This window comes from Falsiroseomonas sp. (genome assembly GCF_051860665.1).
Lineage (GTDB): Bacteria > Pseudomonadota > Alphaproteobacteria > Acetobacterales > Acetobacteraceae > Falsiroseomonas.
This window is the reverse complement of the sequence record NZ_JBHYDM010000035.1, coordinates 1-46588: the sequence shown is the minus strand read 5'-3', so window position 1 is coordinate 46588 and position 46588 is coordinate 1. Positions and strand designations below refer to the sequence as shown.

At 70.4% G+C, this 46588-nt stretch carries 48 protein-coding genes and 1 pseudogene; 20 read left to right on the top strand and 29 right to left on the bottom strand.

Annotated features, from left to right (window positions below; translation table 11 throughout):
• Positions 1-172: 172 nt before the first annotated feature.
• The 3 genes from ACTIF1_RS23125 to ACTIF1_RS23115 are packed head-to-tail and all read right to left on the bottom strand — an operon-like array spanning position 173 to position 2384.
• A complete protein-coding gene (locus ACTIF1_RS23125) occupies positions 173-847 on the bottom strand; it encodes an amino acid ABC transporter permease (RefSeq protein WP_439598812.1) in 675 nt (224 codons plus the stop codon).
• On the bottom strand, positions 844-1524 hold the full coding sequence (locus ACTIF1_RS23120; RefSeq protein WP_439598811.1) for an amino acid ABC transporter permease: 681 nt from the start codon (positions 1522-1524) through the stop codon (positions 844-846). The genes ACTIF1_RS23125 and ACTIF1_RS23120 overlap by 4 nt, the downstream gene beginning before the upstream one ends.
• A 23-nt stretch (positions 1525-1547) precedes the next feature.
• The gene (locus ACTIF1_RS23115) at positions 1548-2384 is read right to left on the bottom strand and encodes a transporter substrate-binding domain-containing protein (protein ID WP_439598810.1); all 837 of its coding nucleotides are present in this window, start codon (positions 2382-2384) and stop codon (positions 1548-1550) included.
• A gap of 224 nt (positions 2385-2608) precedes the next feature.
• On the opposite strand from ACTIF1_RS23115, the gene ACTIF1_RS23110 reads away from it, so the two are divergent.
• Entirely contained in the window at positions 2609-2830 is a 222-nt protein-coding gene (locus ACTIF1_RS23110) for a hypothetical protein (protein ID WP_439598809.1), read from the top strand.
• Here the strand turns inward: ACTIF1_RS23110 and mtnA are convergent.
• Genes mtnA through ACTIF1_RS23095 form a run of 3 tightly spaced genes read right to left on the bottom strand, consistent with a single transcriptional unit; the run spans position 2812 to position 4842 of the window.
• Positions 2812-3900 carry an S-methyl-5-thioribose-1-phosphate isomerase gene (gene mtnA, locus ACTIF1_RS23105; RefSeq protein ID WP_439598808.1) on the bottom strand — a complete coding sequence of 363 codons (1089 nt, stop codon included), beginning with the start codon at positions 3898-3900 and terminating at the stop codon, positions 2812-2814. The two genes, ACTIF1_RS23110 and mtnA, sit on opposite strands and share 19 nt — an antisense overlap.
• Before the next feature lie 2 nt (positions 3901-3902).
• Positions 3903-4394 carry a UPF0262 family protein gene (locus ACTIF1_RS23100; RefSeq protein ID WP_439598807.1) on the bottom strand — a complete coding sequence of 164 codons (492 nt, stop codon included), beginning with the start codon at positions 4392-4394 and terminating at the stop codon, positions 3903-3905.
• Complete coding sequence (locus ACTIF1_RS23095; RefSeq protein ID WP_439598806.1) at positions 4387-4842, bottom strand: DUF983 domain-containing protein; 456 nt, start codon at positions 4840-4842, stop codon at positions 4387-4389. Before ACTIF1_RS23095 ends, ACTIF1_RS23100 begins: the two co-directional genes overlap by 8 nt.
• 205 nt (positions 4843-5047) lie before the next feature.
• On the opposite strand from ACTIF1_RS23095, the gene ACTIF1_RS23090 reads away from it, so the two are divergent.
• Complete coding sequence (locus tag ACTIF1_RS23090) at positions 5048-5728, top strand: aspartate/glutamate racemase family protein (RefSeq protein WP_439598805.1); 681 nt, start codon at positions 5048-5050, stop codon at positions 5726-5728.
• Positions 5729-5735: 7 nt separating this feature from the next.
• Here the strand turns inward: ACTIF1_RS23090 and ACTIF1_RS23085 are convergent, their stop codons facing one another.
• Positions 5736-6494 carry a hypothetical protein gene (locus ACTIF1_RS23085; RefSeq protein WP_439598804.1) on the bottom strand — a complete coding sequence of 253 codons (759 nt, stop codon included), beginning with the start codon at positions 6492-6494 and terminating at the stop codon, positions 5736-5738.
• A gap of 68 nt (positions 6495-6562) precedes the next feature.
• The gene (locus ACTIF1_RS23080) at positions 6563-7528 is read right to left on the bottom strand and encodes an N-carbamoyl-D-amino-acid hydrolase (RefSeq protein WP_439598803.1); all 966 of its coding nucleotides are present in this window, start codon (positions 7526-7528) and stop codon (positions 6563-6565) included.
• Between the two features lie 180 nt (positions 7529-7708).
• Here ACTIF1_RS23080 and ACTIF1_RS23075 point away from each other — a divergent pair, with 180 nt between their 5' ends.
• Positions 7709-9178 (top strand): diguanylate cyclase domain-containing protein, encoded by a 1470-nt coding sequence (locus ACTIF1_RS23075; protein WP_439598802.1) that lies wholly within the window; start codon positions 7709-7711, stop codon positions 9176-9178.
• 6 nt (positions 9179-9184) lie between these two features.
• Here ACTIF1_RS23075 and ACTIF1_RS23070 read toward each other — a convergent pair whose 3' ends face one another.
• The 6 genes from ACTIF1_RS23070 to ACTIF1_RS23045 all read right to left on the bottom strand — a co-directional run bounded on the left by ACTIF1_RS23070 (position 9185) and on the right by ACTIF1_RS23045 (position 13698).
• Complete coding sequence (locus ACTIF1_RS23070; protein ID WP_439598801.1) at positions 9185-10132, bottom strand: N-carbamoyl-D-amino-acid hydrolase; 948 nt, start codon at positions 10130-10132, stop codon at positions 9185-9187.
• Positions 10129-10419, bottom strand: a complete 291-nt coding sequence (locus tag ACTIF1_RS23065; RefSeq protein WP_439598800.1) for a hypothetical protein — start codon at positions 10417-10419, stop codon at positions 10129-10131. Before ACTIF1_RS23065 ends, ACTIF1_RS23070 begins: the two co-directional genes overlap by 4 nt.
• A 185-nt stretch (positions 10420-10604) precedes the next feature.
• Positions 10605-10826 (bottom strand): hypothetical protein, encoded by a 222-nt coding sequence (locus ACTIF1_RS23060; RefSeq protein ID WP_439598799.1) that lies wholly within the window; start codon positions 10824-10826, stop codon positions 10605-10607.
• Entirely contained in the window at positions 10823-11809 is a 987-nt protein-coding gene (locus ACTIF1_RS23055) for a Bug family tripartite tricarboxylate transporter substrate binding protein (RefSeq protein ID WP_439598798.1), read from the bottom strand. The genes ACTIF1_RS23060 and ACTIF1_RS23055 overlap by 4 nt, the downstream gene beginning before the upstream one ends.
• Positions 11796-12296 carry a GlcG/HbpS family heme-binding protein gene (locus tag ACTIF1_RS23050; RefSeq protein ID WP_439598797.1) on the bottom strand — a complete coding sequence of 167 codons (501 nt, stop codon included), beginning with the start codon at positions 12294-12296 and terminating at the stop codon, positions 11796-11798. Before ACTIF1_RS23050 ends, ACTIF1_RS23055 begins: the two co-directional genes overlap by 14 nt.
• Before the next feature lie 10 nt (positions 12297-12306).
• On the bottom strand, positions 12307-13698 hold the full coding sequence (locus ACTIF1_RS23045; RefSeq protein ID WP_439598796.1) for a dihydroorotase: 1392 nt from the start codon (positions 13696-13698) through the stop codon (positions 12307-12309).
• A 248-nt stretch (positions 13699-13946) separates the two neighbouring features.
• On the opposite strand from ACTIF1_RS23045, the gene ACTIF1_RS23040 reads away from it, so the two are divergent.
• From ACTIF1_RS23040 to ACTIF1_RS23030, 3 genes are read left to right on the top strand one after another with little or no spacing between them, the layout of a single operon-like run.
• Positions 13947-15032 carry a TRAP transporter substrate-binding protein gene (locus ACTIF1_RS23040; RefSeq protein ID WP_439598795.1) on the top strand — a complete coding sequence of 362 codons (1086 nt, stop codon included), beginning with the start codon at positions 13947-13949 and terminating at the stop codon, positions 15030-15032.
• Entirely contained in the window at positions 15032-15529 is a 498-nt protein-coding gene (locus ACTIF1_RS23035; RefSeq protein ID WP_439598794.1) for a TRAP transporter small permease subunit, read from the top strand. The genes ACTIF1_RS23040 and ACTIF1_RS23035 overlap by 1 nt, the downstream gene beginning before the upstream one ends.
• Before the next feature lie 7 nt (positions 15530-15536).
• Entirely contained in the window at positions 15537-16862 is a 1326-nt protein-coding gene (locus ACTIF1_RS23030; protein ID WP_439598793.1) for a TRAP transporter large permease, read from the top strand.
• Between the two features lie 4 nt (positions 16863-16866).
• On the opposite strand, the gene ACTIF1_RS23025 is transcribed toward ACTIF1_RS23030, so the two are convergent.
• On the bottom strand, positions 16867-17928 hold the full coding sequence (locus ACTIF1_RS23025; RefSeq protein ID WP_439598792.1) for an alkene reductase: 1062 nt from the start codon (positions 17926-17928) through the stop codon (positions 16867-16869).
• Between the two features lie 135 nt (positions 17929-18063).
• Positions 18064-18507, bottom strand: coding sequence for an Lrp/AsnC family transcriptional regulator (locus ACTIF1_RS23020; protein ID WP_439598791.1), 444 nt, complete (start codon positions 18505-18507; stop codon positions 18064-18066).
• Between the two features lie 108 nt (positions 18508-18615).
• On the opposite strand from ACTIF1_RS23020, the gene ACTIF1_RS23015 reads away from it, so the two are divergent.
• Entirely contained in the window at positions 18616-19899 is a 1284-nt protein-coding gene (locus tag ACTIF1_RS23015; protein WP_439598814.1) for a D-amino acid dehydrogenase, read from the top strand.
• Positions 19900-19903: 4 nt separating this feature from the next.
• Here the strand turns inward: ACTIF1_RS23015 and ACTIF1_RS23010 are convergent, their stop codons facing one another.
• Entirely contained in the window at positions 19904-20503 is a 600-nt protein-coding gene (locus tag ACTIF1_RS23010) for a 2-hydroxychromene-2-carboxylate isomerase (RefSeq protein WP_439598790.1), read from the bottom strand.
• A 114-nt stretch (positions 20504-20617) separates the two neighbouring features.
• On the opposite strand from ACTIF1_RS23010, the gene ACTIF1_RS23005 reads away from it, so the two are divergent.
• Positions 20618-22081: an amino acid permease gene (locus tag ACTIF1_RS23005; protein WP_439598789.1), complete on the top strand. Its 1464-nt coding sequence runs from the start codon at positions 20618-20620 to the stop codon at positions 22079-22081.
• On the opposite strand, the gene ACTIF1_RS23000 is transcribed toward ACTIF1_RS23005, so the two are convergent.
• From ACTIF1_RS23000 to iolG, 6 genes are all read right to left on the bottom strand, one after another.
• Positions 22064-23104: an ABC transporter ATP-binding protein gene (locus tag ACTIF1_RS23000; protein WP_439598788.1), complete on the bottom strand. Its 1041-nt coding sequence runs from the start codon at positions 23102-23104 to the stop codon at positions 22064-22066. The two genes, ACTIF1_RS23005 and ACTIF1_RS23000, sit on opposite strands and share 18 nt — an antisense overlap.
• A gap of 5 nt (positions 23105-23109) precedes the next feature.
• Positions 23110-25293, bottom strand: a complete 2184-nt coding sequence (locus ACTIF1_RS22995; RefSeq protein ID WP_439598787.1) for an ABC transporter permease — start codon at positions 25291-25293, stop codon at positions 23110-23112.
• A 30-nt stretch (positions 25294-25323) separates the two neighbouring features.
• A complete protein-coding gene (locus ACTIF1_RS22990; protein WP_439598786.1) occupies positions 25324-26358 on the bottom strand; it encodes an ABC transporter substrate-binding protein in 1035 nt (344 codons plus the stop codon).
• A gap of 93 nt (positions 26359-26451) precedes the next feature.
• Positions 26452-27228, bottom strand: coding sequence for an inositol monophosphatase family protein (locus ACTIF1_RS22985; RefSeq protein WP_439598785.1), 777 nt, complete (start codon positions 27226-27228; stop codon positions 26452-26454).
• Positions 27225-28004, bottom strand: a complete 780-nt coding sequence (locus tag ACTIF1_RS22980; RefSeq protein WP_439598784.1) for an SDR family oxidoreductase — start codon at positions 28002-28004, stop codon at positions 27225-27227. Before ACTIF1_RS22980 ends, ACTIF1_RS22985 begins: the two co-directional genes overlap by 4 nt.
• Positions 28001-28987 (bottom strand): inositol 2-dehydrogenase, encoded by a 987-nt coding sequence (gene iolG, locus ACTIF1_RS22975; protein ID WP_439598783.1) that lies wholly within the window; start codon positions 28985-28987, stop codon positions 28001-28003. Before iolG ends, ACTIF1_RS22980 begins: the two co-directional genes overlap by 4 nt.
• Positions 28988-29076: 89 nt before the next feature.
• Here iolG and iolD point away from each other — a divergent pair, with 89 nt between their 5' ends.
• Together iolD and iolE are read left to right on the top strand one after the other, a co-directional pair.
• Entirely contained in the window at positions 29077-30915 is a 1839-nt protein-coding gene (gene iolD, locus ACTIF1_RS22970) for a 3D-(3,5/4)-trihydroxycyclohexane-1,2-dione acylhydrolase (decyclizing) (protein ID WP_439598782.1), read from the top strand.
• Positions 30916-30920: 5 nt separating this feature from the next.
• Positions 30921-31784: a myo-inosose-2 dehydratase gene (gene iolE / locus ACTIF1_RS22965; RefSeq protein ID WP_439598781.1), complete on the top strand. Its 864-nt coding sequence runs from the start codon at positions 30921-30923 to the stop codon at positions 31782-31784.
• Here iolE and ACTIF1_RS22960 read toward each other — a convergent pair.
• The 6 genes from ACTIF1_RS22960 to ACTIF1_RS22935 form a co-directional block, all read right to left on the bottom strand.
• Complete coding sequence (locus tag ACTIF1_RS22960) at positions 31777-32619, bottom strand: carbohydrate ABC transporter permease (RefSeq protein WP_439598780.1); 843 nt, start codon at positions 32617-32619, stop codon at positions 31777-31779. The genes iolE and ACTIF1_RS22960 overlap by 8 nt on opposite strands.
• Entirely contained in the window at positions 32616-33491 is an 876-nt protein-coding gene (locus ACTIF1_RS22955; protein ID WP_439598779.1) for a carbohydrate ABC transporter permease, read from the bottom strand. Before ACTIF1_RS22955 ends, ACTIF1_RS22960 begins: the two co-directional genes overlap by 4 nt.
• Positions 33492-33566: 75 nt before the next feature.
• Positions 33567-34847 carry an ABC transporter substrate-binding protein gene (locus tag ACTIF1_RS22950; protein WP_439598778.1) on the bottom strand — a complete coding sequence of 427 codons (1281 nt, stop codon included), beginning with the start codon at positions 34845-34847 and terminating at the stop codon, positions 33567-33569.
• A gap of 16 nt (positions 34848-34863) precedes the next feature.
• Complete coding sequence (locus ACTIF1_RS22945) at positions 34864-36147, bottom strand: ABC transporter substrate-binding protein (RefSeq protein WP_439598777.1); 1284 nt, start codon at positions 36145-36147, stop codon at positions 34864-34866.
• A 16-nt stretch (positions 36148-36163) separates the two neighbouring features.
• A complete protein-coding gene (locus ACTIF1_RS22940; protein WP_439598776.1) occupies positions 36164-37216 on the bottom strand; it encodes an ABC transporter ATP-binding protein in 1053 nt (350 codons plus the stop codon).
• A 123-nt stretch (positions 37217-37339) separates the two neighbouring features.
• Positions 37340-38218: a LysR family transcriptional regulator gene (locus ACTIF1_RS22935; protein ID WP_439598775.1), complete on the bottom strand. Its 879-nt coding sequence runs from the start codon at positions 38216-38218 to the stop codon at positions 37340-37342.
• Between the two features lie 123 nt (positions 38219-38341).
• Between ACTIF1_RS22935 and ACTIF1_RS22930 the strand changes: the two genes are divergently transcribed.
• The 10 genes and pseudogenes from ACTIF1_RS22930 to ACTIF1_RS22885 all read left to right on the top strand — a co-directional run.
• On the top strand, positions 38342-39319 hold the full coding sequence (locus tag ACTIF1_RS22930) for a Bug family tripartite tricarboxylate transporter substrate binding protein (RefSeq protein WP_439598774.1): 978 nt from the start codon (positions 38342-38344) through the stop codon (positions 39317-39319).
• Between the two features lie 14 nt (positions 39320-39333).
• Positions 39334-40116 (top strand): enoyl-CoA hydratase/isomerase family protein, encoded by a 783-nt coding sequence (locus ACTIF1_RS22925; RefSeq protein ID WP_439598773.1) that lies wholly within the window; start codon positions 39334-39336, stop codon positions 40114-40116.
• Entirely contained in the window at positions 40113-42149 is a 2037-nt protein-coding gene (locus tag ACTIF1_RS22920; protein WP_439598772.1) for an acetate--CoA ligase family protein, read from the top strand. Before ACTIF1_RS22925 ends, ACTIF1_RS22920 begins: the two co-directional genes overlap by 4 nt.
• Positions 42150-42174: 25 nt before the next feature.
• Positions 42175-42699, top strand: a complete 525-nt coding sequence (gene ruvC, locus ACTIF1_RS22915; RefSeq protein WP_439598771.1) for a crossover junction endodeoxyribonuclease RuvC — start codon at positions 42175-42177, stop codon at positions 42697-42699.
• Between the two features lie 151 nt (positions 42700-42850).
• The gene (ruvA, locus tag ACTIF1_RS22910) at positions 42851-43477 is read left to right on the top strand and encodes a Holliday junction branch migration protein RuvA (RefSeq protein WP_439598770.1); all 627 of its coding nucleotides are present in this window, start codon (positions 42851-42853) and stop codon (positions 43475-43477) included.
• Positions 43474-44523, top strand: coding sequence for a Holliday junction branch migration DNA helicase RuvB (ruvB, locus tag ACTIF1_RS22905; RefSeq protein ID WP_439598769.1), 1050 nt, complete (start codon positions 43474-43476; stop codon positions 44521-44523). The genes ruvA and ruvB overlap by 4 nt, the downstream gene beginning before the upstream one ends.
• Positions 44524-44538: 15 nt before the next feature.
• Entirely contained in the window at positions 44539-44970 is a 432-nt protein-coding gene (locus tag ACTIF1_RS22900) for a YbgC/FadM family acyl-CoA thioesterase (RefSeq protein WP_439598768.1), read from the top strand.
• Positions 44971-45076: 106 nt separating this feature from the next.
• Positions 45077-45805: a protein TolQ gene (tolQ, locus tag ACTIF1_RS22895; RefSeq protein WP_439598813.1), complete on the top strand. Its 729-nt coding sequence runs from the start codon at positions 45077-45079 to the stop codon at positions 45803-45805.
• A gap of 3 nt (positions 45806-45808) precedes the next feature.
• On the top strand, positions 45809-46315 hold the full coding sequence (gene tolR / locus ACTIF1_RS22890; RefSeq protein ID WP_439598767.1) for a protein TolR: 507 nt from the start codon (positions 45809-45811) through the stop codon (positions 46313-46315).
• 9 nt (positions 46316-46324) lie between these two features.
• Positions 46325-46588, top strand: a pseudogene (locus ACTIF1_RS22885) (hypothetical protein); the annotation flags it as partial.

The following is a 46588-nucleotide window of genomic DNA, read 5'->3' as shown; positions in this document are numbered from 1 at the left end:
GCCAACAACTTCGCCTCCGCCGTCGCCATCGCCGCCGTGCTCATCTGCTGGTGCTGAATGAGTCTGGAGCCTAGAGCACGATCCGTCCAGTTGGACGGATCTCGTGCTCTAGAAGTCATTGTTTCTAAAGCACGAAATCCGATACACTGATTCAGTGTTATCGGATAGTGCTTTAGCGCCGCCCGGCGATCTGCCGGTTCTCCAGCCGCGACAGCAGCCGCACGAAGGGCCAGAGCAGCAGGAAGTAGATCACCGCCGCCACCATGATCGGCGTGGCGTTGTAGGTGATGCTCTGCGCCTGGCGCGCCTGGTACAGCAGCTCCGGCACCGCGACCACGCTGGCGATGGAGGTCAGCTTCACCACCTCCAGCGTGTTGCTGATGAGGTCCGGCAGCACGTTGCGCACGGCCTGCGGCAGCACCACGAAGATCCAGACCTGCCAGCGCTTCAGCCCCAGCGCGCGCGCCGCCTCCGCCTGGCCGCGCGGCACGCTCTCGATGCCGGCGCGCAGGATCTCGGCGTAGTAGGCGCCGGTGTTCAGCAGGAAGGCCAGCGCCACGGACCCCCAGGCGCCGAGGTCGAGGCCGCCGAAGGGCAGCGCCGCGTAGAGAAAGATCAGCAGCACCAGCGGCGGGATCGCTCGGAAGAAGTCCGTGAAGGCCATCAGCGGCCAGCGCAGCCAGGGCGTTTTCTGCGTGGACAGCACCGCCAGCAGCACGCCCATGAGCATGCCGAGCGGCACGGTCATCAGCGCCAGCAGCATGGTCTGCAGCAGGCCGATCCACAGCAGGTGGGAGGAGGCGAGGGCGATCTCGGCGTTGAGGAAGGCCTGGACGAAGTCGTTCATCGGCGCCACGCGAAGCGGGTCTCGATCCAGCGCCCGGCGATGACCACAGGGATGAACAGGACGATATAGGCCAGCGCGCCGAGGGTCAGCGGCGTCGGGTTGCCCGAGAAGGCCATGCCCGACTGCGCCGCCCCCAAGATCTCGGAGACGGCGACGACGCTGCCGAGCGCCGTGCCCTTGGTGATGGCGATGGTGCGGTTGACCAGCGGCGGCACCGCGATGCGGATCGCCTGCGGCAGCACGATCTTTGTCAGTGTCGGCAGGAAGTGCAGGCCGAGGGCGCGGCCCGCTTCCCACTGCCCCGGCGGCACGGCGGAGATGCCGGCCCAGAAGATCTCTTCGGAAAAGGCCATCAGGACCAGGGTCAGCGCCAGCCAGGTGGCCCAGAAGCCGGACATGGAAAGCCCGGCGGCGGGCAGGCCGAAATAGATCAGCACGATGATGACCAGCGGCGGCAGCGCGCGGAAGACATCGACGGTGAAGATGATGCCCCAGTTCACCACCCGCAGCCCGAAGGCCCGCAGCACCGCCAGCGCCAGGCCGAGCGCGAGCCCGGCCAGGATCACCAGCACCGCCAGCAGGATGGTCACCCCGAGCCCGGCCAGGATCATCGGCGCGTATTGCGCCGCGACCTCGGGGTTCAGGAAGCTCTGGGCAAAGGCCTGCCAGCCGGTCATCAAGTCAGTCCCGACAGTGGGGCTCAGCAGCGCGGCTCGCGCGGCGTCGGGTCGTAGCCGGCCAGGCCCGGCACGCCGGTGCCCGGGAAGACGGTGTTCTCGGCATCATCCGCCGCCGGCGCCGTGCCGAACCACTGCTGCGACAGGCGCGCGATGGTGCCGTCCCGCTTCATGCATTCCAGCGCATTCTCGAGCTGCACGCGCATCTCGGTGGCGCCCATCGGCAGCGGCGCGGACCAATGCGCGCGGGTGTCCGTCATCACGAAGTCCGCCACGAATTGCGGCGTGCGGGTGGCCGCGTAGCGCACCACGGTATTGCCGCCGAGGTTGGCGTAGGCGCGGCCGGAGATCACCGCCTGCACCGCATCGGTCTGCGTGTCGTAGGTCTGCACGGTGAAGCCGTAGCGCGCGGCATTGGCGGCCGCCCAGGCGTCATAGGCGCTGCCCTTGTTCACGCTGATCGCCTTGCCGCGCAGGTCATCCATGCTGCGGATCGGCGCGCTGCCGCGGCGGATGCCGAACTGGAAGGCGGTGTAGAGATAGCCCTCGGTGAAGAGCATGTTCGCCGCGCGCTCCGCCGTCGCCGTGGTCGGCGCGCAGAGGAAGTCGTAGCGGCCGGCATTCATGGCGGGCACGAGGCCGGAGAAGCTGGCGCTGTCGATGGTCAGCTCGCGGCCCATGCGCTTCGCCGCCTCGCGGAACAGGTCGATGTTGAAGCCCTGCACGCCGCCCTGCAGGGTCGGGAAGGCATGCGGCGCGAAGGTGCCGTCCACCGCGCAGCGCAGCGGCGGCTGGCCCTGGGCGATGGCGGAGGTGGTGAAGGCCATGCCGAAAAGGCATGCGGCGAGCAGGCGGCGCATGGTGAAGCTCCCGATTTGTAAGGTGTCTCCCGGCCGGACGATCCCATCGCGGGGGATTCGGCGCAACCTCCGGGGGGCCTGGGCTGCCGAAATCCGGGGCAATTGTGGAGTGATTTTCACATTGCTCCGGCGATTGCCCCATTCCTGCCGCCTCCGCGTCGCGGCGGGGTCAAGCCCGCCGCGTAGAAGGAAGCATGTCAGCACGGACCTCCTGGAACCCCGCCATGCCCCGTTTCGCGCTTCTGCTGGTCGGTCTCGGCCTGGCCGCCATTCTCGGCACCGTGACGCTGGTGCTGGGCGATGCCACGCTGCCGGGCCGCGTGCCGCTGGTCGCCGCCGCCTGCCTCGCCGGCTTCGGCGGCCTGTCGCTGGTGGTCGGGCTCTGGCTTCTGGAGCCTGCTTCCGAGCGCCAGCGCCTGTCCGGCAATCAGACCTTCTCGGGGTAGAGCGCCCGCAGCCCGGCCTCGGAGGCCGCGCAGCGGCCGCGCTCCGTGATCAGCCCGGTCACCAGCCGGGCCGGGGTGACATCGAAGGCCGGGTTGGCGGCCGCGCTGCCCTCGGCCGCCACGCGAATGGTTTCGATGCGCCCATCGGCGGTGCGGCCGGTGAGGTCGGTGACCTCCGCCCCGCTGCGCTCCTCGATCGGAATTTCGGAAATGCCATCGCCCACGCTCATGTCCAGCGTCGAATGGGGCAGGGCGACCCAGAAGGGCACGCCATTGTCCCGCGCCGCCAACGCCTTGAGATAGGTGCCGATCTTGTTGGCGACATCGCCCTGGCGCGTCACGCGGTCGGTGCCGACGATCACCAGGTCCACCTGGCCATGCTGCATCAGATGGCCGCCGGCATTGTCGGCGACGATGGTATGCGGCACGCCGTGCTTGCCCAATTCCCAGGCCGTCAGCGCCGCGCCCTGGTTGCGCGGCCGCGTCTCATCCACCCAGACATGCACGGGCAGGCCGGCATCATGCGCCATGTAGATGGGCGCGAGCGCGGTGCCCCAATCCACCGTGGCGATCCAGCCGGCATTGCAGTGGGTGAGGATATTCACCCGCTCACGGCCCTGGGCTGCGGCCTCGATCAGCGGCAGGCCGTTCTCGCCGATACGGCGGCAGGTCTCGGCATCGTCGTCGCAGATCGCCGAGGCTTCGGCATAGGCCGCGGCCAGGCGCTCACTGGCCGGCAGGTTGTGCAGCGCCGCCCGCATCCGGGCCAGCGCCCAGCGCAGGTTGATGGCGGTGGGGCGGGTCTCGCCCAGCTCCGCCACCACCCGCTCCAGGTTTTCCGTCGAGGCGTCCTGGCGCAGCGCCAGCGCCACGCCATAGGCGGCGACCGCCCCGATCAGCGGCGCGCCGCGCACCTGCATGCTGCGGATCGCCTGCGCCACCTGGCCCGGCTCCGTCAGCCGCAGCACTTCGAGCGACCAGGGCAGCTTCGTCTGGTCGAAGATGCGCACCGAGAAGCCGTCGGAGGGCTCGACCCAGACGCTGCGATAGGGGATGCCGTCGATCTTCATGCTCAGATCCGCTGGTGCAGCGCGCAGACCAGGGTGAAGAGGCGCCGCGCGGTTTCGAAATCGATCTCGACCTTGCCAGCCAGGCGCTCGGCCAAGAGGGTCGCGCCCTCGTTGTGCAGCCCGCGGCGGCCCATGTCGATCGCCTGGATGCGCGCCTCCGAACCGCCCTCGGTCACCGCCTTCTCATGGCTTTCCACCACCAGGTGGTAGTCCTTGATCAGCCGACGGAAGGGGCCCAGCGCCAGGACCAGCGCATGCAGCGGGGCATCCGCCGCGTCGCGGATCTCCAGCATCAGCCGCCCGTCGCGCACCGCGATCGCCAGGCCGAAGGGCCCGGGGCCGAGCCCCGCCGGCCGGAAGCGGTTCCCGGCCAGCAGATCCTCCACCGCCTGGCGGCGATCGGCCTCGGCATAGGGGCTGGGCAGCAGGGCGTGCCCATCCGGCAGCTCGATGCGGATCAGGTCGCGCAGACCGGCGGGCTGGCTGTCAGGCATGGTCGGAGCGTGGGGGCGGCGGGACCGGCAGGCCCGGCTTCGCCGCCTCCGGCGCCTCGAAGCCCAGCCGCACCATCCAGCCCACCGTCGCGCCCTTGATCGGCCGCAGCAGCAGGGTGCAGGCGATGGCGAAGGCCGGCAGCCAGATCAGCATGTGCAGCCACATCGGCGGCATCCAGGCCTTCTCCACCCAGAGCACGGGGGGAAACAGCACATGCCCGGCGACGAAGATGGTGATGTAGGGCGGCAGGTCATCGGCCCGCAGCGACCCCAGCGGCGCCTGACACACCTCGCAATTGTCGACGACCCGGAGAAAACCCGCAAAGACCTTGCCCTCGCCGCAGACCGGGCAGCGGTTGCACGCGCCGCGGCTGACCGCCGTCCAGAAGGAGGTGGGGGGAGTCTCGGTATAGGCGGGTGCCGGTCGGGTGGGCTCCCAGCGCGTCATGTGGCGTTCCTTTCGGCCTTGTCGCCTGGATGGGCCGGCGCGGCCGTTGTGCGGTGCAATATGTCGTCTCGGATGCGGCCGATCAAGCATCCCGGCCCCGGGGCCTGGCACGAGGCCCGGCTTGCGTCGGATCGCAGGCCCGCCGATCCTGCCTGAACGCGAGGCATGGCGCGAGGGTTCAGCCATGCAGAGGAGGGCTGCGCCCATGTCGAACCGGATCCTGGTCATCAATCCGAACAGCAGCGCCAGCTGCACCCAGGGCATCGATGCCGCCCTGGCCGGCTTCCGCGCCCCCGGCCTGCCGCGCATCGAGGTGGCGCAGCTGGAAGGCGGCCCGCCCGCCGTCGTCACCTGGCGGGACTGGTTCGGCGTGGCGGAGCCGCTCTGCCGCCTCGTGGAGCGGGAGGCGGCTGCCGCCTATGTGATCGCCTGCGTTTCCGACCCAGGTGTGGATGCGGTGCGCACCGTGACCCGCGCGCCGGTCTTCGGCCCGCTGCGCAGCGCGGTCGCCGCGGCGCTGGCGCGGGCCGATCGCTTCGGCATCATCGCCTTCGGCGACCCCTCCCTGCCGCGGCAGCGGCGGTCGCTGCAGGCCATGGGGGTGGAGGGCCGGCTGCTCGGCCATATCCCGCTGAACCTGCCGATGGAGGTGCTGACCGACCCGGCCGCGCCGCGCGCCGCCCTGGTCGCCGCGGCGCGACGCATCGCGGAGCTGGGGGCGGAGGCGGTGATCCTCGGCTGCGCCGGCATGGCCTTCCACCGCGCGGCGGTGGAGCAGGCCTGCGGGCTGCCGGTGATCGAGCCCTGCCAGGCCGCGGTGGCGCTGGCGTTGCAGGCGGTGGTTGCGCCGCAGCCCGCCCAGGCTCTTGCCCAGGCGGCGGAGTAGCGCGGCCCTACTTCAGCTTCGGCCCGGCCGGCTTGCCGTCCCAGCTCTGCACCATCCAGGTGAAGGCGGTGGTCCAGGCCGGATCGGTATTCGGCGGCAGCCGGCCGGCCTTGAGGTCGGCGAGGTCGACATCCGCCAGCTGCAGATGCGGCATCTCACCGGGCTTGGAGACCAGCCCCTCATCGGCGCCCACCGCATGCAGCCGGTCCCACATCCGCGCCTGGCCCTCATCCGCATCCCAGGACCAGCGGCCTTCCAGCGCCAGCACGAAATCCGCCGCCAGCCCGTATTGGTGCAGGCTTTCGAAGGCCTGGACCGGGGTCAGGATGCGGCCGGTGCGGCTGCGGCCGGAGGCATAGAGGTGGTTCTGCCGCCACGGGCCGCGCATGCCTTCATAGATGCCGAAGGGAATCCCCTCCGCGTTCAGCCGCGCCACGGTGCGCAGCGCGCGATTGCGGAAGGCGGGGTGCAGCATCTTCGGCTCGCGGTTCACGCGGTCCACGTTCCGCCAGGGGAAGGTTTCCGTCACATGCTGCGGCGCCTTGGCGCCCGCCACCTGGCGGCGCAGCAGGCCCGCGGGCGCATAGCCCTTCTGGCCCGTCGGCGCCTCCACCGGCAGCCAGCCTTCCGCGACATCCCCCACCAGCACCAGCACCTGGTCGATCGGCAGGGAGCGGATCGCCTTGTGGTCGGGCCCCGGCCCCTCGCGCAGCTCCGTCGCGGCGGTGACACGGTACAGGACAGGGTAGGCGGAAGCTTCACTCATGCGGTGCGACCTTTTGGGAAGGGTCTCTAACGTAACGCGGCGGTCCCGGCTTCACCAGCCAGGGGGCGTCAGGCGCGAGGGGACCATTCGGCCGGCGGCTCGCTGCCGGTCTGGCCGGTGATGCGGCCATAATGCTCCGGCCGGCGATGACGGGCAAAGTTGAAGATGGTGCTGCGGCCGAGCTCGCACATGCCGAGGTCGCAATCGGCGACGATCACCTCATCCCCCCAGCTGGTGGCCTGGGCCATGATCTCGCCCTGCGGGTTCACGATGATGGAATGGCCGAACAGCTCATGCCCATCCTCCGTCCCCGCCTTGGCGACGCCGACGCCGAAGCAGGCGTTCTGGTAGCAGCCGGCCTGGATCGAGAGGTGGCTATGGGCGACGCGCAGGTGATGCGCCTCGAATCCCCGATTCTCCATGTTCAGGCTGGGCGTGTTGTAGCCGAGCATGACCAGCTCCACCTGCTGCAGCCCCAGCACGCGCCAGGCCTCCGGCCAGCGGCGGTCGTTGCAGATCAGCATGCCGACGTTCACCGGCCCGGCGCTGCCGACCGGGGCGCGCACCACGGGGAAGCCGAGGTCGCCCGGCTCGAAATAGCGCTTTTCAAGATGCTGCACCGTCCGGACCGGATCGTATTCCGCGTGGCCCGGCAGGTGCACCTTGCGGTATTTCAGCACGATCTCGCCGCTGGGATGCACGAAGACCGCGGTGTTGTAGCGATGGCCGTCGGCCGTCTTCTCGGCGTAGCCGAGATGAAAAGCCACGCCGAGGCGCCGCGCCGCATCGAACAGCGGCGCCGTCTCGTTCGAGGGCAGGGCGTGTTCGTACCAGTGGTCGGCCTCGGCTAGGTTCTCGTGGTACCAACGCGGGAAGAAGGTGGTCAGCGCCAGTTCGGGATAGACCACCACCTCCGCCCCGCGGCGCGCCGCCGTCTCCATCAGCCCCACCATGCGCGCGACGGCCACGTCACGGCCCTCGGCCTTCTGGATCGGGCCCATCTGGGCGGCGGCGACAACAAGACGGCGGGCCATGGGGGCGGTCTCTCCCGGATGCTGCGCGGCACATGCCAGAGGCGGCGCGGCCTGGCCAGTCCCGGCGCCAGCTGCACGATGCGGTAATCAATTTGCGCTCTGTCTGCACCGCCAACCAGCCGACGGTGCCACGTGCCTTACCGCTCCCTGCTCCGGGTCTCCCGGATGCGGACCACCCTGATGACCGCGCTGACTTGCCTGCTGATCGGTTGGGGCCTGTCCGCGCTGGTGGTGCGGGCGGAACGGGAGCGGGTGCTGGCCGAGCATGGCGCGCGCCTGGATGTCGCCGCCAGCGTCCTGGCGCAGCGCCTGGACGAGCGGCTGGAAGGCTGGGTGCTGGACCTCGCGCGCCTCGGCCGCGCCCTGGCGCTGGCCGAACGGCCACCGACCCCGCAGGAGCTGCGGCGGATGCTGGAGGATCTGCGGCAGCGCGCGCCCGATTATGGCTGGCTTGGCCTCGTGGATGCCGGGGGACGGGTCCTGGTGGCCACCGATGGTGCATCGGAGGGGCAGGACGTTTCCGCCCAGCCCTGGTTCGCCAGCGGCCTGGAGGGGCCCTTCATGAACCGGTCCCATCCGGTGGTGCTGACCGCCACACCGCGGTCGGGATCGCCGGCGGGCGGGGCTGCGCCCCTGCTCCTGGCCGCGACGCCGGTGATCGGCCCCTCCGGCCACCCGCTGGGCGTGGTGGCGGCCGAGCTGAGGCTGAGCTGGGTGGAGGCCGCGCGGCGCGAGGTGCTGCAATTCCTCTCCGAGGCCGCGGCGCCGGACCTGCTGGTGCTGGACCGCGAAGGGCAGGTGCTGCTGGGCGCCGCGGCTGCCCCCGCGATCGGCCAGGTGCCGAGCCTGGCGCATGACTGGATCGTGGATGACGGCCGGATCAGCGTGATCGAGTTCACCCAGGGCAGCGCGGTGCATCCGGGCCTCGGCTGGATGGTGTTGGCGCAGCGCGACACGGCGGCGGCGCTGGCCCCGCTGCGCAAGCTGGCCCTCTGGCTCTTCTTCGGCACGCTCGCCGTGGCCGCCACCTGCGGCCTGCTGGCGGGCGCCGTGGTGGGCCGCTTCCGGCGCGAACTGCGCGCGCTGCATGAGGGCGAATCCGGCCAGGATGCGACGGAGGATCTGGAGCGTGTGGCGGCCCGGCTGCGGCAGCTGCGGGAGACCGCCTATCGCGACCCGCTGACCGGCCTGCTGAACCGGGCCGGCTTCACCGCCTGGCGCGCCGCGCATCCGGAGGCGGAGCGCAATTGCGTTCTGCTCGCGCTCGACCTGGACGGGTTCAAGCCGATCAACGACCGGCTGGGCCATGCCGCCGGCGATGCCATGCTGCAGGCCATCGGACGCTGGCTGGAGGGGCATCTGCGCCAGGGCGATTGCGCCGCGCGCCTCGGCGGCGACGAATTCCTGATCTGCCTGCAGGCCCCGGTGCCGATGATGGAGATCGCGGCAGTGGAAGTTGTCTCCCGCTTCCAGGCGGCGCTCGCCGGGGGGCTGCACACCCCGCATGGCCGCCTGGCGCTGGGCTGCAGTATCGGCATCGCCATCATCCCGCGCGATGCCGAGGACATCGATGCCGGCCTGCTGCACGCCGATGCGGAGCTTTACCGGATCAAGCGCCTGCGCAAGCCGGAGGCATCCGACACCCGCTGAGGGGTGTCAGGCCGGCGGCTCCGCCCCCACCTGCTCGACGATGCGGCCATACCATTGCGGCCGGCGATGCGCCGCGAAATTGAACATCTTCTCCTTGCCCTGGCGGCAGGCGTCGAGGTCGATCTCGGCCAGGATCACCTCATCCGCCGTGGTCCGGGCCTGGGCCACCACCACGCCATTCGGATCGACGATCACGGAGCCGCCGATCAGCCCGGCGCCATCCTCCACCCCGGCCTTGGCCACCGCGATGGCCCAGGTGGCGTTCATATAGGCGTTGGACTGGGCGGCCAGGATGGAGTGGAAGGTGCGCAGCGCCTCGCTCTCGCCCTCGCCACCATTCGGGTCATAGGCGGCGGAATTGTAGCCCACCATCACCAGCTCCACCCCCTGCAGGCCGAGGCAGCGCCAGCCCTCCGGCCAGCGGCGGTCGTTGCAGACCAGCATGCCGAGTACCGGTCGGGACCAGGACTCGGGCCCGCGCGCCACGGGAAAGCCCATGTCGCCATACTCGAAATACATCTTCTCGAGCTGCTGGTACTTCTGCCCGTCCTTCACGTGGTCCGAGCCGGGAAGATGGATCTTGCGGTACTTGAACAGGATCTGCCCGTCCGGGCCGACCGTGATGGCGCTGTTGAAGCGGTGGCCATCCGGCGTCAGCTCGGCATAGCCGATGTAGAAGCCCACCCCCAGCTCCCGCGCGCGGTCGAACAGCGGCTGCACCTGCGGGTTCGGCATGGCGGCCTCGAAGCTGGCCAGCAGCTCCGGCGCGTCCCGGTCCATCGGCCAGCGCGGGAAGAAGGTGGTGAAGGCGAGTTCCGGGAAGACCACCAGCTTCGCACCGCGCGCCGCCGCCTGTTCCAGCAGCGCCACCAGCCGGGCGAGGGTGGCGGCGCGGCTGTCCGCACGCTGGGTCGGGCCCATCTGGGCGCCGGCGATGGTGAGAAGTCGGCTCATTTGAACAGGTTCCTGATGTCTTGCCTTGTGCCGCCGAAACCGCGCCACAGCACGATGAAGCCGAGGATGAAGCCGAGCCCCGCGGCGAAGCCCGGCACCCCGGCGCGCGCGCCTGCCAGCTGCGCCAGCACCACGCCGACGATGCCGGTGGCAACCCCGGTCGCGATCGCCATCAGCAAGTGGCTGACACCCGGCCCCACCCGCGGCGGCGGGCCGGGGAGGGTGGTGCGGGAGGGGCGGGGCGGGCGCTTGATCCAGCGCTGTCCCGGCGGGCGGTTCGCGGTCATGCCTTGCTTCGCTTCCTGGTGCAGGCCCGGCCTCTACAGCACGATGTGCCCGGATGGACAGATCTCGTGCCGCAGAAGCTGTTGTTCCTAAAGCATGAACTGGCTCACCCTGCTTCAGTGTGAACCGGTGGTGCTTTAGCCGGATCCTGCTTCCGGGACCATGGCGGCCAGGCCGCGGGGAGGGGTCAGGGGCGCAGCATCACCCGCACGATGAACAGCAGCCCGACGCCGCCGAAGCCGAGGGCCCAGCCCCCGCCGAGGTCATCGGCCCGCAGGCCCAGCACCTCGAAGGCCGCGACGCCGAGGCCGACCAGCACCAGGACCGCGATGAGAATATGGTGGCCCTGGATTCCGGACTTCGGTGCCTCCTCCTCATCCTCATCGGGCTGCGGCAGGGTGGCGTTCACGCATCGAGCTCCGGGCGGATCGCCTCGACGATCGGCCGATAGCGTTCGGTCTCCGTGGCGATATAGGCGGCGGCCTCCGTCGGCGTGCCGGGGGCGGCGGCCTCGATCCCGGCCGCGGCCAGGCTGGCGCGGAAGGCGGCATCGGCCAGCGCGGCATTGCTGGCCTGGGACAGGCGCGCCAGCACCGGGGCCGGCAGGCCGGGCGGGGCGAAGACGGCGTGCCACAGCACGGCGGTGAAGCCCGGGCGGCCCAGCGCCTCCGCCGCCGTCGGCACATCGGGGGCCTGCGGGGCACGGGCGTTGGAGGCCACGGCCAGCATCCGCGCCCGCCCGCCCTGGTGCAGCGGCAGGCCGGCGCCCAGCGTGTTCACGGCTAGCGCCAGGGTGCCGGCGATCAGGTCGTTCATGGCCGGCGCCGCGCCGCGATAGGGGATGTGGTTCAGCGGCACCTCGCCGCCCTCCCGCTTCACGATCTCGGTGGCCAGGTGCATCAGCGTGCCGGTGCCGGGCGAGCCATAGGCCAGCGGCGGGCTGGCGCGGCGCGCGGCGGCCAGGAATTCGGGCAGGGTGGCGGGCTGGGAGGGATGCGCCAGCCAGCAGAGCGGCCCGCCGCCAAGCTGGGCGACGGCCTGGAAATCCCTGGCCGCATCATATTGCGGCTGCCGCGTCACCAGGTTGTAGAGCGCATGGGTGGAGGCGGTGCCGAAGAGCAGCGTATGCCCATCCGGCCGGGCGCGGGCCACTTCCAGGGAGCCGATGGCGCCCCCGGCGCCGCCGCGGTTCTCCGTCACCACCGGCTGGCCGAGCTCGCGCGACATCCGCTCCGAATAGAAGCGGGCATAGACATCGGTGGGGCCGCCGGCGGGGAAGGGGATCACCAGCCGGATCGGCCGGGCCGGGAAATCCTGCGCCAAGGCGGGTGCTGCGAGCAGGGTGGCGCCGCCGGCGAGCAGGGCGCGGCGGGTGGGGCTAAAGTCCGGCATCGCGCCAATTCTCCACGGGGGTTTCGGGGTGGGGCAGCAGGCCGGCGGCGCGCACGCCCGCGATCGCCGCATATTCGTCCTTGTCCGAGGCATCGCCGGAGACGCCGACGGCGCCGATCACGGCCCCATCCTCCCGGCAGATCAGCACGCCGCCGGGGACGGGAATGAAGCGCCCCTCGCTGGCCGCCGCAATGGCGGATTGGAAGGCCGGGCGGTCCTTCAGCCGGTCGCGGATGACGCGGCTGCCGATGCCCATGCCGAGCGCGCCATGCGCCTTGCCGCGCGCGATCTCGGCGCGGAGGATGCCGGAGCCGTCCTCCCGCTTCTGCACCACCACATGGCCACCCGCATCCAGCACCACCACGGTCAGCGGCAGCAGCGCCGCCTGCCGTCCGGCGGCCAGCGTCGCATCGGCGATATGTTCCGCGACGGCGAGCCGCAGATCCACCGCCAGGTGCTTGATGTAGTAGCCATGCGGGGAGCTCATGCGATCGGGCTCACGCGTCCAGCGCGCTGCGCTTGTGCTGGCGCGGCACGAAGCGGCCGGCGCCGGGCCTGGCCTTCACTTCCGTTCCGTTCCAGATCTCGGCGCCACGCAGGATGGTGGCGGCAACGCGCGCCTTCATCGCGCGGCCGTGATAGGCGGACCAGCGGAATTCTTCGCGGTCCTGGATGATGCGCTCGTCGAAGACGAAGTCGCCCGTCTCCAGCATGCAGAAATCCGCATCGGCACCGATGCGGATGCCGCCCTTCTTGGGATCGAGCCCATGGTAGCGCGCCGGCTCCTCGGAGCACATGCGGGCCATGACGGTGGGCGAAAGGCCGCGCTCCGCCAGCAGCGTATACATCAGCGGCGCGAAGCTCTGCAGGCCGGTCAGGCCGGCGCCGACGGGGAAGATGTCGCCGCTGTATTCCTTCTTGGCGCGCGGCCAGGGGGCGTGGTCGGTCGAGATATAGGCCATGGTGCCGGCGGCGAGGGAGGCCCACATCCGCTCCACCTCGTCGGCCGTGCGGAAGGGAGGGTTGCACTTCCCGTAGCCCTGGAGGCGGACGATGTCCTCCTCCGTCATGCAGAGATACTGGATGCAGGCCTCGCCCGAGGTCTTGGCGCCCATGTCGCGGTAGATCTTCGCGAGATCGAAGCCGCGCGCGATGGAGGAATGCGCGATATGGACATGCGCGCCGGTCTCCAGCGCCATCTCGAAGATCTCGAGATCCGCCATGCTTTCGGCCAGCGGCGGGCGGGTGCGGCAGTGCCAGATGGGGGAGGTATTGCCGGCGGCCTTGGCGGCCTCCGTCAGCTTCACCACCAGCTCCTGGTCCTCGTTGTGCACGGCGACCATCAGGCCCGTCTTGGCCATCTCGGCGAAGCCCGCCAGCATGCTGGGATGGTCCAGGCGCGGGAAGCGGTGCGCGTCGTATTCATAGGTCGAGACCTTGAAGGCCGAGGCGCCGGCCTCCGCCATCGCCGCCACATCCTCCGCGCCGCCCGTCTTCTTGATGGTGGCGTAGAGCGCCATGTCGACATGCGCCAGGCGGTTCACCCATTCCACCTTCTCGGCGAAGATCGCCGCCGACATCACCGGGTTCGGCACGTCATAGGGCATGTCGCAGACCGTGGTCACGCCGCCGGCGGCGGCCGTCAGCGTCGCATTCTCGATCCCTGGCCAACCGGTGGAGGAGGAGGTGTGCATGTGCCCATCGACCAGCCCCGGCAGCACCAGGCGGCCGCGATGATCTGCCACGGCCTTGGCGGGCGGCGGCGCGCCCTCTCCGATCGCGGCGATGGTCTCGCCGCGGATGCCGACATAGCCATCCGCCAGCACACGGTCTGAGAGCACGACGGCCCCGCGCAGGACAAGGTCGAAGGGCTCGGCAGCGTCGGACATGCGGGGTCTCTCTCGAAGGATGCGGGGCGGAGGCTAGTGCGGGTGGGGTGTTCCGCCAATCCTCGGCGCGGCGCAATCCCCGAAGGCGCGGGCTCTGCCGGTTCGCAAGGCAGCGCGGCGCGGGAATGGGCGAAGTGCAGATTGGATGCCGTGCGCAGAGCATGTTCCGGACCTGGCACGAGGATTGCAAACCTTTGCACCGAGCCGCGCGCCGCCCAGGCGCCGCCAAGAAAACCGGGAGACTTCGGATGCAGCGTCGCAACCTCATCGCCTCCGTCGCCGCCGGGGGTGCCGGCGCACTCGCCGCCCCCGCGGTCGCCACCGCGCAGACCACCTTCAACTGGCGCATGACCAGCTTCTACGGCCCGCAGGCGGCCTTCTATTCGACCGGTCCGGGCTCGGCGAAGGACCTGATCGACCGCATCCAGAAGATGTCGAACAACCGCATCCGCATCCAGTTCTTCGGGGCCGGCGAGCTGATTCCCGCCGCCGAGGGTTTCGATGCCGTCTCCTCCGGCATCGTCGAGATGAACTATGCCAACGCCTATTTCTGGACCGGCAAGACCTTCGCCGCGCAGTACTTCACCGCCGTGCCCTTCGGGCTGAACTACCAGGGGCTGAACGGCTGGATGTATGACGGCGGCGGCCTCGACCTGTGGCGGGAGGTCTATGACCGCTTCAACCTGGTGCCCTTCCTCTGCGGCAATACCGGCGTGCAGATGACCGGCTGGTTCCGCCGCCCGATCGAGAAGGTGGAGGATTTTCGCGGGCTGAAGATGCGCATCCCGGGGCTTGCGGGGCGCGTCTATCAGCGGCTCGGCGTCGATGTGCGGCTGCTGCCGGGCGGCGAGATCTTTCCGGCCCTCGAACGCGGCGTGATCGATGCCGCGGAATTCGTCGGGCCCTATCTGGATCGCCAGCTCGGCCTGCAGCGGGTCGCAAAATACTACCACACGACGGGGTGGCATGAGACGGCGACCGCCTCCGAGCTCATCATCAACAAGGCCGCCTGGGCGCGGCTGCCGGCGGACCTCAAGGCCATCGTCGAGAACGCCGTCGCCGCGTGCAACGTGATCTCCGAGGCCTGGTGCCAGAAGAACAATGCCGAGGCGATGGAGGACCTGATCCGCAACCAGGGCGTCAACGCCCTGCCGCTGCCGGATGAGGTGGTGGCGCGGCTGCGCACCGAGACGAATGCCGTGCTGGAGGAAGCGGTCGCACGCGATGCCGTGACCAAGCGCGTGCATGACAGCTACATGGCCTACAAGCAGAAGTTCGAGGCCTGGTCGACCTACAGCGAGGTTCCCTACCACAACAAGATCCGCCAGGGCTGATGGCGCGCCTGGAACGGACGGCCGATGCGATCGATGGTTTCGTCGATCGCATCGGCCAGCTTTCCGCGCTCGCCGTTGCCGCGCTGGTGCTGGTGATGGCGAGCAATGTGCTGCTGCGCTACGGATTCTCGCTCGGCAGCGTCTGGGCGCAGGAGCTCGAGTGGCACCTGATGGCGCCCATCGCGCTGATCGGCGCGGCCTATGCGCTGCGGCATGGCGAGCATGTTCGGGTCGATGTGCTCTATGCGGGCTTCTCGGCGCGCAACAAGGCGCGCGTCGATGTGCTGGCGGGCCTTGCCGGCATCGTGGTCTGCGCACTGGTGATCCAGCTGTCCTGGCGCTACGTGCTGCAGAGCTGGGGGCAGGATGAAGGATCCGCCAATCCCGGGGGCATTCCCGCGCGGTACATTCTGAAAGCCTTCATCCCCGCGGGTTTCGCGCTGCTGCTGCTGCAATTCGTGGCGGAGACGCTGCGCTCCCTCTCGCGCCTTCGCTGAGGCATCCATGCCCCTGACAGAGATCTACGCCATCCTCATGCTGGTGGCCTTCTTCGGCCTGCTGATGCTCGGCATGCCGGTGGCGCTGACGCTGGCCGTCTCCGGCTTCGCCTTCGGCTGGCTCGGCTTCGGGCCGATGCTGTTCAACCTGCTGCCCGCGCGCATCTATGGCGTGGTCACCAGCTATTCGCTGCTGGCGATTCCGCTCTTCGTCTTCATGGGCGTGGCGCTGGAGAAATCACGCCTCGCCGAGGACCTGATGGAGGTGGTGGGGCGGCTGTCCGGCGCGCTGCGCGGCGGCCTCGGCCTCGGCATCGTCTTCGTCGGCGTGCTGATGGGCGCGACCACCGGCATCGTTGGCGCCACCGTCGTCACGCTGGGATTGCTGACGCTGCCCGCGCTGCTGAAACGCGGCTACGATCCGGGGCTCGCCTGCGGCGTCATCTGCGCCTCCGGCACACTGGGCCAAATCATTCCGCCGAGCCTGATCCTGATCCTGCTGGCGGATATCATGAACCTCTCGGTCGGCACGCTGTTCGCCGCCGCGGTGCTGCCCGGTCTGATGCTGTCCGGCATCTACTGCGTCTATATCCTGGCGCTCGGCATCTTCCGGCCCGAGATGGTCCCCGCCGTGCCGGCGGAGGAGCGCGCGCTGATCTCGACGCGGCAGTTGCTGGCGAAACTGGTGCGCGTGATCGCGCCGCCACTCGGCCTCGTGGCCGCCGTGCTGGGCTCCATCATCGCCGGCATCGCGGCACCGACGGAGGCCGCGGCCATGGGGGCGCTGGGTGCGCTGATCGTCTGCGCACTGGGCCGCCGGCTGAGCTGGGGCCTGGTGGTGGAGACGCTGCGCGCCACCGCGCGCATCACCGCGATGATGATGTTCATCCTGATCTGCGCCCAGGTCTTTGCCCTGGCCTTCCGCGGCCTGCGCGGGGAGCAGCTGGTGGAGGACCTCTTCGCCTTCCTGCCCGGCGGCGTCGGCGCAGATATCTGGTTCATGCTGATGCTGGTCTTCGTGCTCGGCTTCTTCCTTGAATGGATCGAGATCAGCTATATCGCCGTGCCGCTCTTCCTGCCGATCTTCGCCCAGGCCGGCGTGGACCCGGTGTGGCTGGCCACGCTGATCTGCGTGATGCTGCAGACCAGCTTCCTCACGCCGCCCTTCGGCTGGGCCCTGTTCTTCCTGCGCAGCGTGGCGCCGCCGGAGATCACCACCGGGCATATCTACCGCGGCGTGGTCCCCTTCGTCGTCATGCAGCTGCTGGCCGTGGCCGTCGTCTATCTCGCCCCCGGCTTGGCCACATGGCTGCCGAGGGCGATCGGGTGGTGAGCCTTCAGGCGGCGAGCGTCGGGTAGTCCGTATAGCCCTTGGCGCCGCCGCCGTAGAAGGTCGCCTGGTCCGGCGCGGCCAGCGGCGCGTCCTGGCGCAGGCGCTCCACCAGGTCCGGGTTGCTGATGTAGCTGGAGCCGAAGGCGATCAGGTCCGCCCGGCCGCTGGCGATATCCGCCTGGGCGCGGGCCTTGTCATAGCCGGCGTTCAGGATGAGCGGGCCGCCGAAATGCTTGCGCGCCAGGCCGATCACGTCGAAGGCCGGCTTCGCGTCCAGGAAATGGACATAGGCAAGCCCCTTGCCCGAAAGGCCCTGGATGACGGGGGTATAGGTGCCCTCGACATCCGGGTCGTCGATGTCGTTGAAGGGATTGCCGGGGCTGAGCCGCACGCCGACGCGCTCCGCGCCGATCGCCTTCGCGGCCGCATCGGTGATGGCCAGCAGGAAGCGGGCGCGGTTCTCGCCCGAGCCGCCCCACTTGTCCGTGCGCCGGTTGGCATTCGGCGCCAGGAACTGGCCCGGCAGATAGCCATTCGCGCCATGGATCTCGACGCCGTCGAGGCCGGCGGCGACCGCATTGCGCGCGGCCTGGGCATAGGATTCGATCATCTGCTCGATCTCGGCCTCGGTCAGGGCGCGCGGCGTCGGCAGGTCCTTCATGCCGGCGGCGATGTACATCTGGCCCTTGGCGGCGATGGCCGAGGGGCCCACCGGCTCCAGCCCATCCTGGTGCTCCGGCACCGCGATGCGGCCGACATGCATGAGCTGGGCGAAGATGTGGCCGCCCTTGGCATGCACCGCCTGCGCGATGGCGCGCCAGCCCTCGACCTGGGCGTCGTTGTAGAGGCCGGGAATGTCGCTGTAGCCGCGGCCATTGGCGGCGGGGGTGGTGCCTTCCGTCACGATCAGGCCGGCGGTGGCGCGCTGCGCGTAGTACTCGGCCATCAGCGCATTCGGCACATTGCCCGGCGCGCGGCTGCGCGTCATGGGCGCCATGACGATGCGGTTGGGCAGGGTCAGCGCGCCCAGCTTCACGGGGCCGAACAGGTCGGGGGTCTCGGTCATTGCAGGTTCCTCGAAGGCCAGGCGGCACGGGTGGCGCCGCGGTTGACCCCGATCTGGGCCCGGTCTGCCGCAACCGCCATCACCCCGCTTCGATGGCCACCATTCACAAGTCTGATGGTGCCGCGATGGAACCCGTCACGCGCCGCCGCGGATCACCGTGCGGATGGCGAAGCTGGACTGGATGCGGGCGACGCCCGGCATGCGGGACAGCGCTTCCTTGTGGATGCGCTCGTAATCCGCCGCATCCCGCGCCTCCACGCGCAAAAGGTAGTCGGCGATGCCGGTCATCAGGTGGCATTCGCGGACCTCCGCGCAGCGCCGCACCGCATCCTCGAAGCGACGCAGATGGTCGTCCGTCTGCCGCTCCAGCGTGATCTGCACGATCACCGTCACCGCCCCGGCGGGGGCGGGTTCGTCCACCAGCACGGTATAGCCGCGGATGATGCCGCGCTGCTCCAGCAGCCGCAGCCGGCGGAGGCAGGCGGAGGCGGAGAGCCCCACCGCGGTGGCCAGCGCGGCATTGGGCATGCGGCCATCGGCGCGCAGCGCGCGTAGGATCGCGCGGTCGATTTCATCCATCTGCAGATCCTACGATTTTATCGCAGAATATTGCGCAGCACGGTGAAGGGCGAAAGATCCAGCGCCGATGTGGCATGAAATTCGTCGGAATCACCGGCTAAGCTCGGCCTGTCGCAAGGGATGACGATGATGCGCGTGGTCGTGCTGGGCAGTGGTGTGGTGGGCGTGGCCAGCGCCTGGTACCTGGCCCAGGCGGGGCATGAGGTGACGGTGCTGGATCGCCAGCCGGCCCCGGGCATGGAGACCAGCTTCGCCAATGCCGGCCAGGTTTCGCCCGGCTATTCGGCCCCCTGGGCCGGCCCGGGCATTCCGGTGAAGGCGCTGAAATGGCTGATGATGCACCACCGCCCCCTGGTGGTCTGGCCGCTGCTGGACACGCGCCTCTATGGCTGGCTGGCGCGCCTGCTCGCGAACTGCACCGAGGAGGCGTACAATCTTAACAAGTCCCGCATGGTGCGCCTGGCGGAGTATTCGCGGGACTGCCTGCGTGACCTGCGCGGCGCCACTGGCATCGAATACGACCAGCGCACCCAGGGCACGCTGCAGCTTTTTCGGACCCAGAAGCAGCTCGATGCCGTGCCGAACGATACGCGCGTGCTGGACCAGTTCCAGGTGCCGTACGAGGTGCTGGACGCGGCGGGCTGTGCGGCCGCCGAGCCGGCCCTGCGCTTCGTGGAAGGCAAGTATGTCGGCGGCCTGCGGCTGCCGGGGGATGAGACGGGGGATGCCTTCCTCTTCACCCAGCGCCTGGCCCTGCTGGCCGAGGTGGCCGGCGTAAAATTCCGCCAGGGTGTCACCATCCAAGCGATCGAGGCCGAGGCCGGCCGCGTTACCGGCATCGCCACCGACCAGGGGCGCGTCACCGCGGATCACTACGTCGTAGCCCTCGGCAGCTTCGCGCCGAAACTGCTGCGGCCGCTTGGCCTGCATGTGCCGGTCTATCCGGTGAAGGGCTATTCGCTGACGCTGCCGGTGAGCGATCCGGAAGGCGCGCCGGTCTCCACCGTGATGGACGAGACCTTCAAGATCGCGGTGACGCGACTCGGCGACCGCATCCGGGTCGGCGGCACGGCGGAGATCGCGGGTTTTTCCGACACGCTGCGCGGGCCGCGCCGGCGCACGCTGGAACATACGGTGACGGACCTCTTCCCGCGCGGCGGCGACGTGGCCAAGGCCAGCTTCTGGACCGGGCTTCGGCCGATGACGCCGGATGGCACGCCGGTGGTGGGCGCCACCCGCTATCCCAATCTGTTCCTCAACACCGGCCATGGCACGCTGGGCTGGACCATGGCCTGCGGATCGGGCCGCGTTCTGGCCGACCTGATGAGCGGCAAGGCGCCGGACATCGATGCCGGCGATCTTTCCCTTGGCCGCTACGCGGCGGGGCGCTGACCGCCTACGCGGCCTGAGCCAGCCGCTTCGCGACGAACTCCAGGCGGTCCTGCCCCCAGAAGATGTCCTCGCCGATCACATAGCTAGGCGCGCCGAAGACGCCGCGCGCCAGTGCTGCCTCGCTATCCGTCTGGCGCATCGCGGCCCAGCGCGGGTCTTCCGCCAAAGCCAGCAGCGCCGGCGCATCCAGCCCGGCGTCAGTGACCAGCGCGGCCAGGGTCTCGCGCTCGCCGGGGTTGCGATCCTCCTCCCACAGCGCCTTCAGCAGGCGGTGGGCGAGGCGCAGCGCGGCGGCATCGCCCTGCGTCTCCCGCGCCGCGATGACGCAGGCGGCGGCAAAGCCTTCGTCATAGCTCTGCGGCGTCAGGTTGATGGGGATGCCGAGATGGTCGCGCCAGCGGCGCAACTCCTGCATCCGATAGGCCTGGCGCTGCGGGCTGCGCTTGGGCAGGGGCAGGCCGCCGGAGGCCGGGAAGATCGTCTCCCGGTAGTCGCAGGGGAAGGGGCGCAGCGTGGCGCCATAGCGCGCGGCCAGCGCCTCGATCCGCGCGGCGCCGAGATGCGCCCAGGGGCTGTTGAGCGACAGGTAGTAGTCGATATGCATGGCGATCTCCGGTGTCGCCGCATCATCGCGGTCTGCGGCCGGCCTCGCAATCTCGGCACTTGCAACCGCGGCGGTGCCGGGTGCCTGATGGGGGCGAAGGGCGGGGCGTGAAGCATGCGCGAGCAGGTCGGGCCGGGTGGTGTCACCTATGCGCCGGTGGCGGCGGGCTATTTTGAAAGCCGCGGGTTGCGGCGCCATGCGGGCGTCGCCTCGCTCTGGGCGCTCGGCGTCGGCGCCGTCATCTCGGGTGATTTCTCGGGCTGGAATTTCGGGCTCGGCGTCGGCGGCTTCGGCGGCATGCTGCTGGCCACGCTGGTCATCATGGTCATGTATCTGGGCCTGACCTTCAGCCTGGCGGAGATGTCCCCGGCGCTGCCGCATACCGGCGGCGCCTATTCCTTCGCCCGTGCCACCATGGGCCCCTGGGGCGGCTTCTTCACCGGCCTGGCGGAGAATGTGGAATTCGTGCTGACGCCGACCGTCGTGGTCTTCTTCATCTCGACCTATATGGGCGCGATCTTCGACACGCCGGGCTGGGCCATGCCGCTGTGGTGGCTGGGCTTCTATGCCGCCTTCCTGGCGCTGAACATCTGGGGGGTGGAGCTGTCCTTCCGCGTCACGCTGGTGGTGACGCTGCTGGCGCTGGCAGTGCTCGCCCTGTTCTGGATCTCGGCGCTGCCGCATTTCCGCTGGGACTTGGCGCTGAACATCCCGCCCGCGCCGGGCCAGACGGCCTTCCTGCCCTTCGGCCTGGGCGGCGTGCTGGCAGCACTTCCCTTCGCCGTCTGGTTCTTCCTGGCGATCGAGCAATTGCCCCTAGCGGCGGAGGAAAGTCATGACCCGCAGCGGGACATGCCGCGCGGCATCCTGGCCGGCATGGCAACCCTGGTGGTCACCGCCTTTCTCACCCTGGTGCTGACCGCCGGCATCGGCGGCGGCGCGGCGGAGATGGGCCAGTCCGCCGAGCCGATCCTGGACGGCTTCCGCGCCATCTACGGCAGCGACTTGGCGCGGCTGCTGGCGCTCGCCGCGGTCATCGGGCTGGTGGCCAGCTTCCACACCATCCTCTTCGCCTTCGGCCGGCAGATCTATTCGCTGTCCCGCGCCGGCTATTTTCCGCGCGCGCTGTCGCTGACGCATCCCACCCGCAAGACGCCGGTGGCGGCGCTGCTGGCAGGCTCGGCGCTTGGGCTGGCGATCATGCTGATGGTCTGGCTTGCGGTGGGGGAGGCGGGGGCCACCACCATCATCGGCACCACCCTGCTGAACATGGCGGTCTTCGGCGCCATGCTGTCCTACCTGATGCAGGCCATCGCCTTCATCCGGCTGCGGCTGAAGCGCCCGGATATCGCGCGGCCCTATCGCAGCCCGCTCGGCATCCCCGGGGCGGTGGCGACGGCGACCATCGCGCTGCTGACGCTGGCCTGGCAGGTGCAGGACCCCGCCTATCGGGCCGCGGTGCTGCCGGTGGCGGGCTGGATCGCGGTGGGCATGGCCTATTTCGCCCTGCGCGGCCGCCACCGCCTGGTGCTCTCGCCCGAGGAAGCCTTCGCGATGCGCTCAGGCGGGGGCGCGTAGCGGGATCACGCGGTCCAGCCGGCAGGAGACGGCCTCGCCCATGGCGAAGGCCGGGCTCGCCGCCGGCGTCACCACGAAGAGCATCCCGGCCGCCGTCTCCACCTCGTATTCCCGGGTCTGGCCGAGGAAGGCGGCGCGCTGGATGCGGCCGGGCAGGCCGGGCGCGCCCTCCGGCTGCGGCAGGATGGATTCGGGGCGCACGGCGATCTGCGCAGGGCCCGCGGGATGCGCCCGCATCGTCACATCGAGAGCCACGCCGCCGAGGGCGATGCGGCCCGGCCCCAGCACCTCACCGGCCAGCACATTCGCCTCGCCCATGAAGTCCGCGATGAAGGCATCCGCCGGGTCGTCGTAGAGTTCCACCGGCGTGCCCATCTGCGCGATGCGCCCGGCGCGCATGACGCAGACCAGGTCGGAGACGGCCAGCGCCTCCTGCTGGTCATGCGTCACATAGACGACGGACAGGCCGAGCTTGCGCTGCAGGTCGCGGATATCCTCCCGCACCCGGCGCCGCAGCCGCGCGTCGAGATTCGACAGCGGCTCATCGAAGAGCAGCACCTTGGGCCGCAGCACCAGCGCGCGCGCCACGGCCACGCGCTGCTGCTGGCCGCCCGAGAGTTCGGAGGGCAGGCGCTGGCCCAGCCCCTCAAGCCCCAGCGTCTTCAGCATGGCCGTGGCCTCGGCCTCCGCGGAGGCCTTGCGGGCACCGTTGACGACGAGGCCGTAGGAGACGTTCTCCAGCACGTTCATATGCGGGAACAGCGCATAGGACTGGAAGACCATGGCGATGCGGCGTTCGGCGGCGGAAAGCCCCGTCACGTCGCGGCCCTCGATCTCGATGCGCCCGCCCGTGGGCAGTTCCAGCCCCGCCACCAGCCGCAGCGTGGTGGTCTTGCCGCAGCCGGAAGGGCCGAGCAGCGTCACCAGCGCACCGCGCGGCAGGTCGAAGGAGACCTCGTCCACGGCGCGCACATTGCCAAAGGCCTTGGTCACGCGGTTGAAGTGGATGGCGACGTCGGACATTTGGGTCAGGCTCCGGCGTGCAGGACGGTGGGGGCGGTGGCGCGGCGGCCGAGCTGGGCGCGGCCGACCAGGCGCTCGATGATCAGCACCGTCGCCAGCATGATGACGATCAGCACGGTGGAATAGGCGATGGCCAGCGCCATCTCGCCGGCCTCGACGCGGCCGACGATATAGACGGTGGCGAGGTTGTGCCGCGCCGAGACCAGGAAGATGACGGCCGAGACCGCCGTCATCGCATGCACGAAGCTGAAGGCGAGCGAGGTGACGATCGCCGGCCGCAGCAGTGGCAGCACCACGCGGCGCAGCGTGGCGAAGGCGCCGCCGCCCATGGTGGCGGATGCCTCGTCCAGCGACTTGTCGATCTGGGCCAGGGCCGCGATGCCGCCGCGCACGCCGACCGGCAGGTTGCGGAAGACGAAGCAGATGACGAGGATCAGCGCCGTGCCGGTGAGTTCCACCGGCGGCACGTTGAAGGCCATGATGTAGGAGACGCCGACCACGGTGCCGGGGATGGCGAAGGACAGCATGGTCATGAATTCCAGCCCGCGCCGGCCGGGAAAACTTTGGCGCGCGATCAGCCAGGCCAGCAGGATGCCGAGGCCCGCCGTCAGCGGCGCGGAGATGGCGGCCACCTGGATGGTGGTGAAGAGGCTGTTCCAGGCGCTGCCGATGAAAGCCGGTCCGTCAAACCACCCGATCTCGAATCCGGTGCCGAGATGGCGCCAAGTAAACGACAAATCGCCGCGGCCGATGTCATGCACGAAGCCGCCGACCAGGATGATGCCATAGACGGCGGCGGTGAAGATCATCCAGGGCCAGGCGACCGCGGCGCAGGTGAATTTCAGCCCCTTGGGCAGCGGCGCGGGAATGCCGCTGTCGCCCTTGCCGGTGACGGTGGTGTAGCGCCGCTTGCCGAGCCACAGCGCCTGCAGCGCGAAGGCGCCGAAGGTGATGGCCAGCAGCAGCAAGGCGAGCGCCGCGGCGCGGCCGGGATCATGCCGCGCGCCGGCGATGGCGAAGAAGATGCGCGTGGACAGCACGTCGAAATCGCCGCCCAGCACCAGCGGATTGCCGAAATCCGCGAGACTCTCGACGAAGCCCAGCAGGAAGGCGGCGGCGAGTGCCGGCTTCAGCAGCGGCCAGGTGACGGTCCGGAAGACGCGCATGCGCCGCGCGCCCATGGTGCTGGCGGCTTCCTCCAGGCTCGGCGAGATCGCGCGCAGCGCGCCGTCCAGCAGCAGGAAGGCGATCGGCGCCTGGGCCAGCACCTGCGCCAGCAGCACGCCCGGCAGGCCGTAGATCCAGCGGCTGCGCGGAATGTCGAACCAGTCCCACATCCAGCCGGTGACGATGCCGGTGCGGCCAAACAGCAAGATCAGCGCCAGCGAGACGACGAAGGGGGGCGTGATCAGCGGCAGGATGGTCATGGCGCGGAAGGCGCCGCCGCTGAGTTTGCCGCGTGCCCCGCCCCGCACCGCGAGCAGCGCGAAGGCGAGGCCGAGCAGGGTGGAGATCACCGCCGTCAGGCTCGCCAGCAGCAGCGTGTTCCAGACCACGCCGCAGCCGGCATGGGTGGACAGACAGGCGAGGCTCCAGGCCTCCGGCGCCACCAGCCTTGCGCCGAAGGCGGCCGGCGCCAGCCGGCCATCCTCGTACAAGGCGGCGGAGAGCATGTTCACCAGCGGCAGGAAGACGAAGAGCAGCAGCAGAAACCCGCAACCGCTGACCAGGAAGGCCACGAAGGCATCGGCGCCGAAGCGGCCGCGTGCCGCCTGGCCGGCGGCGAAAAGGCCGATGCCGCCCGCCAGCACCAGCAGCGCGCCCCAGCCGAGCGAGCCCTGTGGCGGCGGCGCGCCGAGCAGCGGCGCCAGCCAGGACCAGTGCAGGCCGTTGAGCCCGATGGCATAGCCGGCGCCGAAGACCACCAGCACCAGACCGGCGCCGATCCAGGCAAGACCCGCCTCCGCGCGGCCGCGCAGCAGCGCAGGCGCTGCCAGCGCCAGCAGCAGCGCGACCGGCCAGAGCCACCAGCGCGAGCCATCCAGCAGCAGCGCCACCAGCGGCGCCGCGGGGCCGCCCGGCCAGGCCGCGAGCTCCGAAAACCCATCCTGCAGGCCATGCCAGGGGGCGAGGAACAGTCCCAGCGTCGCGCAGATCAGCGCGGCGCGGGCCAAGGTCAGGGCGCCCATGTCAGAGCCTGTTCGGGAGGAGGATGAGGCTCAGCGCGCCCCCGCGCGCACCTCACGCTCCCACCGCGTGATGACGCGCGTGCGTTCCGCGGCCGAACCCCAGCGGGCGAAATCGTAGTCGATCAGGCGGATGTTCTCGAAGCGCGGCGCCTGCGGCGGGATCGGCGCATTGCGGTTGGAGGGCAGCTGATAGGCATTGGCCGGCCCGGCCAGGCCCTGCGCCTCCGGCGACAGCGCCCAGTCGTAGAAGCGCCGCGCATTCTCCATGTTCCGCGCGCCGCGGATGATGGACATGGAGCCGATCTCGTAGCCGGTGCCCTCGCAGGGGGCGACGATCTCGACCGGCGCGCCGGTTACTTTCTGGGCCACCGCATCATGCAGGAAGGTGATGCCGACCAGCGTTTCGCCGGTTGCGGCCGCACGCGCCGGCGCGGCGCCGGAGCGGGTGTACTGGTTCACGTTGCGATGCAGCGCGCGGAGATAGGTGAAGGCGGGTTCCTCCCCCAGCACCTGGATCAGCGTCGCCAGCATGGTGTAGGCGGTGCCGCTGGTATTCGGGTCCGCCACCTGGATCTCGCCGCGGAATTCCGGCTTGGCGAGATCCACCCAGCAGGTCGGCGCCGCGATGCGCCGGCGGGCGAGTTCCGGCGCCGAATAGGAATAGCCGAGCGCGCCGGCATAGATGCCGATGGTGCGGAACTGCGCCTGCTGCGCCTGGCGCGTCGCCCAGTCGTGCAGTTCGGACATGCGGGGGGAGCGGTATTCGGCCGTGAGATTTTCCTCCGCCGCCTGCATGTGGGGGTCGCCGGTGCCGCCCCACCAGATGTCGCCGCGGGGATTGGCGGCCTCGGCGCGGATCTGCGTCATGGTCTCGCCGGAGGATTTGCGCGTCATGGCGACCCGCACGCCGGTGGCGCGCTCAAAGGCCTGGACCATCGGGCGGCACCATTCCTCCTGCACCGAGCAATAGACGGTCAGGTTGCCTTGGGCGCTGGCGGCGGCGGGCAGGAAGGCTGCGAGGGATGCTGCGAAGCCGGCAGCCAGAAGGCGGCGAGGGGTGGTCATGGACGGGGAACCTCCGAGGGGACGGCCGGCGTTATGGCGCCGGTCCGCTAGTCCGTTTGTGACAGTGCAGTTAAGGCCGCGACGCCGCGCGGCTCAAGCCTGCATCAGCGATTCCAGCGCGGCGCCCAGCCCGGGCGCGCCGATGCCCACAGGATTGCCCTCGGCGATCCAGTCGCCGCTGTCGAATCCGTTGATCCAGCAGCCGGCTTCCCGCGCGATGGCGACCGCCGCGCAGGCATCCCAGGAATTGATGTGCTGCTCGATATAGCCATCCAGCCGGCCCACGGCGGTCTCCACCAGCCCCAGCGTGCCGGACCCGCCGACGCGCAGCCCCGCGCCCTGCGCCATGGCGCCCTGCGACAGCCGATGAAAGACTTCCAGCGGCTTCCGCATGGACCAGCCGACCTCGATGATGGCGCGGCGCATGTCGGTGGTGGTGGCGGGGCGGATCGGTACGCCGTTCAGCGTGGCGCCGCAGCCCTCGGCGCCGACAAAGACTTCGGCCGGCGCGTAGCGGGCGATGGCGCCGAGAACGGCGCGGTTGCCCTGCGCCATGCCGATGGAGACGCACCAGCGGTCGCTGCCGCGCGAGAAGTTGGAGGTGCCGTCGATCGGGTCGAGGATCCAGACCGGCCCGTCGCCGACCACCGCGCCGCCCTGCTCCTCCCCGATGATCGCGTCATCCGGAAAATGTTTTGCCAGTTCGCCGCGGATGAAGGTCTCGGTCGCGCCATCGGCCTCGGTGAGAAAATCCTGCGCGCCCTTGAAGGTGGTCTCGGCCATGCCGTTGGCGCGCATGCGGAAGGCCAGCGCGGCGGCTTCCCGGGCGATGCCGGCGGCGATCGCCATGCGGTGCTTGAGGTCGGTCACTCATAGGCTCCCATGACATTCTGGTCGAAGTCGATCAGCGCGCCGGTCATCATCTCGGCGGCGTCGGACAGCAGGTAGGTGGCGAGGCCCGCGACATCCGCTGGGCGGATCAGCCGGCCGAAAGGTTGTGTGGGTTCGGCGGTCTCGCGCCAATCGGGCGGATTGCCGTCCTTCGCCTGGATGGCGTGTTCGCCGGGCGTATCGGCCCAGCCGAGATTGATGCCGTTCACGCGGATGCGGTGCGCGCGCAGCCCGTGGGCGGTGTTCTTCGTCAGCGTCGCCAGCGCGCCCTTGGAGGAGGCATAGCCGGTGAGGAAGGGCTGGCCGCCATGGCTCGACATGGTGATGACGTTGACCACCGCGCCCGGCTTCTTCTCCGCCACCAGGCGCCGCGCAAAAGCTTGGGTCAGCAGAAAGGGGGCGCGGGCGTTCACGGCGAAGAGCCGGTCCCAGAGCGCGACGTCGGTATCCAGGATGGTGCCGCGATCAGTCAGGCCGGCCGCGTTCACCAGCCCGTCGATCAGGCCGAGCGCCGATTCGGCCTGCGCCAGGATGCCGGCCGTGGCCTCGGCATCGGCGAGATCCGCCGCGACGAAATGCGCTTCCGTGCCCAGCCCGCGGAGACGCGCCACCACCTGCGCGCCGCGGGCCGCGTTGCGGCCGGTGATGCAGATGGCCGCCGCCCCGGCTTCGGCCGCGGCCAGCGCCACGCCCTCGCCGATGCCCTGGGTGCCGCCGGTGACAAGAATGCGGCGGCCGGGCAGCCGGATCTTCACAGCCGCACCACGCGGCCTTCCGCCATGGAGCGCAGCGCGGCATCGGCCAAGACCAGCGCCTGCCGCCCATCCGCGGCGCCGACGGGCATCGGGGTGCCCTTGGTCACCGCCTCGATGAAGGCGAGCATCTCGGCGCGATAGGCCAGCGCATAGCGTTCCAGGAAGAAGTGCAGCGGCTTTTCGGTGGAGACCGCCTGAGCGTCGGCCTGTTCCACGGTGCTGCCCACGCGATTGCCCGCGATCAGCCGGCCGAGGCTGCCATGCACCTCCACCCGCTGGTCGTAGCCATAGGATGCGCGGCGGCTGTTGTTGATGGTGGCCAGGCGGCCGCTGGCCGTCTTCAGCACCACCATGGCCGAGTCGATATCGCCCGCCGCGCCGATCTCGGGATCCACCAGGTTGGAGCCGGTGGCGAAGACCTCGGTGGGCTCCTCGCCCAGCATCCAGCGCGCCATGTCGAAATCATGGATCGTCATGTCCCGGAACAGCCCGCCCGAGACCTTGATATAGGAGACCGGCGGCGGGCCGGGGTCGCGGCTGGTGATCACCACCTGCTCCACCGCGCCGATCGCGCCGGCCTGGATGCGGCGGTGCAATTCCGAAAAATCCGGGTCGAAGCGGCGGTTGAAGCCGACCAGCATGGGCACGCCCGCCTTGGCGACCGCGGCGAGGCATTCATCGACGCGGGCGAGCGACAGGTCGATCGGCTTCTCGCAGAAGATCGCCTTGCCGGCGCGCGCCGCGGCGATGATCAGCCCGGCATGGGTGTCGGTGGAACTCGCGATGATCACGGCGCCCACCTCGGGGTCCGCCAGCGCGGCCTCGGTGGTTGAGACCTTGGCGCCGTGGCGCTCGGCCAGGGCCTGGGCGGAGGGGGCGTGGACATCCACCACGTGGCGCAGCCGGCCCAGGCCGCTGCCGGCCAGGCTATGGGCATGGATGGCGCCGATGCGTCCGGCGCCGAATTGTGCGAAATGCAGCATGGTGTTTCCTGGCTGCCCGCTTGTGGGGCATGTCATCAAACCGTAACTCTGCCCCGGCTCGCCGCCAATGACGTCCAGGACCTGAATCCATGGCCACCATACGCCTGACCGCCGCCGAGGCCACCTGGCGCTTCCTGGCCGCCCAGATGACCGAGCTGGAAGGGCGCACGGTGCCGATCTTCGGCGGCGTCTGGGCCATCTTCGGGCACGGCAATGTCGCGGGACTCGGCCCGGCGCTGCAGGCCATGGGCAAGGCCCTGCCCGCCTTCCGCGCCCATAACGAGCAGGCCATGGCCCATGCCGCCATCGCCTATGCAAAAACGCATGCGCGGCGGCGGATGATGGCCTGCACCACCTCCATCGGGCCGGGTGCGACCAATATGGTCACCGCCGCCGCGCTGGCGCATGTGAACCGCCTGCCGGTTCTGCTGCTGCCCGGCGACATTTTTGCCAGTCGCCAGCCGGACCCGGTGCTGCAGCAGGTCGAGCATTTCGGCGACGGCACCGTCTCGGCCAATGACTGCTTCCGGCCGGTCTCGCGCTACTTCGACCGGATCATGCGCCCCGAACAGTTGCTGGTGGCGCTGCCGGCGGCGCTGCGGGTGCTGCTGGACCCGGTGGAGTGTGGCCCCGCCACGCTCGCCTTCCCGCAGGATGTGCAGACCGAGGCTTTCGATTGGCCCACGGAGTTCTTCCGCAAGCGGGTCCACCGCCCGCGCGCGCCGGAGCCGGATAGGCACGAACTGGCGGAGGCCGCGGCGCGGCTCCGCGACGCCAAGCGCCCACTGATCCTGGCCGGCGGTGGCGTGAAATATGCTGGCGCGGAGGCCGGCCTGGCCGCCTTCGCGCATCGCCACGGCGTGCCGGTGGCGGAAACCCAGGCCGGCAAGGGCAGCCTGGCCTGGGACCATCCGCGCAATGCCGGGGCCATCGGCGTGACCGGCAGCGCGGCGGCGAATACCCTGGCGGAGAAGGCCGATGTGATCCTGGCGGTCGGCACAAGGCTGCAGGATTTCTCGACCGGGTCCCGCGCCCTGTTCGGCCAGGCCGCGCTGATCGGCCTTAATGTCGCCGGCTTCGATGCGGGCAAGCACGGCGCGCAGCCGCTGGTCGCCGATGCGGCGCGAGGGCTGGCCGCGCTAACCGCAGCGCTCGGCAAATGGGAGGCGCCGCGGCCCTGGCAGGAACGCGCCGTGACGGCGACCGGCCGCTGGCATCGCAGCGTGGAGCGCATCACCGCCGCGCCGAAGCCGCGCGCGGAAGGGCTTCCCTCCGACGCACAGGTGCTGGGCGCGGTGAACCGGGCCATGCCCGCGGACGGCATCGTGGTCTGCGCCGCCGGCGGGCTGCCGGGGGAGCTGCACAAGCTGTGGCGGGCGACCGATGCGGCCAGCTACCACCTGGAATACGGCTTCTCCTGCATGGGCTACGAGATCGCCGGCGGGCTGGGCGTGAAACTGGCCGCGCCGAGGCGGGAGGTGGTGGTGCTGGTGGGCGACGGCAGCTACCTGATGATGAACAGCGAGATCGCGACCAGCGTCGCGATGGGCGCCAAGCTGACCATCGTGGTGCTCGACAATCGCGGCTTTGGCTGCATCAGCCGGCTGCAGAAGGGCACCGGCGGCGCGCCCTTCCTCAACCTGCTGGCCGATGCCGCGCCGCGCGTGGATTTCGCGGCGCATGCGCGGGCCTTGGGCGCGCAGGCGGTGAAGGTCGCGAACGTCGCGGAGCTGGAAGCGGCCTTGCCCAAGGCGCTGTCCGCCAAGCGCACCAACGTGGTGGTGATCGACACGGACCCCGTCGCCAGCACGGCGGAGGGTGGCGCCTGGTGGGAGGTGCCGGTCTCAGCGGCTCCCCGCGGCGCGGCGCAGGAAGCCGCCCGGAAAGACTACGAAACCGCCCTGCGGAAGCGGGGCAGCGGAGCGTGACGCGGATGAAAGTGCGGCTCGGGATCAATCCCCTGACCTGGACGAATGACGACATGCCGGAGCTCGGCGCGGAAACCCCGCTCGAGACCTGCCTGGCGGAGGCGAAGCTGGCGGGTTTTGCCGGCCTGGAGCTGGGCAACAAGTTTCCCCGCGTCGCGGGGCAGTTGCAGCCGATCCTTGACGCGCACGGCCTGGCGCTGGTCTCCGGCTGGTATGGCTCCAACCTGCTGGAGCGCGACGTGGAGGCCGAGATGGCCGCCGCCGAGCCGCATATCGCGCTGCTGTCGGCGCTGGGCTGCACCGCCATGGTGCATTGCGAGGTGACGGGCAGCGTGCATGGGGAGAAGGCCACGCCGCTGTCGCGTCGCCCGGTGCTGAGCGAGGCGCAATGGGCGGTGCTGCTGCCGCGGCTGGATGAGATGGCGCGGCGGCTGAAGGCGCGGGGCCTCGCCATGGCCTATCACCACCACATGGGCACGGTGATCGAGGCGGAATCCGAAGTGGACCGGCTGATGGAGGGCACGCGCGATGTCGGCCTGCTGCTCGACACCGGCCACCTGACTTTTGCGGGCGGCGACCCGGTGCGCGCGGCGGCTCGCCACTCGGCGCGGGTGGTGCATGTGCATTGCAAGGATATCCGTCCGGCCGTGATGGCGGATGTGAAGGCGCGCGGGCTGTCCTTCCTGGATTCCGTGCTGGAAGGCGTCTTCACCGTCCCCGGCGATGGCTGCGTGGACTACCCCGCCGTCCTCGCGCAGCTACCGAACTACGAAGGCTGGCTAGTGGTGGAGGCGGAGCAGGACCCGGCCAAGGCGCATCCGCTGACCTATGCGCGGATGGGCCACGACTACCTGGCCAGGATCACTTGATCCCGGCCCGCATGAAGGACTGCACGAACTGACGCTGGAACAGCAGAAAACCCAGTAGCAGAGGCGCGGAGGTCATCAGTGTCGCCGCGCTGATGATCGCCCAGTCGATGCCCTGGTCGGTGGAGGCAAAGACGGACAGGCCCACCGTCAGCGGCCGCGTCTCCACGCTATTGGTGATGACCAATGGCCAGAGAAAATTGTTCCAGTGGTAGGATACGCTGGTGAGGCCGTAGGCGAGGTAGGTCGGCTTCGCCAGCGGCACATAGACGCGCACCAAAATGCCGAGCGTGCCGCAGCCCTCCACCCGTGCCGCTTCCTCCAGCTCCTTCGGCACCTGCTTGAAGGTCTGCCGCAGCAGGAAGATGCCGAAGGCGCTGGCCATATAGGGCAGGCCGATGGAGAGGATCGTGTCCACCAAGCCGAGCGCCCGCATCGTCCTGTAGTTCTCGACCAGCAGGATGTCCGGCATGATCATCAGCTGCACCAGCACCAGCCCGAACAACACGCCGCTCCCCCAAAAAGCCGCGCGGGCGAAGGCGAAGGCGGCGAGGGTGCAGAGCACGAACTGCGCGGCCAGCACCATCGTGACCAGGGCGAAGGTGTTCAGGAAGTAGCGCGCGAAGGGCGCGGCCTCCCAGGCCGCGGCGAAGTTGGACAGCGTCAGCGGCGCGAAGAGTTCGAAGCGAGTCGCATAGCCGGTGGGGTGGATCGCGGCCCAGACGGCGTAGAGCAGCGGCGCCACCCAGACCAAGGCCAGCAGCCAGGCGGCGGCCGTCTCCAGCAGCGTGCCGAGGCGGGGCAGAGCAGGGGCCTGCGTCGTCGTGGTCGCGCTCATCGGTAGTGCACCCGCTTGGCGGCGAAGAGGAATTGCAGCGCGGCGGTCAGCGCCAGGATCACCAGCAGCACCACGGTCAGCGCCGCCGCCGTCGCCGTGTCCCAGAAGCGGAAGCCGAGGTCGTAGATCACGGTCAGCAGCAGCGCCGTCGCATTGTCCGGCCCGCCGCGCGTCATGACGATGATATGGTCCACCAGGCGGAAGCCGTTGATCACGGCGTTCACCGCGATGAACAGCGTCGTCGGGCCCAGCAGCGGCAGGGTGACGCGGAAGAAGACGCGGGTGCGCGAGGCACCCTCGATGGCCGCCGCCTCATACAGGTTCGGCGGAATCGCCTGCAACGCGGCCAGGTAGAAGATCATGAAGAAGCCGGCTTCCTTCCAGACGGCGACGGCGATCATCGCGCCCAGCGCGGTCTCCCGCTGGCCGATCCAGTTGGTCGGCCCCCAGCCGAACAGCGCGCGGGTGATCTGGTCCAGCAGCCCGTAATCGGGCGTGTAGAAGAACAGCCAGAGGTTCGCGACGGCGATCATCGGCAGCACGGTCGGGGTGAAATAGGCGATGCGGAGCGCGGTGCGGCCGGACAGCTTGCCATTCACCCAGACCGCCATGGCCAGTGACAGGCCGATGGAGAGCGGAATGGTGGCGCCGGCGTAGATCAGGTTGTTCCACAGCGCCTGCCAGAAGACCGGGTCCTCGGCCAGCGCCAGGTAGTTCTCGGCACCGATGAAGCGGGCGGGGCGGTTGGCGCGTGGCGTGGAGAAGAAGGAATGCCAGAGCGTGGCGACCGCGGGGTAGTGGGTGAAGCCGATCAGCAGCACCAACGCGGGCGTCAGCATCAGCCAGGCGTGGAGGGTGGTGCGGGATGGCATCGGGTTCTTTCGATCTTGGGCTGACCCCCTCACCCAACCCTCTCCCCCTGTCCGGGGGAGAGGGCTTCAGAGGGATCAGGCGCGGCGGAAGGGGCGCAGCACGCGGGTGGCTTCGGCTTGCGTGTCGGCCATCGCCTGCTGCGCCGACTTGCCGCCCGACAGCATGGCCTGCAGGTTGTCGTTCAGCGCCTTGTAGACGCGCTGGTTCTCGAAGGTGGAGAGCTCGCCGGTCGCGACCGGGATCTGGTCCTTGGCGACCAGCGCGGCCGGGAATTCCTGCGTGTAGCGGCGCAGGCTTTCGGTCTCCCAGGCATCCGGCCGCGTCGCCAGGTAGCCGGTCTTCATGCACCAGTCGGCCGCGACTTCCGGCGCGGCGACATAGCGCGCGAAGCGCAGCGCGGCGGCGCGCTCGGCGGGCGAGGCGTTCTTGAAGATGTACAGATTGCCGCCGCCCACCACGGTATGCGGGCCTTCCTTGCCCGGCAGGCCGGCCACGCCGAAGTTGAAGCGGGCATTGGTGCGCATGTTCGTCAGGTTGCCGGTGGTGGACCAGATCATCGCCGCCGTCTGGTTCAGGAAGTCCGGTGCCAGCACGCCCCAATCCGTCACGCCCTGCGGCGTGATGCGGCTGTCGAAGGCCAGGCCGCGCCAGAAATTCGCGGCCTCGATCGCGCGCGGATCGGTGAAGTAGGTCTCCGTGCCGGCATCGTTCATCAGCTTGTGCCCGACCTGGTTGGCCATGGCGCCAAAGGTCCACTGGCCGTTGCCGGCGCTGTTGGACATCTTCACGCCCCAGCGGCCGTCGGCCGTCAGCTTGCGCCCGGCCTCGATCAGCTGCGCCCAGCTCCGCGGCGGCGCCTCCGGGTCCAGTCCGGCGGCGCGGAACAGGTCCTTGTTGTAGTAATAGACGGCGGTGGACCGCTGGAAGGGCACGGACCAGGTCTTACCCTCGGCCTTGCTGTTCGCCATGAAGGCGGGGAAGAAGCCGCTGGTCCAGGCATTCAGGTCGCCGGCGCCCTCGATCTCCTCGAAGGGGGCGAGGATGTCCATGTCGCGCAGGCTGTGCAGCTCGGCCGCCAGCAGCACGGAGAAATGCGGCCCGCTGCCGCCGCGGATGGCGGTGACGGCCTTGGTCAGCGTCTCGCCATAGGCGCCGGCATAGACCGGGTTCACCTTGATGCCGGTCTCGCGTTGAAACGCCTCGCAATAGCCGTCGATGATGCGCGGGATCGGGCCGCCGACGGCGATCGGGTAGTAGAAGGTCAGCTCCCGCACCGTCTGGGCGCGAAGCAAAGCCGGCGTGGCGAGCAGGCTGGCGCCGGCGATCAGCGCGGCGCGACGTGTGATCTGGGTCATGGGATGTCCCTCGTTCTCAGCGATAGCTGCGCAGAATGCGTTCGGCCTCGGCCTGGGCATCGGCCATGGCGGGGCCAGCCTGCTTGCGGCCGGTCAGCGCGGCCTGGAGGTTGTCGTTCAGCGCCTTGGTGACGCGCTGATTCTCCTGCGTCGAAAGTTCGGCGACCGCGAATTCCAGCTGGTCGCGCGCCACGGCGGCGGCGGGGAAGCCGGCCACATGCGCGCGCATCGCCGGCGTCTCGAAGGCCGCGGGCGTCACCGCCACATAGCCGGTGTCGATGCCCCATTGCGCGGCGCGTTCCGGCGTCGTCAGGAATTTCGCGAAGCGCACCGCGCCCTCGCGCTGGGCGGGGCTCGCCGACTTGAACAGATACAGATTGCCGCCGCCGGTCGGGCTGCCGCGGCGGCGTCCGGCGGGCAGCATGCCGACGCCGAAGGGGAAGGGGGCATTGGCGCGGACATTGGTGAGGTTGCCCGTGGTGGTCCACATCATCGCCACCTTGCGCTCGAAGAAGTCGCGCGGCGTGGTGCCCCATTCGACGATGCCCGTGGGATGCACGCGATGCCGCATGGACAGGTCCATCCAGTACTGCAGCGCCTCGGCCACCTTCGGGTCATTGAAGAAGGTGCGGTTGCCCTCGGCATTCATCAGCCGCGCATCGGCCTGCGTCGTCAGCCCCTGGAACAGCCAATAGGGGAAGCCGGAGGAGGGGATCTGCATGCCCCACTGGCTGGTGGCATCGCCCTGCCGCTTCGTCAGTTTCTGGGCGAATTCGATCTGCTGCGCCCAATTGGCCGGCGGCGTCTCCGGGTCCAGGCCGGCCTCGCGGAAGGCGTCCTTGTTCCAGTACATGACGACGGTGGAACGCTGGAAGGGAATGCCCCAGGTCTTGCCGCCCGTGCGGCTGTTCTCCAGGAAGCCCGGATAGAAGCCGTCCAGCCAGGCCTGGTCCGCGCCCGGCAGCCCATCCCAGGCCACCACCGCATCCTCGCCGATCAGGGTGAAGATATCGACCGCGAGCAGGCAGGCGAGGTGCGGCGCATCGCCGCCACGCATCGCCGTCAGCGTTTTTGTCAGCGTGTCCTGATAGGAACCGGCATAGATCGGGCGCACGCGGAAGCCCGGATGGGCGCGGGCGAAATCCTCGCAATAGCCATCGATGATGCGGGTGATCGGGCCGCCGACGGCGATCGGATAGTTGAAGACGATCTCGACGGGCGTTTGTGCGCGGAGCGCTGGCGCGGCCAGCAGCGGTGCGGCGGCCAGGCTGCCGAGCGCCAGGCGGCGGGTGAGGATCATGCGGGGGCTCCTGTCGTCAGGCGAAGACGGTTTCGCGCACCGGTTCCGGCAGGCGCCGTCCGGATTGCGCGTCAAAAAGGTGCAGGGCGGGCGGCAGGCGCAGGCGCAGATGCGTGCCGGCGGGCAAGGCGTGATGGCCGGGGATGCGCGCCTGCATCACCTCCGCCCCTTCGCCCACGGCGCAGGCCAGCACCGTCTCCGCCCCCAAAAATTCCGCGGCGAGGACGCGCACCGGCAGGCCGACGCCATCGGTCGGCGTCACTTCCTCCGGCCGGATGCCGAGCGTGGCGCCCGCGGCATTGGCCGGCGCCACGGCGAAACCCGGCGCACCGGCCACCTCCGCCCCCTGCGGCCCCGCCACCAGGCGCAGCAGGGACATGGGCGGCGTGCCGATGAAGCTGGCCGCGAAGGTGGTGGCGGGGCGGGCATAGAGCTCGGCGGGCGTCGCATCCTGCTCCACCTGGCCGTCCCGCATCAGCACCACCTGGTCGGCCATGCTCATCGCCTCGGCCTGGTCGTGGGTGACATAGACCATGGTGATGCCGAGGCGCTGCTGCAGCGCGCGGATCTCGCGCCGCATCTCGGCCCGCAGCTTCGCGTCGAGGTTGGAGAGCGGCTCATCCATCAGGCAGATCGGCGCTTCCGCGACCACGGCGCGGGCGAGCGCCACGCGCTGCTGCTGCCCGCCCGAGAGCTGCGCGGGGCGCCGGTCCAGCAGCTGCGACAGGCCCATCATCTGCGCGGTGCGCGCCAGCCTGGCGTCTCGCTCGGCGCGCGCCACGCCGCGGGCGCGCAGGCCGAAGACGATATTCTCCGCGACCGAGAGATGCGGGAACAGCGCATAGGACTGGAAGACCATGGCGATGCCGCGCGCCGCCGGCGCCAGCCCCGTCGCATCCCGCCCATTGATGAAGACCTGGCCGGCGGTCGGCGCCTCCAGCCCCGCCAGCACGCGCAGCAGCGTGGACTTGCCGCAGCCGGAGGGGCCGAGCAGCACGAGGAAGGTGCCGGGTGCGGCCGAGAGCGTGACGTCACGCAGCGCCTGGGCGGCCCCGAAGGATTTGGCCACCCCGTGAAGACGGAGCTGACCCTGGGTGGCGGGGCGGTCTGGCATGCCGGGCGTTTAGCCTCTTGTAATGACAGTGCGATGACAGATCGAGGTTAGCGCCATGACAGCGCGGAAGGCGATCCCCTATCGCATGCTGCGCCGCGGCATGGCGGCGACTTCATCCAGCAGCCAGTCGCGCAGCGCCTCGCCACCACCGCGCGGCGCACCGGGCGGCAGCAGCAGCCAGTAGTGGTCGCCGGTCGCGGCGGAGACGGGTGACAGGCGCCGCAGCCGGCGGCGCCGTACCTCCTCCTCCACGAAATCGGGCGTGCAGATGACGGCGCCCAGCCCCTCCAGCGCCGCCTGGATGGCGAGCGAGGTGCTCTCGAAGAGCAGCGGCGGCGCGGCGGGCGGAGTGAGGCCGGCGGCGGTGCACCAGCTGCCCCAGTCGCGCGGCCGCACCCGGCTGCCGAGCCAGGTCAGCCGATCGAGCCCCTGGCGCGCGGCGGCGGGCGCGGCGAAGGGCGCCACATGCACCGCCTGCAGCCGCACCGCGCCGCGCATCGGTGGCGTGCCGGCCGGCGCGGTGCGGATCGCCGCATCCAGACCCTCCCGCGCGAAATCCACGGCGGGGCTGGTGGAGGTCACCACCTCCACCTCCAGCCCCGGATGCCGGGCGCGAAAACGGGGCAGGCGGGGGATCAGCCAGCGCATGGCCCAGGTGGTATAGGCGCGGATGCGCAAGGGCGCCGCTGCTGCGCCACGCAGTTCCAGCGTGGCGGCGGCGATGCCCGCAAAAGCCTGCTGCAGGGCGGCGGCATAGCGCAGCCCCTCCTCGGTCAGCCGCAGCGCATTGGCGCCGCGATGCACCAGCGTCACGCCGAGTGCGGCCTCCAATTCCCGGATGCGCCGGCTGATGGCGGGCTGGGTCAGGTTCAGCCGGGCGCCGGCGGCGGTCAGGCTGCCGGTTTCCGCCACCAGGGCGAAGGTCCGCAGGGCGGCGAGGGGCGGCAGATGGTCCATGCCCCAGCATAACCCGGGCTTGGGGTAGGGCAAGAAATCCAGGCTGGCGCGCGCCGCGCCGCCACGCCAAACAGGGCGATGCGCAGGCCCGCCCGAAGGCCCGCCACCACTGGAGGACATCCCATGATCACCCGGCGACACGCCCTGATGGGCCTGGCGGCCCCCATGCTCCTCAGCCGCGGCGCCGCGGCCCAGAGCTTCCCCAACCGCCCCATCCGCATGGTCATCCCCTTCACCGCCGGCGGCAGCAACGACGTGGTGGGCCGCATGCTCGGCGACGCCATGGCGCAGCGCCTGGGCCAGGCCGTGGTGGTGGAGAATCGCGGCGGCGCCGGCGGGCTGCTGGGCAATGACGCGGTGGCGAAGGCGGAGCCGGATGGCCACACCATCCTGCTCGCGGGCTCCGGCAGCTTCGTGATCTCCTCCCTGGTGCAGCCGCGCCTGCCCTATGACCCGGTGCGGGATTTCGCGGCCATCGCCTATCTCGGCGCCTCGCCCAATGTCATCACCATCCATCCCAGCCTGCGCGCCACGAACCTGCGCGAGTTGCAGACGCTGGCGAAGGCGCGGCGGGAGCCGCTGCGCTACGGCACGCCGGGCGTCGGCACCAATGGCCATGCGCTGGGCGCCATGATCGGCGTGGTGCTGGGCATCGAGATGGAGCCGATCCACTACCGCGGCACCGGCCCCGCGCTGAACGACCTGCTCGCCGGCCGCGTCGACCTGCTGACCAACGCCTCCGCGCCGCTGCAGCCGCATATCGAGGCGGAGAAGATCCGCGCCATCGCCATCGCCGGCCAGTCGCGCAGCGTGGCGCTGCCCAACCTCTCCACCAGCGTGGAGCAGGGTTTCCCGGAGCTCGACAGCGCCACCTGGTACGGCTTCCTCGCGCCGGGGGCGACGCCGCCGGACCGCATCGCCGTGCTGCATGCCGCCGCCGTCGCCGCGATCAACCAGGAGGATGTGAAGCAGCGCCTGATCGCCGCCGGCGTCGACGAGATCGCGCCGAGCCCCGAGCCCGCGCATTTCACCCGCCTTCTCGCCTCGGACCGCGAGCGCTGGTCGCGCGTGGTCGAGCGCGCCAATCTCCGCGTCCAGTAAAGGCCTTTTGCGACATGTCCGACGCCATCCTGCTGACCACCGAGGCCGGCATCGCCACGCTGACGCTGAACCGGCCGAAGGTGCGCAACGCCATCGACGATGCCATGCGCGGCGAGATGATCGCGGCGCTGGAGGCGGTGGCGGCGGACCCGGCCATCAAGGCGCTGGTCGTCACCGGCGCCGGCAGTGCCTTCTGCGCCGGCGGCGATGTGCGCGGCATGAAGAACCGGCTGGAAGCGCCGCCCGAGGAGGTCGCCATCAATGGCTGGCGCCGCCAGGCGCGCACCCATCGCGCGGTGACGCTGCTGCACCACATGCCGAAGCCGGTCATCGCCGCGGTGAACGGCCCGGCCGCCGGCCTCGGCGCCGATGTGGCGCTGGCCTGCGACTTTCTGCTGTGCGGCGAATCCGCCAGCTTCACCATGAGCTTCCTGGCGCGCGGGCTGATTCCGGACGGCGGCGGCATGTACTTCCTGCCGCGGCGCGTCGGCCTGGCGCGGGCGAAGGAACTGGTCTTCACCGCGCGTCGCGTCGATGCGGCGGAGGCGCTGAGCATCGGCCTGGCCGATCGCGTGGTGCCGGATGCGGACCTCGCCACGGCGGCCCAGAGCTGGGCGGCGGAGATGGGCACGCATTCCATCGCCGCGCTCGCGCTCGCCAAGGCGACGCTCGACCGCAGCCTGGAAAGCAGCTTCGAGAATGTGCTGGCCATCGGCAGCCAGAGCCAGGCGATCTGCTACACCACCGCCGAACACCGCGCCTCCGTCGCCGCCTTCCTCGAGAAGTCGAAGAAGTGAGCGCGCTGCAAAGCCTGCTGCGGCCGCGCAGCGTGGCGGTGGTCGGCGCCTCCGCCGACGCCACCAAGACCGGCGGCCGCCCCGTGGGCTATCTGCTGCGGCACGGATTTTCGGGCGATGTCTGGCCGGTGAATCCGCGCGCGACGGAGATCGCCGGGCTGCCCTGCTACAAGGATGTGGCGAGCCTGCCCGGCGCGCCGGATGTGGGCATCGTGCTGGTGGGGCCGGAACGCGCGGAACAGGCGGTGCGGGACCTGGCGGCCAAGGGCTGCAAGGCCGCCATCGTGCTGGCCGGCGGCTATGGCGAGACGGGCGAGGAGGGCGCGGAAAAGCAATCCGCCCTGAAGCGCGCGGCCGGGTCCATGCGCCTGCTGGGGCCGAATACCATCGGCGTGGTGAACCTGACCGACCGGATCGTGCTGAGTGCCTCCGGCGCCCTGGAATTCGAGAAGCTGCCGCCCGGCGGGCTCTCCGTCGTCTCCCAATCCGGCGGCATCCTGGGGGCGCTGCTGTCGCGCGGCGCGGCGGCGGGGATCGGCTTCGCCAAGCTGGTGGCCACCGGCAACGAGGGCGATATCGAGGTCGCCGAGGTGCTGGATGCGCTGGTCGACGACCCCGCGACCACCGCCATCGCCCTGTATCTGGAAGGCCTGCGCAACCCCGCGCGCTTCCGCGCGGCAGCCCTTCGGGCCGCCGCGGCGGGCAAGCCGGTGGTGGCCTTCAAGGTCGGCCGCAGCGAGGCCGGGGCGCTGGCCGCCATCTCCCACACCGGCGCCATGGCCGGGGCGGACCGGATCTATGACGCCTTCTTCGCCGGCCTCGGCGTGATCCGGGCCGAACGCTTTTCGGACCTGCTCGAAGTCCCCGCCGCGCTGGCGCAGGGCCGGCGCGCCGCCGGCTTCCGGGTTGCCGTGCTGACCTCGACGGGCGGGGCCGGCGCGCTGGTGGCGGATGCGGTGGGCCTGGCCGGCGGCAGCCTGCCGGCGCCGGATGCCGCCGTGCGCGAGAAGCTGTCGGCCCTGCTGGGGGAGGCGCCGGTCGGCAATCCGGTGGACGTGACCCTCGCCGGGGTGCGCCCCGACCTGTTCCGCGGTGCCATCCGCAGCCTGCTGGACAGCGACCTCTATGACTCGCTGGTCGTCGTGGTCGGCAGCTCCGCCCTGGCGCAGCCGGAGCTGGTGGCTGAGGCCATGATGGAAGCGCGCGGCGATTCGCAAAAGCCGGTCATCGCCTATGTCAGCCCGCATGCGCCCGCCATCGCCGCCGGGCTGAATGCGCGCGGCGTGCCCGCCAGCACCACGCCGGAGGGCATCGCCGCCATCCTCGCCGGCCTTTCGCGCCCGGCCTTCCGTCCCGCCGAATCCCGCCCCGAGCCGGCACCGATGGGCCTGCGCCACGGCAAGCTGAACGAGGCCGAGAGCAAGGCGCTGTTCGCCCATTACGGCATTGCCGCGACGCGCGAGGTCAGCGCCGCGACACCCGCCGCCGCCCAGCAGGCTGCGGAACACCTCGGGCCGCGCCTGGTGGTCAAGCTGCTGGCGCGCGACCTGGCCCATAAGTCCGATATCGGCGGCGTGGTGCTGAACGTGACGCCCGACCGCGTGGCGGAGGTCGGCACCGCGCTTCTGCAGAAACTGCCGGAGGCCGAGGGCCTGCTGGTGCAGGAACAGATCTCGGGCGGCATCGAGATGATTCTGGGAATCGTCCGCGACCCGCATCTGGGCAGCGCCGTGCTGCTGGGCGCCGGCGGCACCGCGGCCGAGGTCTTTGGGGACACGCAACTGCGCATGCTGCCCCTGTCCCGCGCGGATGCGGAGGGCATGGTGCGCGGGTTGAAGATCGCCCGCGTCCTCGCCGGTTTCCGCGGCGCGCCGCCGGCCGATGTGCCGGCGCTGGTGGAGGCCGTGCTCGCCTTTTCCCGCATGGGCGAATCCCTGGGCGAGCGGCTGCTGGAGGCGGAGATCAACCCGCTTTTTGTCCTGCCGGAAGGCCAGGGGGTGCGGGCGGCGGATGGGCTGGCGGTGCTGGGGTAGGGGCGGCCTTCTGCTATGAAGGCGCATGGCCACCCACCCGATTCGCATCCTCGGCCTCGACCCGGGCCTCCAGCACACCGGCTGGGGGCTTGTGGAGCATGACGGCTATCGCCTCCGCTTCTGCGCGGAGGGGGTGGTCTCCACCCACTCCGGGGACGACCTGCACCACCGCCTGCTGACGCTGCACAACGGCCTGGCCGCGGTGATCGCCGCCCAGTCGCCGGATGAGGCTGCCGTCGAGCACACCTATGTCGCCCGAAACCCCGAATCGGCCCTGAAGCTCGGCCAGGCGCGCGGCGTCGTGCTGCTGGCACCGGCTTTGGCCGGACTGGTGGTGCGGGAATATGGCGCGATGGAGGTGAAGCGCGCCGTGGTCGGCAATGGCCATGCGGCGAAGGAACAGGTCCAGGCCATGGTGCGGCACCTGCTGCCGGGGGTCACCTTCAAGCGCGCGGATGCCGCGGATGCCCTGGCCATCGCCATCTGCCATGCGCATCACCGCAGCACCCGGAACGCGTTTTCGGCGGCGGTGGCGAGGGCGGCGTCGTGAGGGCAATACTTCTCCCTCCCCCCCTCGGGGGGGAGGGTCGGGGTGGGGGGGCACGCGCACCGATCCTGCCGCGCCCCGCCCACCCAACCAGCCTTCGGCGTTGCGGCAGCGCCGCAACCCCCCCCCTGCGGGTGGAGAGGGCTATGCACCCATGATCGGTTCCCTCCGCGGCCTGGTGGAGTCCGTCGAGGACGGCGCCTGCGTGCTCGACGTGAACGGCGTCGGCTACCTCGTCCACTGCTCCCGCAAGACGCTGGACCGCCTGACGGCGCGCGAGGGCGTCCAGAAACTGCTGGTGGAAACCCGCGTCAGCCAGGACGCCATCACCCTCTTCGGCTTCTTCGACGCGACGGAGCGCGATGCCTTCCTCGCCCTGATCGAGGTGAAGACGGTCGGCCCCCAGAAGGCGCTGCTGGTCCTTTCCGGCCTCACCCCCGGCGACCTGGCCCGCGCCATCGCGGCCAAGGAACGCAAGCGCCTGGCCGATGTGAAGGGCCTCGGCGCGGCGACGGCCACCCGCATCGTGGATGAGCCCGCCATGCAGAAATGGGCGGTCGGCCGCGCCATGCCGGAGGCCGATGGCATCGGCGCCGGCGGCGCCATCCACGCCCCCGAACCGGCCGGGCCCCAGGCGGATGCGGTCTCGGCCCTGGTCAATCTCGGCTGGAAGCGCCCCGAGGCCGCCGCCGCCGTCGCCCGCGCCGCCCGCCGCATCGGCGATGACGCCGCCCTCGGCGCGCTGATCACCGAGGCGCTGAAGGAGATGGCGCCGCGATGAGCGAGAGCGAACGCCTGACGGCCGGCGCGCGGCAGGAGGAGGATGGCGCGGAGGGCAGCCTTCGCCCCCAGACCTTGTCCGACTTCATCGGCCAGAAGCCGCTGCGGGAGAATCTGCAGGTGTTCATCGGCGCCGCGCGGCAGCGCGCCGAGGCGATGGACCATGTCCTGCTCTTCGGCCCCCCCGGCCTGGGCAAGACCACGCTGGCCCAGATCGTCTCCCGCGAGCTCGGCGTCGGTTTCCGCGCCACCTCCGGCCCCATCCTGCAAAGGGCAGGGGACCTTGCCGCCATCCTCACCAACCTGCAGCCGCGCGACGTGCTCTTCGTCGACGAAATCCACCGCCTGCAGCCGGCCATCGAGGAGACCCTCTATCCGGCGATGGAGGATTACTGCCTCGACCTCATCATCGGGGAGGGGCCGGCGGCGCGGACCGTGCGCATCGACCTGCCGCCCTTCACCCTGGTCGGCGCCACCACCCGCGCCGGGTTGTTGACCCAGCCGCTGCGCGACCGCTTCGGCATCCCGTTGCGGCTGCAATTCTACGAGGTGGAGGAGCTGCTGCTGATCGTCCGGCGTGGCGCGGAAAAGCTGGGTTTCGCGCTGACCGAGGACGGCGCGCTGGAAATCGCGCGAAGGTCCCGCGGCACGCCGCGCGTCGCCGGCCGGCTGCTGCGCCGGATCCGGGATTTCGCCCTGGTCTCCGGCCGCGCCGCCGATCGCGCCATGGTGGATGGCGCCCTGCTGCGGCTGGAGGTGGATGCGCTGGGCCTGGATGCCCAGGACCGCCGCTACCTCCGCCGCATCGCGGAACACCACAATGGCGGCCCGGTGGGGGTCGAGACCCTGGCCGCCGCGCTGGCCGAAAGCCGCGATACGCTGGAGGAGGTGGTGGAGCCTTTCCTGATCCAGGAAGGCCTGGTGCTGCGCACGCCGCGCGGCCGCATGCTGGGGGAGCCGGGCTGGCGCCACCTCGGCCTGATGCCGCCGCGCGCGATCGCGGCGCAACTGGACCTGCTGGCGAACGCTCCGCCCTTCGAGGAATAGGGCAGCGGCCGCGGGATGAACCAAATTTTGTCAGGGCATCGCCATACGATGCGCGTCTATTTCGAGGATACGGATGCCGGCGGGGTGGCCTATCACGCCAACTACCTGAGATGGGCGGAAAGGGCCCGCACCGAATCCTTGCGCGCCATGGACTTGCCGCACTCGCTTATGATGGCGCGTTACAACGCAATGCTCGTGGTGCGCCGCATCGAAGTGGAGTATGTGGCGCCCGCCCGACTCGACGATGCGGTGCAGGTGGCGACTCGCGTGAAGGCGGTGGGCGCCGCCACCCTCGACCTGGAACAGACCGTCCTGCGGGCGGATGAGGGGGGCGGTGAGGTGGTGTTGGCGCGGCTGCAGGTGGGCCTGGTCTGCGTCCGCGCCGATGGTTTGCGGCCGACCCGGCTGCCCGCGCCCTGGCGCGCGGCGCTGGCGGGGCTGGTCTGAGGTTTGGCCGCCCCGGCCCGGGGCGGCGATATTGGGACCCGCCGCGAAGGCGGCTGGATGAGGAGATTGCGCTTTGGGCAATGTGACCGCGCAGGCCCTGGCACCGATGGCGCACGACATGTCGCTGTGGTCGCTGTTCCTGCAGGCGGATTGGGTGGTGAAGGCCGTCATGGTCTCCCTCCTGCTCGCCTCCGTCTGGGTCTGGGCGATCGTCTTCGAGAAGATGACCGCCCTGCGCCGGGTGAACCGCGCGGCCGATGGCTTCGAGGACCGCTTCTGGTCGGGCGGCAGCCTGGAGGAGCTCTTCGCCAAGGAAGGCGAGCAGCCCACCAACCCCATCGCCGCCGTCTTCGGCGCCGCCATGCGCGAATGGCGCCGCTCCTCCGGCCGCGCCATGACCAGCGACCTGGCGGTGACCGGGCTGAAGGAACGCGTCGAGCGCGCCATGACGGTCGCCATCACGCGGGAGATGGACCGGCTGGAGCGCTGGATGGTCTTCCTGGCCACCGTCGCCTCGGCCGCCCCCTTCATCGGGCTCTTCGGCACCGTCTGGGGCATCATGAACAGCTTCTCGGCCATCGCCGGCATGCAATCGACCAACCTTGCGGTCGTCGCGCCGGGCATCGCCGAGGCGCTGTTCGCCACCGCCATCGGCCTGGTCGCCGCCATCCCGGCCACCATCGCCTATAACAAGCTGGCCTCCGACCTCGCCCGCTTCGCCGGGCGGCTGGATGCCTTCGCGGCCGAATTCGGCGCCATCCTCTCCCGCCAGTCGGAGGCCGCGGCCGCCGAGCCGGCGCGCCCGGCCTCCACCCGCCAGCCGGCGGAGGGCTGAGCCATGGCCGGCGGCACGATAGGCGGCAGGCAGGCGGGGCGGGGGCGGCGCGCCAGCTTCCGGCCGGTCAGCGAGATCAACGTCACGCCGCTGGTCGACGTCATGCTGGTGCTGCTCATCATCTTCATGGTGGCGGCGCCGCTGATGACGGTGGGCGTGCCGGTGGACCTGCCGCGCACCCAGGCCTCCAACCTGAACCAGGAACAGGACCCCATCACCATCTCCGTCACCGCCGAGGGCGCGGTCTTCCTGCAGGAGACGGAGGTGCCGCTGGACGGGCTGGTGGCCCAGCTGCGCGCCATCATGGCCAGCAACCAGCAGCAGGCCGGCCAGCCGGAGCGGCGCATCTTCGTGCGCGGCGACCGCGCCATCAACTACGGCCGGGTGATCGAGGTGATGGGCACGGTCAGCGCTGCCGGATTTTCCCGCGTCGCGCTGCTGGCCGAGAGCCCACAGGGCGCGCCGGGGGCGCGGCCCGCCGCCCCCGCCGCCCGCCCGGCGGGGCGCTGAGCCAAGCCCTTGTCAGGCCTTCTCCTCCACCCCGCGGATGATGACCGGGCGCTGAAGCGCTGGGCGGGGGTCTCGCTCGGCCTGCATGTCCTGCTGGGCGTGGCGGGCCTGCTCTATGGCTATGTCCGGCCGCTGCCGCCGCCGGTCGAGATGGCGATGACGGTGGAATTCACCTCCGCCGAGCCGCCCGCCCAGGCGCGCGGGGAGGTGCCGGCCCCGGCGGCGCCGGCCGAGACCGTGCCGGCGCCGCCCGATCCCTCGCCGCAGCCGCCG

What these genes read in the sequence shown, in the direction of transcription:
- ACTIF1_RS23125 (WP_439598812.1), bottom strand. Translation starts at nt 847, where the DNA reads ATGAACGACTTCGTCCAGGCCTTCCTCAACGCCGAGATCGCCCTCGCC.
- ACTIF1_RS23120 (WP_439598811.1), bottom strand. Translation starts at nt 1,524, where the DNA reads ATGACCGGCTGGCAGGCCTTTGCCCAGAGCTTCCTGAACCCCGAGGTC.
- ACTIF1_RS23115 (WP_439598810.1), bottom strand. Translation starts at nt 2,384, where the DNA reads ATGCGCCGCCTGCTCGCCGCATGCCTTTTCGGCATGGCCTTCACCACC.
- ACTIF1_RS23110 (WP_439598809.1), top strand. Translation starts at nt 2,609, where the DNA reads ATGCCCCGTTTCGCGCTTCTGCTGGTCGGTCTCGGCCTGGCCGCCATT.
- mtnA (WP_439598808.1), bottom strand. Translation starts at nt 3,900, where the DNA reads ATGAAGATCGACGGCATCCCCTATCGCAGCGTCTGGGTCGAGCCCTCC.
- ACTIF1_RS23100 (WP_439598807.1), bottom strand. Translation starts at nt 4,394, where the DNA reads ATGCCTGACAGCCAGCCCGCCGGTCTGCGCGACCTGATCCGCATCGAG.
- ACTIF1_RS23095 (WP_439598806.1), bottom strand. Translation starts at nt 4,842, where the DNA reads ATGACGCGCTGGGAGCCCACCCGACCGGCACCCGCCTATACCGAGACT.
- ACTIF1_RS23090 (WP_439598805.1), top strand. Translation starts at nt 5,048, where the DNA reads ATGTCGAACCGGATCCTGGTCATCAATCCGAACAGCAGCGCCAGCTGC.
- ACTIF1_RS23085 (WP_439598804.1), bottom strand. Translation starts at nt 6,494, where the DNA reads ATGAGTGAAGCTTCCGCCTACCCTGTCCTGTACCGTGTCACCGCCGCG.
- ACTIF1_RS23080 (WP_439598803.1), bottom strand. Translation starts at nt 7,528, where the DNA reads ATGGCCCGCCGTCTTGTTGTCGCCGCCGCCCAGATGGGCCCGATCCAG.
- ACTIF1_RS23075 (WP_439598802.1), top strand. Translation starts at nt 7,709, where the DNA reads ATGACCGCGCTGACTTGCCTGCTGATCGGTTGGGGCCTGTCCGCGCTG.
- ACTIF1_RS23070 (WP_439598801.1), bottom strand. Translation starts at nt 10,132, where the DNA reads ATGAGCCGACTTCTCACCATCGCCGGCGCCCAGATGGGCCCGACCCAG.
- ACTIF1_RS23065 (WP_439598800.1), bottom strand. Translation starts at nt 10,419, where the DNA reads ATGACCGCGAACCGCCCGCCGGGACAGCGCTGGATCAAGCGCCCGCCC.
- ACTIF1_RS23055 (WP_439598798.1), bottom strand. Translation starts at nt 11,809, where the DNA reads ATGCCGGACTTTAGCCCCACCCGCCGCGCCCTGCTCGCCGGCGGCGCC.
- ACTIF1_RS23050 (WP_439598797.1), bottom strand. Translation starts at nt 12,296, where the DNA reads ATGAGCTCCCCGCATGGCTACTACATCAAGCACCTGGCGGTGGATCTG.
- ACTIF1_RS23045 (WP_439598796.1), bottom strand. Translation starts at nt 13,698, where the DNA reads ATGTCCGACGCTGCCGAGCCCTTCGACCTTGTCCTGCGCGGGGCCGTC.
- ACTIF1_RS23040 (WP_439598795.1), top strand. Translation starts at nt 13,947, where the DNA reads ATGCAGCGTCGCAACCTCATCGCCTCCGTCGCCGCCGGGGGTGCCGGC.
- ACTIF1_RS23035 (WP_439598794.1), top strand. Translation starts at nt 15,032, where the DNA reads ATGGCGCGCCTGGAACGGACGGCCGATGCGATCGATGGTTTCGTCGAT.
- ACTIF1_RS23030 (WP_439598793.1), top strand. Translation starts at nt 15,537, where the DNA reads ATGCCCCTGACAGAGATCTACGCCATCCTCATGCTGGTGGCCTTCTTC.
- ACTIF1_RS23025 (WP_439598792.1), bottom strand. Translation starts at nt 17,928, where the DNA reads ATGACCGAGACCCCCGACCTGTTCGGCCCCGTGAAGCTGGGCGCGCTG.
- ACTIF1_RS23020 (WP_439598791.1), bottom strand. Translation starts at nt 18,507, where the DNA reads ATGGATGAAATCGACCGCGCGATCCTACGCGCGCTGCGCGCCGATGGC.
- ACTIF1_RS23010 (WP_439598790.1), bottom strand. Translation starts at nt 20,503, where the DNA reads ATGCATATCGACTACTACCTGTCGCTCAACAGCCCCTGGGCGCATCTC.
- ACTIF1_RS23005 (WP_439598789.1), top strand. Translation starts at nt 20,618, where the DNA reads ATGCGCGAGCAGGTCGGGCCGGGTGGTGTCACCTATGCGCCGGTGGCG.
- ACTIF1_RS23000 (WP_439598788.1), bottom strand. Translation starts at nt 23,104, where the DNA reads ATGTCCGACGTCGCCATCCACTTCAACCGCGTGACCAAGGCCTTTGGC.
- ACTIF1_RS22995 (WP_439598787.1), bottom strand. Translation starts at nt 25,293, where the DNA reads ATGGGCGCCCTGACCTTGGCCCGCGCCGCGCTGATCTGCGCGACGCTG.
- ACTIF1_RS22990 (WP_439598786.1), bottom strand. Translation starts at nt 26,358, where the DNA reads ATGACCACCCCTCGCCGCCTTCTGGCTGCCGGCTTCGCAGCATCCCTC.
- iolG (WP_439598783.1), bottom strand. Translation starts at nt 28,987, where the DNA reads ATGCTGCATTTCGCACAATTCGGCGCCGGACGCATCGGCGCCATCCAT.
- iolD (WP_439598782.1), top strand. Translation starts at nt 29,077, where the DNA reads ATGGCCACCATACGCCTGACCGCCGCCGAGGCCACCTGGCGCTTCCTG.
- iolE (WP_439598781.1), top strand. Translation starts at nt 30,921, where the DNA reads ATGAAAGTGCGGCTCGGGATCAATCCCCTGACCTGGACGAATGACGAC.
- ACTIF1_RS22960 (WP_439598780.1), bottom strand. Translation starts at nt 32,619, where the DNA reads ATGAGCGCGACCACGACGACGCAGGCCCCTGCTCTGCCCCGCCTCGGC.
- ACTIF1_RS22955 (WP_439598779.1), bottom strand. Translation starts at nt 33,491, where the DNA reads ATGCCATCCCGCACCACCCTCCACGCCTGGCTGATGCTGACGCCCGCG.
- ACTIF1_RS22950 (WP_439598778.1), bottom strand. Translation starts at nt 34,847, where the DNA reads ATGACCCAGATCACACGTCGCGCCGCGCTGATCGCCGGCGCCAGCCTG.
- ACTIF1_RS22945 (WP_439598777.1), bottom strand. Translation starts at nt 36,147, where the DNA reads ATGATCCTCACCCGCCGCCTGGCGCTCGGCAGCCTGGCCGCCGCACCG.
- ACTIF1_RS22935 (WP_439598775.1), bottom strand. Translation starts at nt 38,218, where the DNA reads ATGGACCATCTGCCGCCCCTCGCCGCCCTGCGGACCTTCGCCCTGGTG.
- ACTIF1_RS22930 (WP_439598774.1), top strand. Translation starts at nt 38,342, where the DNA reads ATGATCACCCGGCGACACGCCCTGATGGGCCTGGCGGCCCCCATGCTC.
- ACTIF1_RS22925 (WP_439598773.1), top strand. Translation starts at nt 39,334, where the DNA reads ATGTCCGACGCCATCCTGCTGACCACCGAGGCCGGCATCGCCACGCTG.
- ruvC (WP_439598771.1), top strand. Translation starts at nt 42,175, where the DNA reads ATGGCCACCCACCCGATTCGCATCCTCGGCCTCGACCCGGGCCTCCAG.
- ruvA (WP_439598770.1), top strand. Translation starts at nt 42,851, where the DNA reads ATGATCGGTTCCCTCCGCGGCCTGGTGGAGTCCGTCGAGGACGGCGCC.
- ruvB (WP_439598769.1), top strand. Translation starts at nt 43,474, where the DNA reads ATGAGCGAGAGCGAACGCCTGACGGCCGGCGCGCGGCAGGAGGAGGAT.
- ACTIF1_RS22900 (WP_439598768.1), top strand. Translation starts at nt 44,539, where the DNA reads ATGAACCAAATTTTGTCAGGGCATCGCCATACGATGCGCGTCTATTTC.
- tolQ (WP_439598813.1), top strand. Translation starts at nt 45,077, where the DNA reads ATGGCGCACGACATGTCGCTGTGGTCGCTGTTCCTGCAGGCGGATTGG.
- tolR (WP_439598767.1), top strand. Translation starts at nt 45,809, where the DNA reads ATGGCCGGCGGCACGATAGGCGGCAGGCAGGCGGGGCGGGGGCGGCGC.